General features: G+C 42.7%; 38 protein-coding genes (2 of these 38 running past the window's edge). 23 read left to right on the top strand and 15 right to left on the bottom strand.

The window, feature by feature from the left end; all coding sequences use genetic code 11:
* A protein-coding gene (locus KUL49_RS05735; RefSeq protein ID WP_131136611.1) for an aldehyde dehydrogenase family protein crosses the window boundary here: on the top strand, positions 1–220 show its final stretch. The gene continues 1,211 nt to the left of window position 1, outside the view; the window shows 220 of its 1,431 coding nt (coding positions 1,212–1,431); the start codon falls outside the window, past its left edge; the stop codon is at positions 218–220.
* A 522-nt stretch (positions 221–742) separates the two neighbouring features.
* Here the strand turns inward: KUL49_RS05735 and KUL49_RS05730 are convergent.
* Together KUL49_RS05730 and KUL49_RS05725 are read right to left on the bottom strand one after the other, a co-directional pair.
* On the bottom strand, positions 743–2,491 hold the full coding sequence (locus tag KUL49_RS05730; protein ID WP_131136610.1) for an Ig-like domain-containing protein: 1,749 nt from the start codon (positions 2,489–2,491) through the stop codon (positions 743–745).
* 60 nt (positions 2,492–2,551) lie between these two features.
* Positions 2,552–6,280 carry a TonB-dependent receptor domain-containing protein gene (locus tag KUL49_RS05725; protein ID WP_131136609.1) on the bottom strand — a complete coding sequence of 1,243 codons (3,729 nt, stop codon included), beginning with the start codon at positions 6,278–6,280 and terminating at the stop codon, positions 2,552–2,554.
* A gap of 469 nt (positions 6,281–6,749) precedes the next feature.
* On the opposite strand from KUL49_RS05725, the gene KUL49_RS05720 reads away from it, so the two are divergent.
* The gene (locus KUL49_RS05720) at positions 6,750–7,421 is read left to right on the top strand and encodes a hypothetical protein (RefSeq protein ID WP_131136608.1); all 672 of its coding nucleotides are present in this window, start codon (positions 6,750–6,752) and stop codon (positions 7,419–7,421) included.
* Between the two features lie 20 nt (positions 7,422–7,441).
* Complete coding sequence (locus KUL49_RS05715; RefSeq protein ID WP_131136607.1) at positions 7,442–11,392, top strand: hypothetical protein; 3,951 nt, start codon at positions 7,442–7,444, stop codon at positions 11,390–11,392.
* Positions 11,393–11,590: 198 nt separating this feature from the next.
* Here KUL49_RS05715 and KUL49_RS05710 read toward each other — a convergent pair whose 3' ends face one another.
* Positions 11,591–12,304: a LysR family transcriptional regulator gene (locus KUL49_RS05710; RefSeq protein WP_131136606.1), complete on the bottom strand. Its 714-nt coding sequence runs from the start codon at positions 12,302–12,304 to the stop codon at positions 11,591–11,593.
* Positions 12,305–12,395: 91 nt separating this feature from the next.
* On the opposite strand from KUL49_RS05710, the gene KUL49_RS05705 reads away from it, so the two are divergent.
* The 8 genes from KUL49_RS05705 (at position 12,396) to KUL49_RS05670 (ending at position 26,120) form a co-directional block, all read left to right on the top strand.
* Positions 12,396–13,454: a YeiH family protein gene (locus KUL49_RS05705; RefSeq protein ID WP_131136605.1), complete on the top strand. Its 1,059-nt coding sequence runs from the start codon at positions 12,396–12,398 to the stop codon at positions 13,452–13,454.
* 112 nt (positions 13,455–13,566) lie between these two features.
* Positions 13,567–15,495: a CRTAC1 family protein gene (locus tag KUL49_RS05700; RefSeq protein WP_131136604.1), complete on the top strand. Its 1,929-nt coding sequence runs from the start codon at positions 13,567–13,569 to the stop codon at positions 15,493–15,495.
* Positions 15,496–15,569: 74 nt separating this feature from the next.
* A complete protein-coding gene (locus KUL49_RS05695) occupies positions 15,570–16,271 on the top strand; it encodes an SDR family oxidoreductase (RefSeq protein WP_131136603.1) in 702 nt (233 codons plus the stop codon).
* 39 nt (positions 16,272–16,310) lie between these two features.
* Positions 16,311–17,810, top strand: coding sequence for a sulfatase-like hydrolase/transferase (locus tag KUL49_RS05690; protein ID WP_242633732.1), 1,500 nt, complete (start codon positions 16,311–16,313; stop codon positions 17,808–17,810).
* Between the two features lie 169 nt (positions 17,811–17,979).
* Positions 17,980–20,844, top strand: coding sequence for a TonB-dependent receptor (locus tag KUL49_RS05685; RefSeq protein WP_131136602.1), 2,865 nt, complete (start codon positions 17,980–17,982; stop codon positions 20,842–20,844).
* Positions 20,845–20,948: 104 nt separating this feature from the next.
* Positions 20,949–22,175 (top strand): hypothetical protein, encoded by a 1,227-nt coding sequence (locus KUL49_RS05680; protein WP_131136601.1) that lies wholly within the window; start codon positions 20,949–20,951, stop codon positions 22,173–22,175.
* A gap of 352 nt (positions 22,176–22,527) precedes the next feature.
* Positions 22,528–24,345 carry a CRTAC1 family protein gene (locus tag KUL49_RS05675; RefSeq protein WP_242633731.1) on the top strand — a complete coding sequence of 606 codons (1,818 nt, stop codon included), beginning with the start codon at positions 22,528–22,530 and terminating at the stop codon, positions 24,343–24,345.
* A 128-nt stretch (positions 24,346–24,473) separates the two neighbouring features.
* Positions 24,474–26,120 (top strand): amidohydrolase, encoded by a 1,647-nt coding sequence (locus KUL49_RS05670; protein WP_308805566.1) that lies wholly within the window; start codon positions 24,474–24,476, stop codon positions 26,118–26,120.
* Between the two features lie 212 nt (positions 26,121–26,332).
* Here the strand turns inward: KUL49_RS05670 and KUL49_RS05665 are convergent, their stop codons facing one another.
* Together KUL49_RS05665 and KUL49_RS05660 are read right to left on the bottom strand one after the other, a co-directional pair.
* Complete coding sequence (locus tag KUL49_RS05665; protein WP_131136598.1) at positions 26,333–27,460, bottom strand: MFS transporter; 1,128 nt, start codon at positions 27,458–27,460, stop codon at positions 26,333–26,335.
* Positions 27,461–27,794: 334 nt separating this feature from the next.
* A complete protein-coding gene (locus KUL49_RS05660) occupies positions 27,795–28,022 on the bottom strand; it encodes a helix-turn-helix transcriptional regulator (RefSeq protein ID WP_242633730.1) in 228 nt (75 codons plus the stop codon).
* Between KUL49_RS05660 and KUL49_RS20770 the strand changes: the two genes are divergently transcribed.
* Positions 27,931–28,131 (top strand): hypothetical protein, encoded by a 201-nt coding sequence (locus KUL49_RS20770; protein WP_165477876.1) that lies wholly within the window; start codon positions 27,931–27,933, stop codon positions 28,129–28,131. The genes KUL49_RS05660 and KUL49_RS20770 overlap by 92 nt on opposite strands.
* A gap of 282 nt (positions 28,132–28,413) precedes the next feature.
* Positions 28,414–29,397 (top strand): alpha/beta fold hydrolase, encoded by a 984-nt coding sequence (locus KUL49_RS05655; RefSeq protein WP_131136597.1) that lies wholly within the window; start codon positions 28,414–28,416, stop codon positions 29,395–29,397.
* A 47-nt stretch (positions 29,398–29,444) separates the two neighbouring features.
* Here the strand turns inward: KUL49_RS05655 and KUL49_RS05650 are convergent, their stop codons facing one another.
* Positions 29,445–30,353, bottom strand: coding sequence for a GlxA family transcriptional regulator (locus tag KUL49_RS05650; RefSeq protein ID WP_242633729.1), 909 nt, complete (start codon positions 30,351–30,353; stop codon positions 29,445–29,447).
* A 147-nt stretch (positions 30,354–30,500) separates the two neighbouring features.
* Between KUL49_RS05650 and KUL49_RS05645 the strand changes: the two genes are divergently transcribed.
* Together KUL49_RS05645 and KUL49_RS05640 are read left to right on the top strand one after the other, a co-directional pair.
* Positions 30,501–30,887: a PaaI family thioesterase gene (locus KUL49_RS05645; RefSeq protein ID WP_131136596.1), complete on the top strand. Its 387-nt coding sequence runs from the start codon at positions 30,501–30,503 to the stop codon at positions 30,885–30,887.
* Positions 30,888–30,920: 33 nt separating this feature from the next.
* Complete coding sequence (locus tag KUL49_RS05640; RefSeq protein ID WP_131136595.1) at positions 30,921–31,697, top strand: alpha/beta fold hydrolase; 777 nt, start codon at positions 30,921–30,923, stop codon at positions 31,695–31,697.
* 153 nt (positions 31,698–31,850) lie between these two features.
* On the opposite strand, the gene KUL49_RS05635 is transcribed toward KUL49_RS05640, so the two are convergent.
* Both KUL49_RS05635 and KUL49_RS05630 read right to left on the bottom strand, forming a co-directional pair.
* Positions 31,851–32,858: a family 16 glycosylhydrolase gene (locus KUL49_RS05635; protein WP_131136594.1), complete on the bottom strand. Its 1,008-nt coding sequence runs from the start codon at positions 32,856–32,858 to the stop codon at positions 31,851–31,853.
* Between the two features lie 165 nt (positions 32,859–33,023).
* Complete coding sequence (locus KUL49_RS05630; RefSeq protein WP_131136593.1) at positions 33,024–34,868, bottom strand: FAD-dependent oxidoreductase; 1,845 nt, start codon at positions 34,866–34,868, stop codon at positions 33,024–33,026.
* 165 nt (positions 34,869–35,033) lie between these two features.
* Between KUL49_RS05630 and KUL49_RS05625 the strand changes: the two genes are divergently transcribed.
* Entirely contained in the window at positions 35,034–35,795 is a 762-nt protein-coding gene (locus KUL49_RS05625) for a helix-turn-helix domain-containing protein (RefSeq protein ID WP_131136592.1), read from the top strand.
* A 70-nt stretch (positions 35,796–35,865) separates the two neighbouring features.
* On the opposite strand, the gene KUL49_RS05620 is transcribed toward KUL49_RS05625, so the two are convergent.
* The 3 genes from KUL49_RS05620 to KUL49_RS05610 are packed head-to-tail and all read right to left on the bottom strand — an operon-like array spanning position 35,866 to position 40,003.
* Entirely contained in the window at positions 35,866–37,374 is a 1,509-nt protein-coding gene (locus tag KUL49_RS05620) for a sulfatase-like hydrolase/transferase (protein ID WP_131136591.1), read from the bottom strand.
* A complete protein-coding gene (locus tag KUL49_RS05615) occupies positions 37,371–39,080 on the bottom strand; it encodes a sodium:solute symporter family protein (protein ID WP_131136590.1) in 1,710 nt (569 codons plus the stop codon). The genes KUL49_RS05620 and KUL49_RS05615 overlap by 4 nt, the downstream gene beginning before the upstream one ends.
* Positions 39,081–39,091: 11 nt before the next feature.
* Positions 39,092–40,003 (bottom strand): family 16 glycosylhydrolase, encoded by a 912-nt coding sequence (locus tag KUL49_RS05610; protein ID WP_131136589.1) that lies wholly within the window; start codon positions 40,001–40,003, stop codon positions 39,092–39,094.
* A 168-nt stretch (positions 40,004–40,171) separates the two neighbouring features.
* Here KUL49_RS05610 and KUL49_RS05605 point away from each other — a divergent pair, with 168 nt between their 5' ends.
* Complete coding sequence (locus KUL49_RS05605) at positions 40,172–42,889, top strand: TonB-dependent receptor (protein WP_131136588.1); 2,718 nt, start codon at positions 40,172–40,174, stop codon at positions 42,887–42,889.
* 94 nt (positions 42,890–42,983) lie between these two features.
* Here the strand turns inward: KUL49_RS05605 and KUL49_RS05600 are convergent, their stop codons facing one another.
* The 4 genes from KUL49_RS05600 to KUL49_RS05585 form a co-directional block, all read right to left on the bottom strand.
* Entirely contained in the window at positions 42,984–45,071 is a 2,088-nt protein-coding gene (locus KUL49_RS05600) for an ammonia-forming cytochrome c nitrite reductase subunit c552 (RefSeq protein ID WP_131136587.1), read from the bottom strand.
* Positions 45,072–45,299: 228 nt separating this feature from the next.
* Entirely contained in the window at positions 45,300–46,538 is a 1,239-nt protein-coding gene (locus tag KUL49_RS05595) for a TIGR02281 family clan AA aspartic protease (RefSeq protein ID WP_131136586.1), read from the bottom strand.
* Complete coding sequence (locus KUL49_RS05590) at positions 46,535–46,984, bottom strand: thioesterase family protein (RefSeq protein WP_131136585.1); 450 nt, start codon at positions 46,982–46,984, stop codon at positions 46,535–46,537. Before KUL49_RS05590 ends, KUL49_RS05595 begins: the two co-directional genes overlap by 4 nt.
* A gap of 64 nt (positions 46,985–47,048) precedes the next feature.
* The gene (locus KUL49_RS05585; protein ID WP_242633728.1) at positions 47,049–47,654 is read right to left on the bottom strand and encodes a hypothetical protein; all 606 of its coding nucleotides are present in this window, start codon (positions 47,652–47,654) and stop codon (positions 47,049–47,051) included.
* A 360-nt stretch (positions 47,655–48,014) separates the two neighbouring features.
* On the opposite strand from KUL49_RS05585, the gene KUL49_RS05580 reads away from it, so the two are divergent.
* The 6 genes from KUL49_RS05580 to KUL49_RS05555 all read left to right on the top strand — a co-directional run.
* The gene (locus KUL49_RS05580; protein ID WP_131136683.1) at positions 48,015–48,653 is read left to right on the top strand and encodes an elongation factor P hydroxylase; all 639 of its coding nucleotides are present in this window, start codon (positions 48,015–48,017) and stop codon (positions 48,651–48,653) included.
* Positions 48,650–49,813 carry an ATP-NAD kinase family protein gene (locus KUL49_RS05575; protein ID WP_014949977.1) on the top strand — a complete coding sequence of 388 codons (1,164 nt, stop codon included), beginning with the start codon at positions 48,650–48,652 and terminating at the stop codon, positions 49,811–49,813. Before KUL49_RS05580 ends, KUL49_RS05575 begins: the two co-directional genes overlap by 4 nt.
* 96 nt (positions 49,814–49,909) lie before the next feature.
* Positions 49,910–50,203, top strand: a complete 294-nt coding sequence (locus KUL49_RS05570; protein WP_014949976.1) for a YfcL family protein — start codon at positions 49,910–49,912, stop codon at positions 50,201–50,203.
* A 203-nt stretch (positions 50,204–50,406) separates the two neighbouring features.
* A complete protein-coding gene (locus KUL49_RS05565; protein WP_131136584.1) occupies positions 50,407–53,160 on the top strand; it encodes a pitrilysin family protein in 2,754 nt (917 codons plus the stop codon).
* A 266-nt stretch (positions 53,161–53,426) separates the two neighbouring features.
* Positions 53,427–57,548 (top strand): hybrid sensor histidine kinase/response regulator, encoded by a 4,122-nt coding sequence (locus KUL49_RS05560; protein ID WP_131136583.1) that lies wholly within the window; start codon positions 53,427–53,429, stop codon positions 57,546–57,548.
* A 67-nt stretch (positions 57,549–57,615) separates the two neighbouring features.
* Positions 57,616–57,671, top strand: partial view of a short-chain fatty acid transporter gene (locus KUL49_RS05555; RefSeq protein WP_049587759.1) — the 5' end (the start) only. It continues 1,252 nt past the right edge of the window; 56 of the gene's 1,308 nt are visible here — the first part of the coding sequence; its start codon is at positions 57,616–57,618; the stop codon falls past the right edge of the window.

Here is a 57,671-nt window from a genome sequence, read left to right as displayed (position 1 = left end):
TGAGTTTGGGTTAGCGGCTTACGTTTATACAACGAACTTAAGCAGAGCGTTTAGTGCAGCTAAAGGCATACAAGCTGGCAGTGTGTGTATAAACGAAGCGCATTATTCTGTGCAATTGCCTCATGGTGGCTTAAAGCAAAGTGGTGTGGGTAAAGACTGCTCGAAATATAGCTTGCAAGAGTTCTATACGAATAAGCGTATATCCATGCTTATGGCTTAATACCTTTCATAGTTAGCGGGTTTTATTAGCCTGTGAACACTATTAATATAAAAACCTCCAATTTAGGAGGTTTTTTATTATGTGCACTAATTAAGTTAGCCTTTTTGCTAAGCATTTTTATAGCTAACCAATTTTATAATAGTCCTACGCCTCAGCTCCCGCACTTGACGCCTACTATTTTTCACTAAATATATTAAATTACCGGAAACTACATCTAACCGTGGCATAGCAGTCAGAGGCCATTCCCTAACGCCTAAGGCTATATTACTTTGCCCTCTCTACGTTACTTCAAGCGTTCTAATTGTCTTTGACACTAGACAGCCTGAGTTTTGAATTGCCGAAAGAAGGGAACTAATCCCTAATTTACTATTAATGGATGAAGAAACATTTAACGCTTAGCTTAGAATCATTCACAGTTCGGGAAGTAGTAACTTGCCATCAGAAACAATTAACGGATGTTGTTAAAAGGCATAAAAAAACGCGGCCTTTTGGCCGCGTTAGTATCAAACGAAAATTTCTATTTTACTGCACTTCTACCGATGAATATTCATCAATGAGTACTTTAGCGCCCACTGGGAAGCCAAGGAACTCATAGAATACGAATACATCAGTTACCACAGTCCAGTTTTCAGGGACTGACCATTCTCGACTACCAGTAGCATCATCGACGAATTCGACAAGCTGCCACTCAGTAGTAGGTCGAAGCGTAGACGTGAATATTCCTGCCGCTTCTAGTCTTCTGTCAAAACCTGGCCCTGTGGGACCGTCCTGGTAGGCAAAAGGCAGCACAACGTGGCGAAGCTGAACTTCTGTTTCCGGTACTTCTTGTAATTTAACCCACATGGCAAACTTATACGTTCTCCCAACGCTAGCGCTGCCTAGTCCGTAGGTTGAACTGTGCCAGTTGCGTTGCTTATTAAAGACCTGCTGCAAAATACGAGTAAACCCGTTATTTACATTCGTCATGGTCACTTCCAAAGCCTTTCCAGACAAGGAATCGTCCACAGCAGTCACTAAGCCATCAGGCTTCCAAGGCGCACCTTCACCATCTAGGTTAAAGTCGGTGTTGAACCCAGCCGGATGGGCTGATGTTCCTGGGTCGCACATCAAGTTCTTTTCAACAATAACGGTGGCACTTTTGCTTTCTACCTCATCACTCGGAAAAGATCCGGTATCCCCCGATAAATAGCCAACGCTTGCCTCAAATTGTGAGCCTACGTTGTTTATATCCCCTGTGCTAAAACGGCCCAATCCATCTTCACCGTAGTGTATGGTTTCAGCTAACGGGAAATCGATTTCGTTAGATGAAGTCCACTCGTAGGTATACTCTCCAGTAAGCGTTTCTCCTGAAGCGGGTTGTGGTTCAACGTGCAAACCCGCAGAAACACAAGATGGGGTGGTTTTAATGTCGGTTGTCAGCCCGTTTTCATCAATGTCTTTATTCGTCAGGTTTAATGTGAATTCAGAAAACACTTCCAAGGCCACTGTTGTTGATAGCTCTGGGTTGCTTAAGCTTGTAACGGTTACCGTAGTTTCACCTATAGCTAAGGTGGTGATATTGCCGTTTTCATCTATCGTCGCAATGCTCTCATTTGCTACGCTATAAGATAAACGTTGATCGCATGCCTTTTGGGGCAGCACGGTGGCAAATAACGAGCCTTCTTTACCAAGGGAAACTCTGATAGGTTCGGCAGTGACGCTTTCTACGTCATCAAAAATAGCATTTACGGTTAGTTCAAGTGTCCGTCGGGGTAATACTTCCCCCGGTTGTAAGTTGAAACCATTGTCTATGGCAAAATCGATGGTATAGGTAACCGATGGCGGATTGTCCAAAAGGCCGTCAGGCTCAGACCCTGGTGTCGAACCGAAGTTGTCACTGGTATCACATGTACTTAAACGATCGGCGAATAAGTCCGTGTCCACAATCAAGTTTCTACCGTCTACAGTAAATGGCGATATGGTTTGATTAGGCTGTCCAATAGAAGGAGCCTGCGGTGTTCTATATAGAGGTAATGTGGTGAACTGTAAGTCAGAAATAACGATATTTCCTTGGGCTGGCTCACCATCTACCGTAACGCCGGCTACCAAATCAATCGTTTGTTCTCCCGATTCTTCTGTCATTTCTGCCGTTAACATTGGCATAGATATCTCTAGGGGGGCATCTGCACTAAAATTTGGGTCAAAGCCTTCGTCAGTACCACCGCCACATCCTGTAAGCGCAATTGTTACCGAAGCAGCGAGAGCAGATATTTGTAGTAAGTTTTTCTTCATCTTACTTCTCCAAAAATGTGAAATTGGCCAGACTGAAATCTGGCCTTATTAATTGATTAACTAGAAAGTTCCGCGAAGACCAATTCGGAATTGACGACCAAACTTGAATAGCGATGCCGTGCGCTCTTGTGGAATACTGCTATCCTCATACACGCTGCCTTCGTCAAGCACGATTTCATTGCTATTAACGTTATTCGGGTTAATGGCGTTGGCTGCGGTAACAAAGTTTCTTCTGGTATCGTCTGTAATGTTTAGCGCGTTAAACGTTACCGTGAGGTTTTTGTTAATCGCATAAGATGCACTGAAATCTAATCTGTGAGATTCATCCTGCCAAAGCGATACGCCAGATAACCCTCGGTTTACCAGTTGCTGACCGGTGTAACGGTGCGCCAGTCTTAACTGAATGCCATCTTTTTCATAAAACAGCGTTGCATTAGCCGAGTGTCTAGGTGTAAAAGGTTGTGGCAAAGGCTTAAGAAAACGTCCAGAGTTTCCAATTTCTACAGGGTCAGATTCAGATTTCTGATAGGTATAGTTAATGGTGGCACCAAAACCAGACCAGATCCCCGGTAAGAAGTCGTAGTTTTGTGTATAACCTAGCTCTAGGCCTTCAATAGTAGCACCAGAGCCATTTTTTGAGGTGGTGATATTGGCAACATCACATTCAATTCTCCACTGCTCAAAGAAACCAGCTGCAAGGCGAAGTGGATGACAGTCGTCTTCTCCCCCTGGTGTGCGGTTTTCGTCAAAGTCGAGAAGAAGGTCAGAGCTTTGTAAATCAACTTCTTCTCTTACGTCTCGATAATGGAACGGGGTAACCACGGTTTCTTCAAAGTTATCCATGTCTTTATAGAATAGAGCTGCCGATAGCAAACCAGTGTTGCTGAAGTACCACTCGTAAGATAAGTCGATATTATTCGAGGTAAGCGGCTTAAGTGCCGTATTACCCGCGTTGCCCGACGCTAATCCGAATTGATTTTCACGGATAAAAGCAGAAGGATTTAAAGAGTCAAATCGCGGCCGCGTCATTGTTTTAGTTAATGCAAATCGCACGATAGTCTCTTCGTTCAACGCATAGTTAAGCGTCAAACTTGGTAGCCAAATAGAATTTGATGCTTCGTCAGTCACTGGCGCGGTTCTAACTTGAACTTCTTGACCCGTGCCATTAGGGCCTGTAAACGATGTACTTCTATCTAGGAAAGGCCATACAAAGCCTGTTCGGTTAAATCTCGCCCAACTAGCGGCGTTAGTTGGCACCAGATTTCCGTTTGAGTCGTAAATTTGGCCAGGCAATTCGTTAAATACGAAGTTGCCATTTTCATCTTGAAATACTAAGCGGTTTACGTCTAAGCCAGTTTGGCCGTTAGGGCCTATAACCAGGAATTGACCCGTGTCTACGTCAAAAGGTATGGTAGCCCCATTATTAAAGTTATATCCGTGGGTTAGTGCCCACGCCCAGCAGTTACTCAGTTCTGCTTCATTTTGTGGTGCGTAACGGGTATCACCGTCGGCAATAGGTATACCTAACGGGCAAGGATCAAGGCTGGTGTTACCCAGGTCTCTTTCCACGAATAAGTTGTACGGGTCGACGACCTGCGGCGCTCTGATATAGTTGATACCACCGATACCAGACGCTTCGTTTTCATCTTTCACATAACGAACACCAATGTTACCGGTTAGACGGCCATCCATGAATTCAAAATTTGCTTTGAAATAGGCAGCCATGGTTTCGGTAGTTATTTCGCGAGTACCTTGGTCGCTAAAACGCACCCCTACTTCAGATGCATCTTTACCAGAAAGCAGCTCTAATGCTTTTTGTGCATCAAGTAATGGCCAGCCACCCCAGAACACGTTGTCACGATTAGCTTGTAGATCCTCGCCGTAGTTGTCATAAGGAAAAGATTCACCAGATAACATGTTAGCAACGCGAATAGACGCTAAGCCTCGCACCTCAAATTCGGCGTCAGGATCATCAAGTGCAATAAGATCTTCACCATTAGTGATAGCAGTATTTTTTATCGATACGTCACGGTTTCTATGAGAGTACTTTCCGCCAAACTCTATGCTGGTCACGTAGTCATTATTGAGCGCATAATCAAAGTCGATGAACAAAGACTTATTGGTATCTTCGAATTTGTTTTCTCTAAACGCTAAATTTCCAAGGTGATTGTGTTGCAAATCAAAAGGATTGAAACGACTTGTAACACTGTTGGCACTACCGTCAAAAGCATCAAATTCGCCAGGTGTGCTACCTGTAAAATATTCACAGTCTGATAGCGAGCCTTGAGTACAATCGTAGCCTACAAGTTCAAGAATATCTGATGGCATGGCCTCGACGACGTCTCGACCTGCAGTGCCCCACGTCGCTGTGCCTATAGTAAAGAACGCATCCGGGTCAGATCTATCAGGTGTTTCATCTTCAGAACCAGAATAACCAGCTCGTAGATTCATGGTTAAGTCGTCGGTAAAACTGTGGAAAAGATCTAACGTAATAACATTGGTTGTGAGTTCTCGTAAGCCTCTTGCTCTATTGAATCCCCCCGTTATTGAGCGACTGGTTGAGCGCTGCAATGTATTGGTAGAAAGGTCCACCACATTGAGTGCAACATTGTCGTCACCAGGGTGAATGGAAGGAGTCAACGGCGCAATGTTCATAAACATGCGGTGGTTATCGGTAAGTACCTTTTGATTGGTATGTGTAATATCGACCTGAAGCATAGTGTCGTCACTTACTTCATACTGAATACCCGTTGAAATAGACAATCTATCGCGTTGATCGGTATTTAAGTTATAGTTTATGAACTCACGGCCCATTACAAATAAGTCACCCTCAACCAAAGTTTGGGTTGTAGGATCGTAGTTTAAGAGACTTTCAATGGGGTTTAATAAGGGCTGGCCGTCTTCGCCAAGGATAAGTTCACCACTGTTGTCGCGCTGGTAACCAAGAACTCGGATAGGTTGACCGGTTGCGAGGTCGGTGGCTGGACGTGCTCGGCTGCCTTCATCGAATGCATCTGCTATTTGAATAGCTTGGTTTGCCCAATCGGTATCAATTCGATCAACGCGTGTGTTTTGGCGGTCTTTAGTGGCGGTAACGATAAAACCTAGTCGGTCGTTAAATAGCTTTTCTGAGAAACTTCCAACAATTCGATAGTCTTCATCGTCTGCGAACTCGTTGTGTCTACCCTCAACAGTAAAAGAGCGGCGGGGCTTGTTTAACGATAGGGGACGTACGGTTTTTAGTTCGATATTGGCACCAAGAGAGCCTTCGTCTTGGTCTGCAGCGGCTGTTTTTACTACATCAATCGAAGATAGAATATCAGCAGAGAACGAACTTAAGTCAACGCTGTTATTGTTAACGCCATTTCCACCACCACCGCTTAAACCGCCTGTTAACGCCACACCGTTAATAGAAACTTGGTTCAAAGACGGACCAGCACCGCGTACCGATATTCTGGTACCTTCACCAGCTTCTTCTTGTACCGTAACGCCGGTAACACGCGATAGAGCGTCAGCAATGTTTTGGTCGGTAGATTTGCCCACATCTTCAGCATGTATCGAATCTGAAACACTGTCATTAAAGCGTTTGGAGTTGACCGATTTCTGTAAACTTCCTTTTATACCTTGAACTTCTATAACCTCAATATCGGACTCTTCGTCTTTAGTTACAGCACGTTCGACCAACTCTTCGTCTGACTCTTTCGGGGCTTCTTGTGCCCACAGAGGCTGACTCAAACAAGACGCGACCACCACGGTTGTGATCGCATTAAGCTTAAATTTTTTATACATGTGGTTTTACCTATGGTTTCTACCTAGTTTGAGCGTTTTAATTTTTATCGATCTAACAACTGTTAAGTTTCCCAGATTATCTTCACACGTACCGCTGCTTGAAATCACAGCGACAATCCGAAGCTTAATGAGCTTGAAGGTATGACAGTTACCCCATCATTTTTCCAAGATTTAACAAATATTAGATATTACTAGTTTAAACATATGATGTTTGTGATTTCAATTTTGATTCACAATTAATTAACTTATTCTTTAGTATTATTCATTATATATCTGATAAATATTTAAATTATTTTTTGTATTGGGAAGGGACGGGACTATGTGCGTAGACGCAATGATCTAGGCAGTGTCATGGTGTAATCCTTCAGGTTAAATAAAAGTTTCACGTCATTTATTTGTTGAAAAAATGTAAAGCAAATGATTATATCAAACATAATATGTTTGGTTTTATGGACAAGAAGGAAGAAAAATGCTTAACAAAAAACAAACTGCTGCGATGTACTGGTGCTGTATAACTCTGTTAATACTCGCCTTATCTTTTTCGAGTAAAGCTTCAGCCTCGTTGATAAATAGCTCTTTCGACAATGCGCTTGAAGGATGGCAGGGGCAAGTCGACATCTTCGACGGTGCAAACGAATTGTTTTTCGTCGATGTAAATAATTTTTCAGATTTTTCTAACCATTTTTCTACAAATGAAGGGACGCTTTTTCTATCGACGGATTTTCAAGGTGCGAATGAAATTTTTGGGGTATATCTTTTTCAATCATTCACCGTAGGCGCTTCAGCGCATTCACTTTCACTGGTGTTTAATGCAGTTGCTGATTTCTTTCAGGTTGCATTATTCGACAGTAACGCAAACCTACTACATGACTTCGTTACAGACGGAGCAACTGCTGATTTATCTGCGTTGCGTGGACAGATGGTCTCACTTGAGTTTGCCGTGGGTGACACGAACTTTTCGCTAGGCGATACGCTAACAGTTTCTAATATTCAACTAGCTGATACATCGGTAGCGGTTCCAGAGCCGTTTAGCTTCTCCATATTGCTAATGGCCTTAAGTGGGTTGTGGCTTCGCCGTAATTATGTGACTTCGGCTCGTGTGGTAGTAAATAAAAGAGCTTCGCGTCATACACTTCGCTAATTTATATCAGGGAAAACACCATGTTTAATCAAAAGCCAACTCTTAGCCACGGTGTGTCTAAGAAGCTAAGTACTTTTAATAAAAAACTTGTACAAAATTTACTTAGTAAATCTCTTTACTATGCTTCTTCACGTCATACCCTGTCTCTATTGAGTGCTATACCCGCGCTATTAACGCTAAATGTCGCGCAAGCCCAAGTGGCGGAGGTCATGCAATGGGAAGCTATAAGTGATACGGTTGTAGAACAAAGTGACCGATATGTTAAGCGGGGTGTAGGTTATTTTACTGAAAACACCTTTACTTTATCAGAGTCGTTTAGCCAAAGTGATATATTGCGCTTGGTCGTCACGCAAAGTAGTCATGAAGTTATAGAGCCAGACGGATACAACAACCTCAATCAACCGTATTTTAATATAACGGGTACTCAAAACAGCCACACTATTTACTTTAGCCCAGCCCGAAAAGCGTTTGCCTATGACATTGAGCTTCAACAACAAGTCCAACCGAGTAATGCTTTGACCTTTACCTACGATTTTAATATCGATCAAGTACAGCTTGAAAATAACAACTGGGAAGGTTGGGTGTATCCCACGCGTAACCGAGGTGAAATGGTATTTGAGGCAGAAGGTGGGAGAGATGAAACAGGAGCAATTAGCTATACCGACACAAGTACTAATGTAAATATCACACAAAATGGCATTAGATTTAACAACCGTACCAATCAGCCCAATATCAATCCGTGGACGACCTTACTAGAAAGTGCCATAGGCAAAGATATCAACTCAGTCTCACTATGGGTGAAGGTTGAAAAAGCGCAGCCTGGTGATGTAACGGTTAGGCACAATCTTATTCCTTTCCCAGTGATAGATGACAAGAAAGGGCCAACTATTAACGCGGGGCTGGATATCGGCCCACAATACGAAATGATCATTCCGGCTTCCGAAAATGGCAACTGGGTGCAAGTTGAATTTATTGATAGTAAAACTGGCTTACGCAGTTTTACTATTCCTGATACGTGGCGCCATTTTGATGGCGAGTCATCTATTCAGGTTTATCCCCAGTTTTTATTTGATGGACTAGATGTGGGCGACAAAGTCACCATAGATAACTACGCAATAAACGAAGAATCTTTGGATGAGGCATGCTGTGCGCCAGTAGATGATAGCGACACTGGAAATAGTGGCGGGGGCTCTTCAGGTGGAAGTGATAGCACTCCAGACATTAACGAGCCAGATTATCAGCTCGGTGATATTCTTAACTTTAACTATACGTTTGACGAGAACAGCTTGGCACCAAACCAGGGCAGTCAAGGCTGGGTATATTCAGTTATCGACAGGGGAGCACTTAGTTTTGCCGATGGGGAAGGAAGAAGTGGAGCGGCGCTTGTCTATGAAGATACAAGTGAGAATGTTAACCCAGAGCAAAACGGGTTTTACCTTCAGCAGTGGAATAACAGTCCGTTTACTGCAAGGTTTGATAACCACGGTCACATATTAAGAGAAGTGTCTTTGTGGGTAAAAACTGACTTAGTGTCTGAAAAGGACATTGAAATCATTCACTATCTCCTTCCTTATGGTTTGGTTTCAGGTAATAAGAGAAATAATTACCCTGCTGCAGTTGAAGCTGCACCGCGTTATACAGGTACTATTCCAGCGAACAGCAGAGGCTGGGTTGAGTTAACATTAACGCTCACTTCCGATTCAGAAGGCGATTTTATTATTCCATCCACGTGGTCGGGCTATGAAGGGGGCGATTTCAATATTTATCCTGAATTTAAATTTGCTGGCACCGAAGTAGGGGATAAAATTTACCTAGATGACTATTTTGTTGTATCAGAAGTGGGCGAGCCGCTACCTATTCCCACAGATTTCACTATTGCATACGACTTTGAAGAGGCAACAGTTAGCCAAACTAACGGATGGGGTTTTGTACTTGCGGATTTCGGTAGTATTAGCCTAGAAGATAATGGTGGTGTGAATAGTAGTAGTGCTATTGGTTATACCGACACCAGTGTAAATACAGACATTACTAATCAATCTTTACTTTGGCACAAATGGGGCAACGCCAACCCGTGGAGCCAAGCTTTTGGTGGCGGTGCTGTAGACACTGAAATTCAGTCTGTAAGTTTAAATGTAAAAGTTGTGAAAGGGATAGGCAATACCAGCACAACCCCAGTAACGGTGAAGCATCACTTGTTACCGTGGAATGTGACCTTGAGTGGTGGTAAATCGGGCAAAGTTGCTGCAGCGCAGGCGATAACCGCTGACTACACGGCTACTGTTGAACCAGAGCATTTCGGTGACTGGGTAACGATAACCTTTGTGGATGCAAACACTGATGAACTTGGCTTCTCTGTTCCAGAAAGCTGGATCCTCACAACGGGTAAAGATATTACAGATGTTCTTCCATCTTTCTATTTCGGCGGGTTAGAAGAAGGGGATAAAGTAATTATCGATGACTATCTACTAGTGGGTGACAACGCGCTCGCCAGAAGCGGTGAAATTGAAAATGACATCCCGTTGCCTGAATACGGCTATCATGATGGTAGTGGCACTTACACGGTAACCCCCAGACCTGAACCTATAAGCTTTGAAGACTCTAGGTTCTATACGCCGCCATCGGCAACAGGCATTCAGCGTGATTTACTGATTGATTATGCAGTTAATAATCAGGATTCGATTGATGATACTCAGGTTCTGCAAGAAGCGCTTGATGACATAAGTAACAATTTAGGCGGAGGAAAGCTTTTTATTCCTGCCGGCGACTATTACTTTAGAAGTGTACACCTTCGGTCAAATGTCCAAATTGTAGTTGATGAAAATGCACGTTTCTATATGGCACCTGGTGGTGGTTACAACACCTGGATGTTCGAAATGGGTTTTGGTGATCAGGGTAAAGCAGAAAATGTGAGCATGGTTGGCCTTGGCGGAGGTTTTACTATCGATTTGTCTATCGACAGAACGCCAGAACCCAATGAGCGCATCGCTGTGTTTAGAATGGGTGACATAGAAAACTTCAGGTTTGCTAATTTCACTATTGAAGATAACAAGACTATCTTCGCTTCCTTTTTAGTTGGCGTTACACAGCGAGATAACGACCTCCACTGGCCAGCAAACGGCATTATTGAAGATATTACCCAGCACAACTCATTGTTCGGTTACGGACTCGTTCAAACCTATGCCGCCGATAATATTTTGTTCAGGAATCTTCATAGCGAAGGCGGTATTACGCTAAGAATGGAAACAGATAACTTAAGTATGAAGGACTTCGGTAAAGGCGGTATCCGAGATATTTTTGCTGAAAATATTCAAGGTACAGATTGTTTAGCCCCCGTTATGTTTGGCCCTCATTTCCAAGAGAATGGGTCGGTACAGGTCAATGGTGTCGTCTCCAATGGTTGCGGTTTTGCAGTGAGGGTAGACGAAGGGTTCGTTGAACTGTTCAGTCCTCAAGGAGAAAGTTATACGAGGAACCAGTGGCGCGATGAAGTTAACGCTACTTATGGTGCAGGCTGCGCTGATGTATCTTATGCTCGTGGTGCAAACCAATGGGCTACCCGTATTACGCCGACGAAAGCGTGTTTAGATGCAGTGCATAATCGAACTAAACTCAAACCTGGATGGTTTAAAGAGTCTTACGTTTATAACGTTACCGCCAATTTCGATACAAACGCTCACTTGAAGCTAGATAACTTAAACTTCGTAGCTAGCTGCGACAACATCTGTATTGCTTCGCCCGAACAATGGTCGAGAAGAGGACAAATTTTCCTCGGGGATTCTGTCGCCGCTATCGTAAACGAGCAAAAAGAAGGTGTGGATTACAATTTCAATATTAATATTGATAACCCCTCGTCTAATGGCTTTCCTAATGGGCATTACGAAAAGCTAGATAGCTTTTCCATGCCGTTATCTTCGTGTCGTTCTAACTACCAAACCGCATTACCAAATTGTAGTGATGTAAGGTGGTATTAAACATTAATCTTTAGCTCTTGACCGGTAAAAAGGAGCTGCTAGCTCCTTTTTATTTATCTTTAAAAAGCAAATCAAAGAAGCGCTTAGCGCTAGGTGTAAAAGGACGTTGGTTTAAATGTAGAAAAAAGAGTGTTCGAGCATTGGCATCAATCCTGCTCACCCGATGGATCTTTTTTAGCTGACTTAATTCATCGCATACTATATCAGGTAAAAAGAAACGCCTAAGCCTTGTGACACTGCTCTGGCGATAGCTTCATTACTGCCCAGTCGTATTTCTTTTTCTACCTTCCAACCATTATTTTGTATGATCGATAATGCGACTTCTCTTGTGCCTGAACCTTCTTCGCGCAATAGCCATGTGCAGTCTCGGGCATTAAACTTTTCAGAATAAGAGACCCATAAACCCATTGATTCTTTAACCCATGGTATCACCTGAATGTGTTGTAAATGGGAAGGTCCTTCAACAAGAGCAACATCGAGCTGGGCATCAAGCAGCTTTTGCTCAATATCGCGGGAGTTGGCAACCACAAGTTCTATGTGAATGTCAGGGTACTTGGCACGAAATTCTGCTAAATACGAAGGTAGCCAGTAGCTAGCCACTGTTGTGCTTGCCCCGACAGTGAGAGACCCTTTACCGGCATTTGCCATGAGCGCCATATCTTCAACGGCTGACTTCTCAATGGCAAAGATCCCCCTAGCATGTTCAAACAGCGTTTTTCCCGCTTCAGTCAGCATTAAAGTTCGAGTACTTGATGAACGCACTATGAGTGAAAGTGAAAGACTATGTTCTAGTTCTTTTACTGCTTTTGATACGGCAGGCTGACTAATAAAAAGCTGTTCAGCAGCACCTGTAAATGAACCTAACCGAGCAACCCAATAATAGACGCGAAGGGCATTTAAGTTTAATCGCATAACTAAAAGTTATTCATGCATCGTTTATATGTATTGGAGTTATATTTTAACGGACGTTAATTTACTGTCAACGCATCGACAGGAGTAGTGTATGAAAGTCCAGAATATTGCTGATAAAATTTTAAACGCCCCTCGAGTAGTTAGTTCTTCAATGTGCTTAGGTATTGTAAGCGTGATGCTCATTTCAATTCTCTCAACTTACTTTTCAACACTACCTTTATTCGAGGAAATAGGGCTAAGCCCATTGACGATTGCGATTCTTGTTGGTGTGGTAATAGGCAATAGCCCCATAAACCGTGTTATGCATAGAATTGCAACTGGCGTCGATTTTTCTAAAAGCGTTTTGCTAAAGCTCGGGGTTATTTTGTTTGGACTGCGGATCACTTTTGAACAGATAGCACAGCTGGGTTGGTATGGTGTTTTCGTCGATCTAGTAGTAGTAGCAAGCGTGTTAATTGTTGCCTATCTTCTAGGTACCAAGCTTTTTAAGTTAGATTATCAAACGTCAATACTCATAGGCGCAGGAAGCGCAATTTGTGGGGCTGCTGCGGTTTTAGCAACTGAACCTGTGGTAAAAGCACAAGCGCACAAAGTCTCAATAGCTGTAGCTACGGTAGTACTTTTTGGTACAACGAGTATGTTTTTATACCCAGCGCTGTATCCATACTTAGGTTTAACAGAGCATGCTTTTGGTATTTACATAGGGGCAACAGTGCATGAAGTAGCACAAGTTGTTGCTGCAGGTACTGCGGTTAATAGTGAAGTCGCGAACGCTGCAGTAATTGAAAAAATGGTACGCGTGATGTTACTTGCACCAACGCTTCTGGTTTTATCATGGGTACTTGCCAGGAAGACAAATGCAATAGATGAGAATGCCTCAAACGACAAGCCAAACCTGATTATTCCGTGGTTTGCTGTTTTATTTGTAGTAGTTAGCGGCATTAACTCTCTTGAAATCATTCCGTCAGGTTATCATCAAGACCTATTAACTATAGATAATTATTTGTTATGCATGGCGATGGCAGCACTTGGTCTTCGAACTCACCTCACACCAATTTTCAATGTTGGATTCAAGCCAGTCTTACTCGCCGCATGCTTGTTTTTCATGTTAGTCGCAGGAGGATACGGCTTGAGCCATATATCTGGTTGAATAAATTTAAGTGTAAAATTGCTTAACATTTTGCAAACATATGATGTATATTAAAGTGGTATTTATCGAGGTAAGCCAGATAAAAGTTTAAGCATTATAGAGAACGAGATAAATGTTTGTTAAAAGTCAATTCATCAGCACTGTTAAAGGCGGCGAGTACTATAAAAACAAAATATCTAAAGTGCTCTTAGCCGTGCTGACTACCAGTACTTTCGCATGTGCAAATGGTGTGGAGCAAAACAAGGAAAGCTTTGATAGCGAAAATATTAGCGGAGAGCGCATCTTATTTAAGCAGGAGGTAGAACATCTTCCTGTAAAGAACAGCAATTTGCGCAAATGGGATGTAGCTACAGTGGCTGACCTTGATCAAGATGGCTTTCCTGATCTTTTGCTAAATGACCATGGTTTTAGTTTAAAAGTGTTGTGGAACAACAATGGCCGGTTTGCCAAACCTTACGACCTTATAATGGGGGATATGCATGGTATTACTGCAGGTGATTTTGATAAAGACGGCAGTATCGAAATAGCTGTTTCCAGAGGCGGTGGTTCTGGGAGTAACGCTAGAAACACCAAGCTTTTTCGGGTAGCGAAAAACCGTGAAATTTCAACGGTGCCAAATTTAGAACAACCCATGCCTTTTATGCGTGGGCGAACGGTGAAGCTTGTAGACTTAAACCAAGATGGGTGGCTAGATTTACTTAACTTTGCCTTTCCTTCTCGTGAGATGCAGGGAAAAAGTGAAAGCTATATATTCAAAAATACCCAGAATGGCCAGTTTGTAGAGGAAACAAAACTGCCCGCGGTAAGAGGCGATGGTCAGAAAACACTCATCACTGATTTCAATAACGACGGGTTACCTGATTTAATAGTATACGGTAACGATGAAGCCAGAGCTTATCAAGCGAATAAAGCGTTTGAATATAACGATGTGACAAATAGCGTTTTTCCTTTCACATTAGATAATGTCACAAGTATTAATGAAATTGATTTTGATAACGACGGCGATTTTGACCTATTTGTAACCCGCTCAGTCGAGTATCAACCAGGGCAAACATTTTACGATAAAAAACTTCAATTATTAGGCTACTACTGGTTGCGAGGAGTACATAAGTTCCCTCCTTTTCACGCAGGTCCTGTCATCGAGCTACTTAATTTTCAAAGTCAGTGGCCAACCAAAGACTTATTTATTGGAGAGTCAGCTTATCCTTATGCTTTTGAAGGTGAGACCCACATTGGACGAGACGTTCGTCTTGTAAATAGCGATGCACTAGGGTTCCCTGATAAATTAGACAAAAAGGGCGCTTATATTGGCTACATTGGGAATGGGCAATGGCAATTCGCCACGGCTACGTTTTCAATTTCTACAGGGGTAATAAAAGGGGTTGCCGCTTACCCTGAAATGCCAAAGCCAGAAGCGTTGAGCGATGTGCTGCTGTTAAATACCGGCGGTACATTTGTTGATGACTCAACGCAGTTGGGAATTACCTATCAAGAAAATACGGTTTCGTCAGCGGTAGCAGATATCAATAATGATGGCTACAGCGATCTCGTTATAGCTAAAACAGGCGACCTCATTCACTCTAACAATGCGCTCACTTTTCTTAATGAAAAAGGAAAAGGTTTCAAGGCTATTACTGCTCACGGTATTACCAGTGAAGAACTAGGTGCACTAGGTCTTGGAATTGAACCATTAGACTACGACTTAGATGGGGCTGTTGACCTGATAATAGGTAATGAGCGCGGCAAGTGGCACCTATTGCGCAACACCAAAACACACAATAACTACATTGGTATACACGTTCCGCCTTCGCCAAAGACAAACGCTAATTCAGTAGGTGCGGTAGTAGAAATAGAGGCATGCGGAAATAAGCAGAAAAAGAAAGTAGGGCAAACCTCAGCAGCATATTCTTTGAGTTCAAACCCGGCGTTACACTTCGGTTTAGGTAAGTGCACTGGACCGGTTACAGCAACGGTTTCATGGAGCAACAATGAGCAATCTACACGAACCTTTACCGCGGCAAATACCTATGTTGGTTGGTGAATTATAATACGGCATGGAAAATAGCTTGACTAAATTATTACGTTTATCGCGAATAAATTAAAGGCGTCCTTATAATGGATAAAAAGAAACATATTCTGATTACGGGAGCCTCATCGGGTATTGGACAAGCGCTAGCCCAACAGATAGCAAAAGAGTCTTTCTTATTAAGTTTGTGTGGTCGGAATGAAGAAAAACTACAGAAAACGCTGGCTTTGTTGCCAGATAAACGCATATACAGTGAGAGTTTTTGCCTAACGAATAAAAAGCACACAGAAGGTTTTATTAAACGGGCGATTAAAACACACGGCGATATAGATGTTTTGGTTAACTGTGCCGGACTGAACAATGTTAGAAAGGCCGGAATCGAAACAGAGCTTTCAGAGCTAGATTGGTTGATGGAAGTTAATTGTTATGCGCCTATTCATTGTATGCAAACCGTCGTTCCTGCGATGCAATCTCGTAAACTTGGCACAGTAATTAATGTACTTTCTACCGCCTGTCATTTTTCAAATCCAGGCATAGCCGCTTATACGGCGAGTAAAGCCGCACTTGATGCCTATACGAAGGTAATGCGTAAAGAGCTTCGAAAAGACAACATTAAGATGTTATCCGTCTATCCCGGCGGTGTCGATACTCCATTTAGAGAAGCCGAACGCCCTGAATACCTAAAAGCCGAAGACGTAGCTGAGGCTATTTTTAATTTAATGCTGACTGCAGAACACGCTCATGTGCATGAACTCATCATCCGCCCGCAGTCAGAAGAGAATTTTTCTTAACGTTTTATATTCATATTTTTGTTTAAAAAGGACAGCGAAATGGCATCGCGAAATCATAAAACTCTTAATGTATTGGTATCGTTTTTATTAATGATAACCTTGGCATCTTTTGCCCATGGTACTGAATCGAAAGAGGGGACACCCTCAAAGGAGCACAAAAAACCGAATATCGTTTTTATCTTTTCTGACGATGCAGGCTATGGTGATTTTGGTTTCCACGGCAATAAGGTAATGAAAACGCCTAACTTGGATAAGTTAGCTGCCGAGGGAGTTCGGTTCGAACAGGGCTATGTTTCAGATCCCACGTGCGGACCTTCTAGAGCTGGCTTATTGACTGGGCGCTATCAACAACGTTTTGGTTTTGAAGAAAACAACGTTCCTGGTTATATGAGTAAAAATTCTGCCCTGGATGGTGATCAGATGGGCGTGCCTGTTGAAGAAAAAATGATGTCTGACTACCTAAAAGATCAAGGCTATACATCCGCTTACTATGGGAAATGGCACTTAGGTGGGGCAGACAAGTACCATCCGCTCAATCGTGGCTTTGACGAGTTCTACGGTTTCCGTGGTGGCGCGCGCAGTTATTTTGCTTATGAAGAAGGTAAGGAGCCTTCAAAGCTAGAGTTAATGGAGCGCAATTTTGCGCAATACCAAGAGCCTGAAGGGTATTTAACGGATGAACTTGCTGCTGAAGCGATAGATTTTATCGAGCGTAGTACAAAAGCGGATAAACCATTTTTTGTTTTCCTTTCGTTTAACGCGCCTCATACACCGATGGAAGCTACAAAAGAAGACTTAGCTAAATTTCCTAACTTAACGGGCAAACGCAAATTGGTAGCCGCCATGATGTATGCTATGGACCGAGCCTCTGGAAAGGTACTAGACACGCTGGAACGCTTAGGTATTGAAGATAACACCTTGGTCGTTTTTACCAATGATAACGGCGGCCCTACAGATATGAATGCTTCGGACAATTTTCCGTTTAGTGGAACGAAATCTAATCATTTGGAAGGCGGAGTAAGAGTTCCATACGTTATGAAATGGCCGGGTGTATTCGAACAAGGAACTACGTATCCGCACCCCGTAAGTACCTTAGATTTGCTTCCTACGTTTTTTGCAGCAGGTGGTGGTGATGCCTCAACGTTAGAAAACATAGACGGCGTTAACTTAATACCCTTCGTTCAAGGCTCAATTAAAGAAGCGCCGCATGAGTTTCTTTATTGGAAAAAAGATACCCGAGCCACGGTACGGGCGGGAAACTGGAAATTAATGCGTTTTCCAGATCGGCCCGCTGAGCTTTACTACATTGATAACGATGAAAAAGAGTTTAGAGACGTGGCGAGTGAGAACCCAGAACTTGTAAAAATACTGTTTAAGAAAATATTCGAGTGGGAATCTACACTAGAGCGACCTCGCTGGTTACTCGAACGCAAGTTCGAAAATTACGATATTGATCGCATGGACCACTACTGGCACAAGCCAACTGACGGAAATGAGTCAGAAGGTAAGCTGTTAATTCGTCCCGCATCCGCGCACTAGAAAAACAGATATTCAACACTTTTTGTTAATTAAATGTTCTTTTAAGTTGACGCCAAGTTAGACATAAGTATAACATCCGCAAACATAGCATGTTTGCATATATAGGATTATTGTTTTATATCCTATTCAGCAAACCTGTCTTCTTTTGTTTTGAAGTTAAGGAAAGCGTATGTTTAAAAAATCCAAACTGGCGTCGGCTATCGTTGTCGTTCTATCTTGTGTCGTTTCTCAATCTTCACTGGCGCAAACCGATGCTGAAGCTACACCAGACAACACAGAAACTATCCTTGTTAAAGGTATTAGAGGAAGTCAGCTGAAAGCTCTTGATTTGAAAAAGAGCAGCGATAATTTGGTAGACAGTATTGTCGCTGAAGATATCGGAAAGTTTCCCGATACTAATGTGGCAGAGTCACTTCAGCGTATTTCCGGTGTCTCCATTAGCCGTAACGGCGGAGAAGGTTCACAAGTTACAGTTCGCGGCTTCGGTCCACAATTTAATACCGTACTCGTTAACGGCCGTCGTTTAGCGTCGGAAACTGCAGGTCGTGGCTTTGACTTCTCGCTACTCCCAGCTGATTTAATCGGCGGTGCTGATGTTTTTAAATCATCATCTGCGGAGCTCCAAGAAGGCGGTATTGGTTCGACCATTAATTTGCGAACCCAACGCCCTTTAGATATTGGCAAGTTCTCAGCTGTAGCGAGTGCCCGAGGCCTGTACGACGATAACGCGGACAAGTCAGCGCCACAAGCATTTGGGCTTATAACAAACACCTTTGCTGATGATACTGTAGGTTTGTTGTTTTCCGCTTCCTATCAGGGCCGTAAAACAGGAAACGACCAAGTTGAAGGGGCAAACTATCCGAGCAGAACTTACGACGATGCACGTAAGGCAACATTATTTGAGAATGGTATAGGTAATGAGGGTGTCAATACATACGCTCACCAACAACAAACTCGTTATATTCGAGCTAATGAAGATAGGGAGCGGTTTGGCGTTACTAGTTCACTTCAATACCTTCCCAGCGAAAACACCAAGCTCACTATTGATGGTCTCTACAGTAAATTTAATATAGAAGCTCAGTCGATTGCATCTCTTCAATACAACGAAATTCCAACTTTTCATAATGCCGTAGCCGATGAAAACAATGTCATTGTTCGCTATGATCAAATAGGTCGTCCTTTTAATACATTTCTTGCATCAAATAAAGATTCCGAAGTATTTCAGGTTGGGGCAGAATTTGAGTGGAACATAACGGATTCACTGACTGGTACTTTTGACTGGTCAAATTCTCGAGCAAAAGACGACAACGCGGGAGGAAACTACTTTGTTGTAGTGGCTAGCGCACCTGCAGTTCAGCGCTATGACAATACTGGAAATTTTGCTGCACCTATAATTACAAATTATCAGTTTACGCCGAGCTCAACAGACATTAATGGAGATGGTGTCGTCGACCAGTTTGACTATGTTTTAGGAGATGAAATTACTCAACCAGATCCGAATGAACAATTTTCTTGGGCGTCAACTCGGGAAGGCGCAGGTGAACAAGATCACATACAAGAGTTCAAAGCGGATTTTAATTGGTTTGTTGATGGTGATTTTCTTACGAAGGTCGACTTCGGTGCTTACTACAGCGAGCAAGAAAAAATTCATACTGATGCTCATACCAACAACTCGCGAACACTTTACGCCAACAGACCTGTTCCGATTCCTGCTGAATTGTTAACGTTGAAATTCCGTGACGGTTATTTAGATGGCGTCCCCGGAAATTATCCAAACAGTTACATCGATTACGACGTTGAAGAGCTCCTAGATTTTCTTGAAGATCCTGCAACACTTGCCCTACGAGATGAAATATATGGTTTGCCAGCAGGCTCTTCCGCTGAAACGTTAGGGCCAGATGGTTTTGACGCACTCATTGACCCGAGCCGTGGGTACAGTATTGAGGAAGATATAACTTCATTGTACGTAAACGCGCAATTTTCTCAGTATTTTGATGATATGGAGCTAACAGTCAATACAGGTTTACGCTACACGGAAACTGAAACTACCTCTACCGGTTTTGCTGCACAGTATATTGATTTTGCGCCAAATCCATTGCGGGATGATGTGCTAGATTTTACAGAGTCTGAGCCGAGCCCACTGTCTCAAACGACTAAATATGACAATTGGCTACCCAATATTACGGCTAAGCTTCGCGTTAACGATATAGTGATACTGCGTGGAGCGTTTTCAAAAACACTTACAAGGCCTAATTTAGGCGCATTAAACCCAGGTATTCAAATTAACCCTGGTTTACGTTTATCTGATCTGCGCGGAGTGGGCGGAAATCCAGACTTGCAACCCTATGAATCAACAAACTTCGATTTTAGTAGCGAATTTTATGTCAATGAAACAACCCTTTTTTCACTAGGTCTATTTCATAAAAAAATTGATGGTTATGTAGTTCGTGGTGAACAGCGAGAGGCCATTACTGTTCCAGAGCCGAACAACTTGGATTCCATAACTGAAGATAGAACAAATATTGAAGGTAACAATATTTTCTTTACTATTACCCGTCCTAGAAACCTAGAAAGTACAGAAGTCTACGGGGCTGAAATTGCTTTCCAGCATACCTTCGATTACTTACCCGGTCTTTTGCAGTACGTAGGGGTAAATGCAAACCTTACGTATGTTAATTCATCAGACGAATTTGATAGCAATGATGCAGAAAATAATGTTGTGCTACCTGGTCTTTCTGATTCCCAAAACTTAGTATTGTTCTATGACGACAATATGTTTGAAGCACGCATTGCTTATAATAAGCGTCAGCGTTACTTTGAGCGTTTAACACGTGTAGAGCCTATTTTTGTCGACAATTATGATCAATTAGATGCGCGCATAGCGTGGAATATTAAAGAAAATCTTCAAGTGTTCCTTGAAGGAACCAACCTAACTAACTCTTACTCGCGTCAGGGCGGGCGATTTGATAGTCGTTTTGCGTTCGTTGAGTCAACGGGTACGCGCTACGCAATTGGTGTAAGAGCAAACTTCTAATCTAGCAAAACATCGTGCAAGGCGAGCTTGATGGTTGAATCTGCTCGCCTTTTAGGTTTTAGACTTTTGATAAAAACGTAAATAAATCGAAAAAGAGCTATGTGATGCTGCGATTATCTAATTATGTGACAATAGTATTGTTCATTTTTATCTGTTTGCCTACTACTGCTAGTCCGGAAAAGCTTTTTTACAAAGCGCCAACCCACTTTGGGGTAACGAAATACTTTGTTAATGATTATTCAGCTGATAATGATCCAAAGACCGATGATACAAGGCTGTTTCAGCGCGCAATAGATGATATATGGAAACAAGGTGGCGGGAAGCTTGTCGTAGAAAAAGGCAAATATTCCCTATTAAACGTTGTCCTAAAATCTAATGTTCATATCGAGATTGAAGCTGGCACTGTTATTTTCCCTTATCTTGATCCGACCCCAAATAATCGATTTCTCAAAAAAGCATACGCCATATTTGAACTTACTTCTAAGTACGCGGAACCGTTGAAAAGCGTAAGTATTAAAGGGGTCGGAGGCGATTTCATTGTTGATATTTCGACAGCGATTAATAAAAAGAACCGTGTCTTTTTCATTAAGAATGTACAAAACTTCTTGATTAGTAATGTGGAAATTTTAGACGACTATTCTAAATTTGCAGCTTTTGTTTTAAACGGAGAGTCTGTTGGACAAAGAATACTAGGACCCAAAAACGGAGAGATTAGAAATGCCCGTGTGTTAGGTGCTGATTATGGTTATGGCTTAGTACAAGCACAGTTAGGTGAAAGTATACTTTTTCAAAATTTATATGGATTAGGAGGCGCGACTCTTAGGTTAGAGTCGCACACTAAAAACTTAAGAGACCTTACTAAGTTTACTCCACTAAATAACATTAGAGCCAATAATATTAAGTGTGAAAAAGGAAACGCCGCTTTTATGGTATCTCCACATTTCGTGAAAAATGGGCAATTTAATGTCGACAATATAAAAGCGAAGGGGTGTGGCTGGGCAGTAAGAACGTCTAATGGGTTTACGACAAAAGAAGAAAAGTCCTTAGGGTTACACGCAGGTTCGTTTAGCGCCAAGTCAACTATACGTAATGTAAGTGCGCAATTTGGTGAATATTACGCACAAATAAAGCCGAAACACTACAGGTATATACCTTGCGTTTTGATGGCTAACATCGACAGGGAGGCTATTTCAAAAGCCACAGGCAAAAGTTTCGTTGGACCTTCAATTGGTGTTGTGCTGCTAGATACCGATTATCAATCATTCATGAGTTCCGATGAAATTTTGCGCTCTGATGGTTTTTTATCCAGAACAGCAGCTAGTAATGGGTGATAAAACTTCAAAGGATTTGTGTAAGAGTATCCCTTTTCAGAATAATTCTAACACTTAAAAGTAGGTAGCATCGATTAGTTTAGAGGGTGTTTAAGGGCCGTACACAAACTCTAAACGGTTTTCGTTTAAATCGTGTTTTATTATAAACCGTAAACATGATATCTTTATTTAAATAATATGTTTAAAATTTGTTATTTAAGTAATCGGAAATGAGAGGTTTAGCCTTGCTCAATATTCGACATTTCAACGTAACAACTTAATGAGTGTTTACATGAAACCAGTAAAAAAATTGCCTTTCGCTTGTTGTGCTTTGTTTTTATCAATCTCGACTATTAGTGGGTGCACGACTGAGATGGTAGCATCCGCTAGTGAAAAAGAAGCGTCTTCAACCAACATGTTCAAGAGGACTAGTGGGGTCATTCCTTTTAGTCGGTCTCTTCAAAGAAAGTGGGGCGCCGCGGTTACTGCAGATGTCGACCAAGACGGATGGGATGACGTAATAACAACGCAACACGGCACGAATGCACTTATTTACTGGAATAATGAAGGCAAATTTTCCGAACCTGTTGTAATAGTCACAGGCGACACACATGGATTAGGTGTGTCTGATTACGATGGCGACGGCAATATGGATATTGTTGTATCACCCGGTGGTGGCGATGGAGGTAATCCTAGACGACCTATATATTTTAGCGTCGACAAGCAACGAAATATCACTAAAGGTGGTACGTTCTCGCACTTTAGCGCCAGTAGAGGGCGGGCCATTAAGTTCTTAGAAGCCAACAGCGATAATAAGTTGGACTTATTCACAACGGGTTTTGCGCCTAAACGGGTGAAGTCATTAACCACAAATCAACTGTATCTGAATTCAGGGACAAGCTTTTCACACCCATTAACCTTATCTATCCCTCATGATGCGCTTTCAGTAAAAGCGCTTGTTACAGATGTAAATAACGACCATATTTCCGATGTAATTACCTTCGGAGGTAAAGACATGACACTATCGGTAGGGCAAGGGGACGGGAGCTATGTAGATAAAACAAAGGAAGCTTTAGGTGATTTGGCTAATACCCACAATGTAATCAACATTGCAGAAATAGACTATGACAACGACGGGGACTTTGACTTATTTCTCGCACGTAGTCCTTACCAATTTCAAAAAGAATCTTACTACGATCCTAAAGATAAAAACTTTGCTTTCTTTGTGTTCAGAAACAACTTTATGTATGACGACATCACCGTTGAAGGCGAAAACCTTATCTTGGAAAATATCCAAGAAACCTATGCAACCTATGACATTCAGTTAGGCAGCGAACGGAAGGTTGTTGAAGCTGAGCGCACTGCGCACTATATGGATGGTCGCCTTGAGATTAAACCAAACGAGGCGATGGGGTGGCCAGAAGGTGAAATACTTAAGGGCATGCATATTGGCTATATAGGTAACGGAAAATGGCGTGTTGGCGGCGCAGTTAAATCTCGTTTATCGGCGGTAATAAAAAATGTTATTAACCACCCTAGTGAATTGAAGCGAAAGCCTATGCCAGCACTTTTGCTCGAAAATCGAGGCGGTAAATTTGTGGATGCTACAGATAGTGTAGGTATCGATATCCAAGAACAAACCACCAGTGTTGCCGCAGCCGATTTCAACAATGACGGTTTTATGGATTTAGCGATTACCCCTTATGGAAATATGGCGTTGCCTGTGGAGCATTACGTATTGATGAACGAAGCTGGGGCGGGATTTAAAAAGCTTCCTCACGTTGGACTAACCTCTGATGAAATAGGTGCCACGGGTGTCGGAGTCACCGCATTCGATTATGACCAAGACGGCCGTATGGACTTGGTTTATGGCAATGAAAGAGGTCGCTGGTACTTAGCTCAAAATCAGTTACCAAAAAATGTTTTGGGTAACTTTATCAAGGTAGAAGTAGGAGCGTCTGCTGATCAACAAGCCCAGCCCACAGGTGCAAGAGTAACTATTACGGCTTGCGGTAGGCAGCAAACTCAACATGTAGGTGCCACTGGGGATGGCTTCCATCATATGCTAAATAGCAAAATGCACTTTGGTATTGGTTCGTGCGATAGTGTTGAGAGTGTACATGTCATTTGGGCGAACGGTGAAGAGGAGTTCTTAGAAGATAAAAAGGCCGGCACAATAGTTAAACTCTAAAATGTCTATTCATAAGCAAAGCATTGAAAATCGGTAAATGATAGGATGGCTATTCAGCATTTAGACGAAGAAACCTTTAAGGTGTAACCTAGTATTGTTATTAACAAACCGATAATCAATTTAAGGCTATTAAAATTGAATTCATTTTTATCAGTTTTGGTTTACTTATTTCTGTCTTTTCAATTTGTGCTTCAGCTGCCACCGTTTTTACAAACGCAACAGTACGGACTGGGGTAGAGGGCAAGCAAGATCAGTCCGTAGTAGCCATAGACAAGGAAAAGATTATCCATGTTGGAAACCATATCCCAAAATATTTAAAAGACGAGAAAACCATAGATCTCGATGGGAAGTTTGTTATGCATGGCTTCACAGATAACCATGTGCATTTTATGGAAGGAGGTGCAGCGCTAGCTAGTATCGATTTAAGACCCGTTAACTCGCCAAAAAAATTCACTCAATTAATGGCGTCTTACGCAAAAACCTTACCTCCTCACCAATGGATATTGAACGGCAACTGGGATCATCAAAAATGGGGAGGTATGTTGCCCAATAAATCTTGGATTGATCCAGTTACATTAAATAACCCCGTTTATGTTATACGAATTGACGGACACCAAGCGTTAGTCAATTCACTGGCCTTAAAGCTTGCAGGTATCGATCGCAATACACCAAATCCGAAAGGTGGAATTATCGTGCGGGATGAGCATGGTGAGCCTACAGGGCTTTTAAAGGGAAACGCTCTTAATCTTATTTTAGATATCATTCCATCACCGAGTGAAAACGAACTGATGAAACAGTTTGCTATGGCGCAAGATCTTGCGTTGAGTTTGGGAATATCAAAAGTACATGCGGTAACTGCCTACCCATCTGAAACAACCATGCTAGATATTTTTAAACTTGCAGAAAAACGCGGAATTATGAAAATAAGAGCGTTTGTTTCAACTCCTATTGAATCGTGGGAAATGGCGGCGGCAAACATTGAAAAGCACGGTAGAGGTAATGATTTGCTTTCCTATGGAGGCGTTAAAGGCTTTATAGATGGCTCGTTAGGGGCTAGAACTGCGTGGTTTCACGACGAATATTCTGATGAACCAGGTTACTATGGGTTACCCCTTAATGACCCAGAGCAATTCGCCACATGGATGACAAAGGCGAATGAAGCAGGCTTGGAGCTATCAATTCACGCGCTTGGCGATAAAGGTATAGACTTTGTTTTAAATAAAATGGAAGAGTTAGGTAAGGGAGAGGTTCGTAAGAAACGCTTCAGAATAGAGCATTTTCAACACCCTACGAGAATGGCAATTAAAAAGCTAGCTGAGCTTGGCGTTGTCGCATCTATGCAGCCGTACCATGCAATAGATGATGGTCAGTGGGCGGAAGAAAGAATAGGCCCTGAACGATTACCTACCGCTTACGCATTTAAATCTATTTTAGAGCAAGGCGGACTGTTAACTTTCGGATCGGATTGGCCCGTTGCACCTTTATCTCCGTTTGAAGGTATTTATGCCGCTGTTACAAGAAGCACCCTTGATAATGCTAACCCCCAAGGCTGGATTGCAGAACAGAAAATATCGGTTGAACAAGCACTCACCGCCTACACAGTGACTAATAGCTACGCACTGAACGCGGAGCAAAAAAGGGGAACTTTAGAAAAAGGCAAATTCGCTGATTTCGTGATTTTATCTCATGATCCTCGTGCAGTTTCTGCCAGCCAGATAAGAAATATCCAAGTTTTAAAACACTATATAAATGGCGAATTAGTTTATGAACATTAGTACTTAGTTCTTTGTTTATATTAAACGCCACGTCTCACTTTGTACGAGTGCAATTAGCCTCTCGCAATTAGACAGCGGAAAGAGCCACCGTTTTCTCGCCGCGAGGCTGAGCAAACAAATATTTTTAAGCCACCACTTGTAGCTTTGCTTGTTAATTATTGTTCGACCCTTCAAAAGGCGTTTAACGTTTCTGAAAAGTACTTTTATAGTAATTACTTGCTTGCAAGTCTGGCATACACGGTAGTAGAAAGATACAGCACCAATACGAGCAAAAAGCTTTGGCTTAACGTAAGTGACGAAACCCCCACTGAAGCGCCCAAAATGGCGCCTAATATCATTTGGAAAGCACTCACGATTGAAACTGCTTTGCCAGTGTCTTCAGTAAACTCGCTTAGCATCAATGAGGTAGAAGAGGCTATCAAGAAGATAAAGCCCGTACAGAAAAATAGAAAAGCACCTAAAATGAAATGTGCGTAAACCAAAGATATGGCTGACAGTAAAACAGCTGTTGCCACAATCAATTGCCCAACACAGAATAAATACTCAAGCGGTTTTTTCTCTACCAGTTTGCCAAAAATGATACCTGATAGGAGCATCGAAAAACCAACAAATCCAAAATAGAAAGAAAAGTTATATTCTGAAAAGCCAAGCTCATTTTGGGTAAGAGGGGACACAATGGTTACATAGAGCATCAAGGTACCAAGAGAAAAGATAGATACTATGCCGTAATGCTGATACTTTCTATTTTTGAAGAAAGAATAGTCAGCTTTCAACTGCGTTTTATCTTTCCATTTTGGAGCATCTTTCGAAGCGAGTAAGTAGGGAAATACAGTAATTCCGTAAATTGCTAACCCAATGAATAATATTTGCCATTGGCCAGTTAGCTCAAATATCCATGCGCCGATAAGTGGCGCGACAGCAGGAGCAACATTCATCATCGAGTTGATGTATCCGTATAACTTAGCGCCTTCTTTTTCAGTAAAGTTATCTTTCACCATTGCTAGCGCGGATAATGCAATGCCGCTTGTTGCAAACCCTTGAATACAGCGTAGTGCGAGAAGTTGGTAAAATGTTTCGCAATAATAAATTGTAATACACGTTAACGTAAAGACCGCAATGGAAACGGATACCAGCTTAAATGGTCCATGTTTGTCGTAAATATTACCTACGAACAGTTGTCCAATTCCAAGCGCGAGCATAAAGGCACTTAGCGTCAAACTTCCGTTTTGACCAAATTGTTCAGAAATAGTGGGTAAGGTCGAAATGTAGAAATCTATGGCAAATGGGCTAAACATGACAAGCATCATAATTAGCGCGATTAACTTAGCTTGCGCTTTCATTAAATTCTCTTTATTGATAAAACAGGATTTGTTGTGGTCTGGGTTTTAATGATCTAACTGATTAGTCTGTGCACTACGTAAAAGGGCACAAATTTTGTTTCAATGTATTTAGTCATTCTTATTTCATTAAAGTTTGTCTCGCCATCGAGAGTGGCGAAGAGGAATAATAACTCAATTGATCGCATCATATAATTATAAAGCGTTTCAACAACGTAAAATTGCTCTAGTTCGCGGGATTATGAATTACTTTTGTTGTATATCTTCAGGCTTTTGCCACACGCGAACGTATTCAACTTCGAAGTCTACGCCCCGTCATCTTCCTTACTTTCAAACTTTACAAATCTCGCGCCATGCAGCGGGAGTACTTTCTGTAACTTTTTTGAAAAGGCGGCTGAAAAAAACCGTCGTTTTCGTAACCTACTTCAGAAGCTATTTCTTTAACATTTCTTTCCGTGGCAATAAGTCGTTTTTTGGCTTTGTCTATTCTTACCGCTTGGATATATTGTGTCACTGAAATACCAGCAGCTGCGCTAAAGCGTCTCTTTAAGTTACTTTCGCTCATCTATGACCAAGACGGCCGTATGGACTTGGTTTATGTCAATGAAAGAGGTCGCTGGTATTTAGCTCAAAATCAGATACGGCTTATGGTAGGCAGCGAACTCAACATGTAAGTGTCACTGGGGATGGTTTCCACCATATGCTAAATAGCAAAATGCACTTTGGTATTGGTGCGTGCGATAGTGTTGAAGTGTACACGTTATTTGGGCTAATGGTGAAGAGGTGGCGAACGTCAATTTTCCATGTTCATTGAAATTGTCGTGTGAAATAGTGTCAACATTCAATTAATATTGAACACTTATAGTGTAAGCGACGGTCCTTTATAAAAGCGGGTATAACTATTCTTGAAAAAGGTTTCACCTGTTTGTATTTTCATGATTTTTAGAGGCGCTAATATGAACGCTCGTCGTACTTTGTGTTATTTACTTTTTTCAATGCTTTTAAATCTGGCAATGAACGGCTTCGCTTATTCACAGCAAGCAGTGTGGCCAGATCCCATTTATCATAGATATATTGAGGTCGAAGGCAATAAAATATTTTACCGTGAGTCGGGTAATCCTAATAAGCCAACAATCCTGTTTCTTCATGGTTATCCGTCTTCATCTCATATGTATCGCCACCTTATCCCATTATTGTCAGGGCGATTCCATGTGATAGCACCTGACAATATTGGCTCTGGATATAGTGATAAACCCGATCCTTCAAACGTTACTTATACTTTCGATTATTTGGCGCGTGTTATGGAAGAGTTTGTTCGGGCAAAAGGGCTAGAAAAATACAGTATCTATATGCAAGATTTCGGTGCTCCGGTTGGACTTAGGCTAATGATGGCACAGCCCGAAAGAGTGGAGCGGCTAATTACCCAAAACGGAAATGTATATTTAGAGGGGCTAACACCTAAAAGACAGGATTTCTTTAAAAAAGCTTTTGAAGATCGCTCAAAAGATATGCAGGAAAAGCTGTTTGCTCTTACGAGTAAAGAGTCTATTATTAAAACGCAATATCTTCGTGATGTAGAAGGTAAAGAAGAAGTTATGAGTCCAGACAGTTGGACTCATGATGGCACATTTTTGCAATCAATTGCTCAGCGAAAAATTCAAGTGCAGCTTTTTCAAGATTACTATACTAACTTACAAGCCTATCCAAGATGGCAAGAGTTTCTTCGTAAGCAAAGTTTACCAACTTTAATTGTGTGGGGAGAAAATGATCCCGCATTTATAACCGCTGGAGGGCGAGCATTTCTGAAAGATATACCGCATGCACAATTTTACACGATTGACGCTGGACACTTTGCCATGGAAGAAAAACCAGTCGAGCTAGCTAAGCTTATTATAGGGTTTATGAATCAATATATTGATAAGCAGTTTGTAATAAAATAACAAATAGCTCAACTAGCTTCTAAATTTAACCAACAGTATCACGCCACTTAGCTGGCGTGTTGCCTGTGATTTTTTTTAAAAAGACGGGTGAAAAATCCATCATTTTCATAACCTACTTCAAGAGCAATTTCCTTAACGCTTCTGTCAGTTGAAATAAGTAACTTCTTTGCCTTATCTATTCTTACTGCTTGTATATACTGAGTTACGGAAATGCCGGTTGCCGAGCTAAATCGCCTCTTTAGGTTTCTTTCGCTCATAGTAAACCTATTAGATAAGTCGTTTAGCGACAGGGGAGGACTGCTATGATCATCTATCCATTGTTGAATAACGGCAATTCGTTCGTCGTTATGCAGTCTATACTGTGGTAGCAATGGCGCCATCTTTATCGGTTTATCTACTAGTAAACTTGCTGCACATTGCTGGGCGAAAACATCCCCTTTCACTTTTGCAACCACAGAAAGCAACACGTCGATGCCCGCCTCAAACGTACTGGTAGAATAAATGTTCCTGATTTTCCTATAGGCGTGGGTGTAGGAGAACAGCATATTTGGAAATTGCCGGCTTAGTGGTTTAACGAATGCCCAGTGTGTAGCGCAAACTTCGGTAATTGACGTTAGTGACTTTTGAATACTACGGTGTTTTGCCCAAAAGTAGGCGGCTGTACTTAGCGTAATTACAGTAGTGTTTGATGCCCAATAAGGACAAAGCCATCTTGAGATATGCTCTGTGTCTCTAGGCATATTACTTAGAAGGCGTCCTTCAAATGGTGGCACAACGATGATGTCATAGTGTTCATTGTTCAGTTTTCCATCCGGTGTTATTAACGCTCCACTGGCTGAACGAATTGTATTTCCATTAATTGTTATTACTGCAAAGTCGAAGGTCGCTTCCTGGTCATGCCTTGCTTCGAGTAGTGTAACAATACGAAAGAAATCATTGACTAAATGGACACTCATAGCCCAGCAACCTTCATAAGCTAAAATAGCTACCTTTTTCATAATGGCCTAATTGGATGGTATTTGTTTCCCTAGCGGATATTCTAACTGTTCCAATTGACCTTTAGAATGCCAATGCAAAATCAACATGAATAAAAAGGTGGGGGTATGCAGTCTGGTGGTTCTTATTTCGAAAGGGATGCATTCGCTAATATGCTCGGCGTAACGTTGGTTCAAAATCAAACCGATGAAGTCGTTGTTGAAATGGAGCTAGATGATGCCCATATGAATGGTTTAGGAGGTGTTCACGGGGGCGTTATTTTTTCTCTTGCAGACATTGCTTTTGCAACAGCGTGCAATCAGTTCCACACAGCGATTGGTATTCAAGCTGATATCCGGTATTTGAACAAAGCTGTAGGCGTTAAGCTTATTGCGAGAGCTCGTAACATATCGAAATCTAATAAGCTGAGTAACTTCGAGATCCTTGTAACAGATGAGGAGCAAACGAAAATAGCTTGTTTTACCGGATTAGCATATCACTTAGTTAGAAACTAAGCCCTCTTATCATTATTCTTTAGGGGCAGTTCGATGTTGAAAGTCAATCAAAAAGAGCAATTTGTTAATACTAGAAGAGGCAAAATATTCGTTAAAACCTGGTCGCCAAATTCCTCTCATTCAAAAGTACCGCTGGTATTAATACACGAGTCGTTGGGATCAGTAGGGCAATGGCGAAAATTTCCAGCAGAACTGGCACTTGCATTTAATAGGCCGGTCATTGCATATGACCGTGCGGGCTTTGGGTTTTCGTATCCTCGTCAAGCTTTGCCTTCGAGTAATTTCATTCAAGAAGAAGCGCAGGATTATTTTGTAGAATTAAAGCAGGCTTTGGGTATTAGAGAGTTTTTAGTTTTGGGGCATAGCGCAGGAGGTGCCATAGCGTTGAATGTAGCCGCTACAGACAAGGAATGTGTAGGGCTTATATCAATATCTGCACCTGCTTATGTAGAGAACAAAACACTTGAAGGCATTCGTGCCGCAAAAAAGCTGTTTACTGAGTCACAACAGTTCGAGAAGTTAAGAAAGTGGCATGGAAATAAAGCTCAGTGGGTACTAGATGCATGGACCGAAGTATGGCTACGAGACGAGTTTAAAGAATGGCATTTCGACGGGTTATCTGATATCCACTGCAAAAGTTTAATCATTCATGGTTCTGACGACGAATTTGGGTCAGTAGCAATACCGCAATATATTGCCAAGCATATAGCTGCAGAAACAATGCTATGCATAATAGACCACTGTGGTCATTTGCCTCATGTAACACACAAAGATGCAGTATTTCGGCAAATTTCAACGTTGTTTAATTAGTAATAACTTCAAGTAATTCAAATATTTACATGGACCTGAGAGAACTTTCGAAGTAACTTTTCCGTTTACGTTGATAAGGTCCGCGGGGGGGAGAGGAATTTCTAGCATTTTTGAAAACGCTTTGTGTTTTACTACGCTTATTTAAAGAAGCTTCTACTTATTAATAGTGTGTTTAAGCTTTTGCCACACGCGAATGTATTCAATTTCAAAATCTACCACACCATCGTGTTTTTCGCTTTCAGGACTGTTCTTCTCTAAATCTTCTAAGCTATTTGGGTAGCCATGCCATGGAAAGGTTTCCATATCGAGCCATAAATTGATAGGGCGGGTGGCCACGTATCCATTGTAGTCATCAGGAAGGCCTTCACGGTTTTGCTTAGCCCATGCACTCGCTTGTTCTGGCGTCACAGATGAAAATAGCTCACCATCGATGTAATAGTTTATGCCGTCCTCGCTCCATTCAATACCGTAAACATGAAAGTCATCAGCCATTCTAAAGCCGAGTTGCTTTCTTTCCGTGTAGCTGGGTTTGCCGCTGACGGGTTTTTCCCAGTCGCGAATAGACCACCATAGCTCGCTGTCTAAATGGTCTTTATTAGGATCTTCTCGGCTGTCGCCAAACGACTCGAAAAAGTCGAACTCCATTTTTGGACCCATAGACCAAAACGCACTGGTGACTTCCGCATCGGCAGACTTACTCTTAATTTCAATATAGCCATAGGTAAAAGAACGGCGACCTATGAAACACGGCGTAGTGATATTTTCGTGCTTCATGGGTTCACCAAACGTTGGCTTTCTAATCTCATCAGTGAACGGGAAATCAGGCTCCCAGCGTGCTTCAAGCATCAGCTTTCCATCTTCTAAGCGATAGTTACGGCCTGAAAACTGTGAAGGAGCCCGACCTTTCCACACCCATTTATCTGGGTCGTCAGGATGAACATATTGCGGTTTACCGTCTTTAAATTTACCAACAATGAACCATCTGTCTTCATCTACTTTATCCGCATCAAACTCATCGCTTACTTCTTTATTTAGTACCCAACCTCCTTTATTCATAGGGTCGGAAAGAGGGAAAACAGGGGCGGCACTTGATTGAACGCTAAAAAAGAAACTTAACGATAAAGCAAAAGAATAGACTTTTTTGATTTGAATATTTGGCATGTTAGTTTTGCCCTTAAAGATAGTCTTATAAAAAACATCATATGTATTAAGGATTTTAATATAGAACGATGAAAAGTTGTAGTGAAAATGTAAAGAAGTAGAGAAGGGATCTAAAATCGGCGTGCTTTAACATGGTTGTTAAAGCACAAATTGCTTAATTTCGCGTTATTGGTAGCATCTTACCTCAAATAACTTAACGTTCTTAGCGCCATAGGTTTCTTTCAAAGTTAGACGGAAGCCATCTATCTTTTGCTTCTCGAAATTAAACTTTATCAGCCGGCGTTGATTATCATCTTTCTCGCAAATCGTTTTCCAAACGCCGTTTATATTTAATTCAAGGGTAAGACGCTTTAACAACTCGACAGGGATCTTTGTGGTATAGGCTTCATTTTCACGGGTGTTTTTTAGCATCATTATGTTTTTCTTCACATTGGTGTCGCATTTCACCTCTATTTGAGAAACCGCTATAGGTGTATCCCACTCAAAAGAAACGGTAGCGCCTAAACCTTTGCTACACCAATGATGAACTTCACCCCGCTCATCTCTTGCCATACCATCTATTAGGTTTTTCACTTCGCCTGAAAGGGTGCTACTGGCAATAATTCTGTCTGCTGTTCGCGATAGGTCGTTAGGGTCGTTTGCATAGCGTTGAGGAATGTATGCATCATCCCGTAACAGTTGCTCTTGTAATTCATCTATATGGTCAGTCGCAATGTCTCTTGGTAGTGCGCTATGCTTTAAGCATAATGCAGCAGCAGTACCCACAGCTTGACCTTGTACAGCACATGTCCCCATTACGCGAGATGAAGATAACGCAACGTGGGTTTGACTAATATTGCGACCAGCAAACATTAAATTCTTAATATTTTTGGAATATAGAGAACGAAGGGGGATTTGGTACACTTCTTCAAAGTGCTCGTGCCAAAAACTCGGTGGCTCCGCAAGATTCTCAATGCCCCCAGGGTTGTGTTCATCAAGAGGCCAGCCTCCGAAGGCCACTGCGTCATCAAACTGCTTAAGACTCAGTTGATCGGGTTCGCATAATATATAGTCTCCCATAAACCGTCGTGACTCCCGCCGACCTGGAAGGGAGCCTACCCAATCAAGCGCAAAGTTATCAGCTTCCGGATAAAGCCCCGAACACTTAACATGCTCCCACACGCCGTACGCAAACGCGAGTAGCCGATGCATATCTGTTTCTGCCGTACCTATAATGTCATCGTTACTTCCTACCTCTACCCACCAAAACCCTTCAACAAAAGGAATGATGCGTCTATCTGGATGTGTTTTGTCAGCGTCATACTTAATCGCAAACGGGGGCGCTTGATAAGGCATAGGTTTTCCCATGTCTTTTGATGACAACAAAATAGTGGCCCCCATTTGCCAACCATCAGGTTCGTCAGGCGCGTATTGCTCATTAAATTCTTGTTTACCCTCACGACCCGTGCGGTATTCTGCACCGGCTGTTGCTGCCATCAAGCCATCGCCAGAGCAATCGATAAAAGTATTAGCTTTCACACTGATTAGGGTTTCTGTGCTCAACTGCCAGCATAACACTTGAACTATTTTTTCACTTTCCACTACTGAGCGCACAGCATGGGTGTTAAGCATCAAGGTTATATTGGGTTCGCGGGTAACGAAGTCGTATAAGACATGATCCCATACAGTAAATGAGTGTTGCTCATTGCAAAAACGGTTGAGCAAGAGAATTTCCTCTAAAATTCCCGTTTCTCGTTCTGGAAGCCCACTTTTTAACTTTGTTACACCATGCACAATTACTCTAATTTCACTTGAGGCATTTCCTCCTAATACCGCTCTATCTTGGATCAGGAGTACTTTCGCGCCATTTCTAGCCGCGGCAACAGCAGCACAGATTCCCGCCATACCACCACCTACGACTGCTACATCAACCGTTACTGTTTTATCTCGTATGGGTGTCTTCCTTTCAAAGTTTCCCATTTGTGTCCAGTTGTCGTTAGAGCGATCAGCCAAATCAATAAAACTCTTCATTCTTTACCTTTGTTATAGCGGTTTAATATAGAACAAAACTACCACTAAATTTCTATAATAGCAATTTTGGTTAGCTTGTTTTAGTTGATTTCGGTTAAATTGCGTTTGTAACTTTTGTGGTATGATCCCTGTAATTCACTTTGATCGTTGAAAGATAGAAAACAAATGAAAACAAAACCAGGCGCACAAATAAATCAGAGCATCTTGGACGGGATTTCAGTGTTGCAAGCTCTTGCTGGTTCTGACATGCCCGTAGGGGGGAAGGATTTATCAGAAAAGCTAAACATGGATAGCACTAGGGTTAACAGACTTTTGAAAACCCTTGCTTCAATTGGAATGACACAGCAAACAAAGGGACGAAAGTACATTCCAGGACCAGGTATACACGTACTTTCAGCTCAGAGCTTATATGCCTCAGGATTGCTTCGAAGCGCAATGCCTACGTTGGAGCAACTTGGCAAATTTGACTTAACCGTTGCAATGGGTGTGTTATGGTTTGATACGGTTTCATTTATTTATCACGCAAAGCCAGGTATGCGCGCTACCGAAGGGATAGGTAGAATTGGCGTGCGTAGCGCCACCACAAGCGGTATCGGTATGGTGATGTTAGCTAATTCTCCGAGAGAAGCTGTTATAGATGCATATCAAAACAAGGTTATCGAAGGGTTTCCAGATGGCCTAGAGAGCCTGCTTAGTGAACTGGAAGAAATTAAACAGCGTGGCTACGCACTTTTTCAAAGTCATGAACTTCAAGCGGAAAATGACAAAGCTTATTACTCTTTAGCAATGACCATAGGCTCCCCAGCCAACTCAGCCATTGCGCTCCAGGGTAAAATAAAACCTGTAGACGTAGATGATCTTGTATGTGTGCTTAAAGATGCTCGAACTAAAATAGAAAGTGAATTGGGCAAAATGCCGGTACCGTAAAGATATATGGGGAATAATTGTTGGCCGCTGCTTTAAAGCGTAGGCCAACAATCGGGACTTAATAATATTGCTACCAGCTCGCTTCTTTCTCTTGTAAAAGAATACTTTTCAGGTGATGTTGATATACGTCCAACATAGGATCATCTACCCGCGCCATTTCACGCTCTAAAAGTGAGGTAATATGGGCTAGCTTTTGCTTATAGTCAGCGTTTTTAATCAAGTTTGTAAGTTCACCAGGGTCTTTTTTCAAATCATAGAGTTCATCTCTGTTATCTCCCGGGTACCAAACGAATTTTAAGTCGGGCGTGCGCAGCGCTCTTAGTCCAAACCAAGCTCCGTTGTACCATTCGTACATATAAAGTGCGGTATCCTCTTGGTCTGCTTCAGCCTTGTCCCCGTTTATCATAAGCGGTACTAATGAGCGCCCATCTACGTCCCCATCACTGGGAAGGTGCATTAGCTCACCTAATGTGGGCGCCAAATCTATCATCGATACTTGCCGGGTAATTACTTTGGGCGTGGTATCTGGATTCCGATAGAGTAGGGGAATGCGCATGAGTTCGTCATAGGCATATGGACCTTTATCAAAAAGATTGTGTTCACCTATCATGCTCCCTTGATCGCCTAAAAGAACAATATGTAAATCATCATATAAACCGAGGTCTTTCGCTGTTTGCAATAGCTCCCCAACCATGTCGTCAACCATTGCTATGGCGCCGTAGTAGTGTGCCTGAGAACGACGCCAATCGCTTTCTGTCATATGCCCCACATCATGCCAAGGCCACAATACCTTGTCCTGCGCCATTGGTTTAAAATTTCTTTCTTGCACAAAATTGTCGGGCAAAGAAATGTCCTTGGGATCAAACATACTGGCGTACGGTTCGGGAACACGATAGGGTGGGTGAGGTTGATTAAAACTCACCACGCCGAAAAAGGGCTTGTCTTGTTGAGCGGCCGCAACCAACATCTCTTTTCCATACTCAACTTTATGGTACGCTTCTGTATCTTTATAAGTACCCGGTATAGTTTGGTAGTAAACGTGTTTCTCACCGTTTTCATCTCGCTGCCCTTGATAATAGCCTTTAATACTTTCTACATCGGCGTAAGGTACATAATGGCGAGGCTTTCTGGTGCGCGTATCTGCGTGCTCCCGAATAAATTGAGCGCCACGTATCTTTGGCCCTTGGGGGCCTATATGCCATTTACCAACATATCCTACAAAATAGTCGCTATCTACCGCCCGTTTTATTAGTCCCCCTTCAGAAGGCGAGAGTTGGTATTGACGAGAGTGAAACAGCTCAACATTGTCGTCGAGGCCCGTTTTGTGCCCCCATCTGCCGGTAAATAAGGCAGCCCTTGAAGGTGAACAAAGGCCGGTTGTCGTCATAGCTGAGTTAAACTGTACACTTTGCTCTGCAAGCATATCGATATTTGGGGTTGGTACTGGCCCATCTCGATAAGAAAATGTATCAAATCGCATATCGTCAAAAAAGAGCACAAGTACATTCGGTTTTTTCTCGGGGGTAGCGAATGCGAATGGGCTAAAAATTAAGATAAGAGATAACAATAAGTACTTCATACGTGAGTGTCCTTACGTTGATTAAATAATATTTTGGGGTATACGGTAATACATAAAGCTAATACAAAAGTGCCCACCAGTAGGATAGTGTTTTGCCCTTTGTCAGCTTGAAGGCCCAAGCCGAAAATAATGAGCCCTATACCACCAATGCCAATTGCGATAATTTTCTTTCCTTGTTCGTTGGCATCGTTAGTCGAAGGGGGGAAGTCGTTTGAATGAGTGGCTTCTGGCGTTTTTACGTTAGAGGGAGAGAAGCCCGCCCTTTGAACCGGTTGTTTATTGCCGGGCGCATTATGTGTATTGGAAAGAAAGCGGTAGTAAAGTTCCCAAATTGCCAAAAGGAATATTGGCACAATCACACCCACAAACATTTCACTTGAGCGGTCAAGCGATATCCCCAATAGCTCTGGGATAAAAAATTTAAAAGCGACATTGATTGAAAGACTGATAGCACTAGTAGAAATAACACTCAACTGTGTTTGATTGTCCGAAAATAGCGTCCATATAGGAGGTAGAAATAAGGCAACCCCAGTAATAGCGGCTAAACTAAAAGCGACCTCTACAATACCCCCCATGCTTGATACGCAAAGCGCGATAACTATCGATAATACGCCAAAAAATACCGTTGACGTTCTAGCAACCCACATAGTTTCAAACGCACTACGTTTTCGTTTTATTTGTGGGTAAATATCGTTAGTGAATACGCCTGCGGCAATATTCAATGTGGTGTTAACGGAACTGGCTGTCGCGAATACCATCGCGCCAAGAATTAACCCCATTAATCCATTTGGCACCACTAATTTACTGATTTGTAGGTAAGCTCCTTCGGCGTCAGTGGAGGCTGTATCAGGGCTAATAATGCGGTAAACCATAGGTGGCAACATCCATATGATCGGCGCAATTAGGTATAAAACTCCAAATAGATAGCCAACTTTTTTTGCATCTTTTTCTGATTTAACACTCGTGTAGCGCTGTACGTATGCCCAACTTCCACCAATAAAAACCATGTTATAGAAGCCAAACGCGGCCATAAATAGCCAATCATACTCAGCGTTTGTTACCTGAAAAAAATCGCTGGGTGCGTTAGCTATAAACATACCCACACCACCAATTTCCTCAAATGCCAAGGGGACGATTATGCTAACCGCGGCCATTAGAACGATAAATTGCAAAACGTCGGTAACCAAAACTGCCCATAAACCACCTACGGCGGTATAGGCAATAATGAGTACGCCGAGAAAAAGAATAGCCGAGACAAGCGGTATGCCCGTTGTGACTTCTATCATTTTTCCAACAGGGTATAAAAACGCACCACCACTAAAGATAGAGATTATGAAAAAAAGATACGTATAGAACTTCTGAGATGCATGCCCAAGCTTTGTTGAGATAAATTCTGCGGCTGTTAAAACGTTAGTTCGATTCCATTTCGGCGCGATGAAATACCCAACTGCAAGTCCAGCTAGGCTCATTGTTGTTTGTATTGTGACAGAAACAAGCCCCGTCTTGTAAGCAATAGAGCCCCATACAACGAAGGTTCCTACAGAGAAAAAGCTCATAAACAAGGAAAGTCCGGAAATCCACCAGGGAACTGCGCCTCCAGCAGCGAAGAAAGAGGATACCGAGCCTTCTTTTTTGCCAAAAGAGAGTCCTAGCAGAACAACAAGCAATGCGAAGGTGATAGCAATTGAAACGTCAAATGAAGTCAAAATTATCTCACTTAATTGTTCTTTTTGAAAAAGCGCACATAATCAACGGTTATTTGCTCAGGCAATTTACTGTCATCTATTGCTTGAGTATTTCCAAGGAAGGTTCCTAGCCCAGTGAGCCAAATATTCACGTCGTTGTGTTTGTAACGGGAGGCTGGAAACTCTGTTTCGCTCACCAGTTTTCCGTCGAAATAATAGCGCACGTGGGTCTTGGTAAACTCCATGCCATAAACATGGAATTCCGTTAGTGTAGTGCCGTCATTAAATCGAATTTGCTTAGTGCCAACTTTATTTTGTTTGCGGCCCTTATCTTCGGTCCCTGGTTCAGGTTTCCATTGGTGGGCATCGGTTTGAAAATGGGTAGGATCGATGGAGTCATTTTCAAAGGGATCAAGTTCGATGTGGCTGTGTAAACTTGGATCATCCAGCGGATTAAATTTAAGACTGTCGCTGTTTTCGGGTTTTTCTAGGTATTTCATCATCCAAAAAGAGCTATGCCAACCAGCACCCACCGGTGTTTTTAAGCGCGCTTCGTAAAAACCATAGCGAAATAGTGATTTAGAGATAACCCCACCACCCGTGTAATGCACAACGCGAGCGGGCTCATCACCTTCTTTTTGGCCCGGCTGCAACCAGGTATTATTGGGGCATTCCACACGTTCTTTTTTTAATAAGATAGTGTAGTAACCATCAGCTACGACGTTATTAGATTGCTGTTGTTTGCTCCAGTGCTTACAATCTAGTCGATACTGCCAACGAGTTTCATCAATCGCATTTCCATCGAACTCATCGTTCCAGACCAGCGTATAATTATCGTTATTCGCTTCTAATAGCGGCTGCACCTTTGTCTCTGCTAGATCAGAACACGCACCTAACCCCAATGCGACTACCGTTAACACAGACATTTTTCTGCAAACATTCATACTTACCTGCCTCTAATTGCTATAATAGATATTACGATAATAATCTACTTAGTTTAAAACATCAAACATATTATTTTTATATTTATTACATATTGCTAACAAAATCACTTGTGCTTTAATTATAATTGCTATTATAGTGATTTTACGACTAAGTGAGGATTGTTAAAAATGAAGATAAAAAAACTTTCAATGGTAGCTTCGGCGGTAGGTACGATTTTATGTACCAACATCGGAACTGCACAGGAAATCGATAAGTCTGTGGAAGTGATAGAGGTTAAAGGGGTAAGAACGTCATTGATTGCAGCGACTGCAAATAAGCGCTACTCAGACCAAATTGAAGACTCCATTATTGCCGATGATATAGGAAAGTTGCCAGACGTGACGGTCGCAGAATCCCTCGGAAGGGTGGCGGGCGTTCAAGTCGACCAAGGTATTGGTGAAGGCTCTTCCGTATCTATAAGGGGGTTACGTGACAATGTTATTTTGTACAATGGAAGGACAATTGTAGATGTAAACGGGCGCGGAGGAACGGGAATGGATACGTTGAACACATCGACCTATTCCATTATGGCCATGGTACCTTCTGCGTTAACAAAATCCTTAACTGTAACGAAACTATCATCAGCCGATATGATTGATGGTGCTATGGGCGGCGTGATTAACATCAAAAGCCAAACCGCATTCGATAACCCTGGCGAACAAAAAGCATTTTCCTATGCTGCAAATTATAATGATCAGAATAATAGTTTAGGGAACCAGTTGTTCGGCTCCTATTCAAATACGTTTTCTGACGATCGAGTGGGGATACTTTTAAGCGCGAATTTAGACAAAAGGGAAGTATCACAAGATGGTGTCGGTACGTTTAACGGGTGGACGTCGCTTGCTACCGACCGGATTGCAACGGATTCTGACGGTAATCGTTTAGATTTAGATGCGCAAGGCGCAGAGCAAAAGTTATTTATAAATAGCGATCCCCGTTTTCAACAAATAATAGACGACCGCGACAGATTGAGTGCGTCGTCTATAGTACAGTGGCAACCATCAGAGGCCCTTTATTTTGTTTTCGATGCACTATATTCAAAATTTGACTCAGTGAGAGATAGGCATTGGTTATCAACGCCATTGCTGGGGGATTTTTCTAATGCTGTAGTCGATGAAAACAATTTCCTAGTGGCAGGGTCGGCACAAAGTCCCTTACAAAACAACGCGGAGTACGTTGACCTTTCAACTGACCTTTTATCCGTAGCATTACAAAACGAATGGCAAATTACTGACGAGGCTACTATTTCTTCCGAGCTTACTTACAGTAATTCGGAGTCCGATAGAATCCAAGTATTTAACCGAGTACAGACCCTAGAAACGTTTGATATCGACTTTGACGTAAGAGAAGGTGATTTTGGTGGTGAATTTAACTTCGATGCTGACCCATTAGATAAACGTGCCTATCGATGGAATAACTACTTCGATAATAAGCAAAGTACGCGCACTGAACACTACGCTTTAAGTATAGATAGCGATATATATATCGATAGTCCTATTTTCACGAAACTAGAGGCAGGTGTTAGATTACAACGATATCAAACCAATACAGATGCGGGGAATAGGCAGTTAGTTCCGTTTCGTAATCAACCGACCGACAATCTTCTTGATTATGAGCAAAAATTCAATTTAAAAAGTTTTTTTGAAACATTCTCAAACACAGATTATCTACCTAATGCGTTAAGTGAGTTACCGAGAAGTTATTTAATTGGGCAAGGAAGGAATATTGTTGGGTGCGAATCTGTTATTGATGTATTTACTGAAGCAGATCGTCAAAAGTGTTTAAACCCTGACGCTGACATCAATAATTTATTAAGTACATGGAATATTGAAGAAGACCACTTAGCTGCCTATTTGAAAATTAACTACGACCTTGAGTTTGCTGGTATGAGAGCCAGTGGCAACTTTGGTGGTAGGTGGTTAAAGCGTGACCTCACATCGATAGGGAATCAGGCTGTATCATCGACTGAAGTGACAGGGTCGACTGTTGAGGTAACGAATTCAACTTTCTTACCCTCAGTAATTTTCAATTTAGATATTACAGATGATTTTAAGTTGAGATTAGGCGGGGCTAAAGTGCTTGCGTACCCTAGCACTGCTTCAATGCGTAATTCATTTAGACTATTTGTGAGAACGGATACAGATGACAACGGAAATTTAGTACCGGGTTTCGGCAATGGAGGCTCTCCTGAACTAAAACCTTTTGAAGCTACGCAATTTGATGTATCCGCTGAGTGGTATTTCAACGAATCCTCTGCCTTTACTACAACGCTCTTCACAAAAGATATTGCGTCGTTCGTTATACCTAGACAAAATAATTTAAGCTTTCCTTCCTACCCGGAAGTGCCTTTTTTCACCATTGCTCAGGATGCCAACGGAGAAGGTGGGACTATTGAGGGCATTGAATTCTACTATCAACAAGCTTTTGACTTTCTCCCTGCACCCTTTGACGGATTTGGGGTAACGGCGAGCTATGCGGTAATCAATAGTGATACTGACTTAACAGATTTATCCGGTAACCCGCAACCGTATTTAGGGCTATCTAAAAAGAGTGGAAATTTAATTGCGTATTATGAAAAGGAAAAACACAGTATTAGGGTTGCCTACAATTTTAGAGATCCTTACTTGCAGTCTATAGGTACCGAGGATCTAGGCTGGTATAGCGATGAATTCAACCAATTGGCTTTAACTTACAAATACACGATTAACGATAACATGAGTGTTTCGCTGCAGAGGAACAACTTAACAGAAGAGAACAATCGCACGTATGCACAGTTTCCAATAGCGCTATTAACTAATACTGAAAGAGGAAGAACACTTAGAGCGTCCTTCACTATGAAATGGTAAAAGAGTCGGACTTACTTTACAAACCTTTGTTAAATTAAGTTGCTGTATTAAATAAAAATTGAGGGAGTTACCCTCAATTTTTTGATTAAGAAAACTAACCTAGGGAGCGAAAATAAGTAAAAGATTCGCGGTCTCCGAGCTTCTGTGAAAAAGACATGCCCAGTCCAATAAGCCTGCTGTCTCGAACATGCGAAAGTCCCTCTTTTAGCACGGTAATCGCATTTTGTGTTTTACCTATATTATCCAGAGCAAGGGCGTAGATATACCAGTTCTGAGTATTGGTCGGTGCTAGTTCAGAGGCTTTTTTAAATAATTCAACAGCAGCAGGTTTATTCTGCTGGCGAATATTAAGCATTCCCAGTGAATAGTAAATAATGTCGCTAGTAGGAACCGCCTTTACTGCTTCTTCGAGGGTTTGTTTTTCGAGCGCTGCTTTATTTTGGCTGCGGTACAGTTCGGCAAGATTAATGTAATTAGCTTCAAAGAAAGGGTCTACTTTAATACCTCGTTTTAAAAGTGCTTCTGCTTCTTGAACGTTTCCTAGCTGGTATTCAACTAAACTCTGATTGAGGTTACCTTCGCCACGCCACTGGTTAATAGCGTTAGATGTGTCTAGTTCATCCAACGCTTGATTAAACGCAGCCGAATCAATTCCAAGGCCTATTAAACTATTAACCGCGGCAACGCGAACACTTCTATATTTATCGTTGAGTAAACCTTTATAGGATTTCAGCCGTTCGCCTGTTGGAAGAGCCCTGCCAGCTTGGGCCGCCGCAAGTCGTAGTAATGGCTCTTTGTTTCTAATAAATGGTCTAAGATCTTTATCGCTCAGTGTCTCAATACGACTAGGTAGCATTGTGACCACTGTCGCACGCTTTATAACGGGCAGCGTTTTAGCATGGGCAAGTCTTAGCACTTCGTTTTTATTCATAGCTTCGCCATGCATAAAAGCAACGTATTTTTCTTCATCGCTATTTAATGTCGAATCTCTGCCATACCACTCATTTAATTGCTTTGACACCCAATCATTGTTGTTTTCATGGCAGTTAAGACAGGCGTTAGGCGCGCCGGTTTTCGCTGATACATGTGGGGTAGGGATACTAAAGCTGTGGTCTCGTCTGGCGTCTACACCCATATAGGTGCGCGTTGGCATGTGACAATTTACACACTGGCTCGCTTCACTGTCACTAGGATGTTTAGTGTGTTTCTCTCCTTCGTATGCTTGTGCAGAGTGGCACTGCAAACACAGCCCATTACCTTCTACTTTCAGCTTCATAGTGTGTGGGTTGTGACAGTCTATGCAATTAACACCAGCCTCATACATCCGGCTTTGAAGAAAAGACCCATATACATACACTTCTTCTTTTATTTGCCCGTCAGCAAAGTAAAGAGGAGATATAAGTAAGGAAGGAGTGAACTGATCCAGATAGTGGTGTTCAGGGTTTATGCCATCAGTTAGTGAAGAACGAAGAGAGTGACAGCCAAAACAGGTATCCATAAAGCTATTGTCCCGTTTCGCAGGCCTATATTCGCCATTTTCAAGCTCTTGCCAGCTAGCAATTTTATCCCCTTCTTTTAGTAACCATTGACCCATAGCCTTTTGTTCGCCTGCCGACAAGGTATTGTGGGAATAGGCGGGCATATCGTTGCTGATAGCTGTATCAGCCTTCGAAGCGAGCGTAGAAGAAAGTGTATTGCTATCTTGCTTATAATGGTTTGCCATATCTCCATGGCAAGAAGTACAAGAAACATTAATGGAATCAAAGTGACTGTTGAATGCTAATGTGTCGGTGTCGAAGTTACGTGTTAGGCCGGTCGAATGGCAATCGGCACACATTCCATTCCAGTTTTGCATCGGCTGCTTCCAGTGCAGCCTATCGTTCACGCCAATATCTTCATCTTGATAGTTAGGGTACCAGCGTTGACCACCTTCTTTTTCATCGCGGCTATCCCATGCAAATGGGAAAACTTGAAAGCGGCCACTTTCGGTTTCAATTAAATATTGCTGTAAGGGGGAGTGACCAAATACATAAGAAATAGTGTATCGAGTAGTTTCTCCAGCCTCATTAAGCGTGGCAAAAAATTTTTCATTTTTTCTAAAGAAAGTTGCATGTTGCGAAAAGTGCTCGGTTGTTGCGTTATCGAAATTTCCTAAAACCGTTTCGTTTGTCGCATGATCCATGGCTTTTCCATGGTCTGATGTTTCCCACAGGTTTACTTGTACGGCATGACAACTTACGCATTGTGAAGATTCACTAGCGTAAGAAGCATAGCTTGAAAAAACGAACAGCAAAACCAGGGTTAATACGACAATACGCGGCACGTCAAAAACTCTAATATGTTAATAGTTTGTATAGGGTATCATGTTAACGCAAGCACGTCCTAATAATACAAACATCTTATGTGGGGGTTATTCGTTACGTTCGGTTAAAATCAATTCACTAGACTGGGGCATTATTGCAAAGTCAAACTGACCTAGAACGTTCATTCCCAACAATCCGTCGGCATCGGGTAGAGCGTCTTCGGGCAGCACGATGGCAGAAACATCGTTGAACTCGTAGCCAGCAAAGTAAAATCGGGGTATTTGTACCAGAGGGGCTTCAATGGTTCCTGATGCGGTTCTAATGTTGAAGTTACCAATGAACGTGAGGTTTCGCATACGGCCTAAACGCGCAAAGAGTCGCGATGATATTGCGGTGGTACTGGCACCCGTATCTAAAATCATGGTGGCTTTTTGGTTAAGCGCCTTTACATCAAGGCGATATTGATCGCCAATGCGCTCTAAGGCTACACGGGTTTGATAACGTGCGGCTTCAGCGCCTGTTGGCTCTATTTCACTCTTGTTCGGCGTAGCGTCTGCGTTGGCAATATCGCGCATTTCATAGGCTTTATTGCGAATGATATTAGCGTCTCTGTCGTTTAATGGAAGGGCAGCAAGCACGTCTTCCATTAACGTAAGCTTTTGCTGATAAGCGTAAGCTTCAGCCAAATTAAGGGTGTAGTGCCTAGCGTCAGGTATGCGTTGATACAGTGGCTCATTTAATCTGGCAACCAGTTCCCATTGTTCGTCTTGACTTAACTGCGTCTGCGCCTGTTGATACAAAGTAGCAATTTTTGCGTCAATAAATGAGAGAGTTTCAGTTGGAAGAGGCAGTTCGGCCAAGTCGTAGTAGTGCACTATGGCCGTTGAGAGAGGCTTGGTTAACTCAATCAGTTCACCCTCTAGCAACAACAGAGATTCGTTGAGCGGGTCATATTTTAAAAGGTTTGTTAATTCAGTGGCGAGCAACGCGTATTGCTCGTTATTGAGTAGGGTAGTCAGTGAATCTAATTGATCTTGATTAACGAGTGGTGAAGAGGTGCGCAGATCGTCAAGTTCGCTGGGTGTCGTGTTAGTGCCTGTCATAGGTGAAAAGTTGGCGGGAGAGCGTTCATTGTTGAAGGGCTCAGCTTTTTCGTTTACCTGAGTTTCATCCACCAACTGTGATTGGGTTTCTAGCTGCTTGTCACTATCTAAACGGTGTTCATAACTGGCCTCTAGTGCATAAGCTTTATCATTGTGCTGCTTTAAACTAAGCCATAGGTAAACGTTTATGCCTAGCGACACAATAAGGAAGAGCGAAAGCACTATCGCTAGCCACGTTTTCATTGTGCCACACACGCCTTGCCATAGATGTCCACGAATTGTTTAGGCATTCGCTTTGGGGCACCAGTATCAAGGCTAACACACACGAATGTGGTCATAGCATCAAATACGGTTTTGCCTCGCTTTGGGCAGATAAATTGAAACTGGCGTTTCAAAGTAAGTTTGCTGTCGCAATGCACTATCCATGTAGCGCATTCTAACGTATCTCCAAGATGTGTTGGCAGGTGGTAGTTTAGCTCGTGGCGCTTAATGACCATGCCACGGTTAAGCGATTGATAATCGGCAAATTGCAAGCCAAGCGCGTTTGAATGGGCCCATGCTAGGCTTTCTAACTGCGACAGGTACGCCACATTATTAACGTGCTGATAGTGGTCGATGTGCGTATCATCAATATGCCACTGCTGCACATAGGGGGCGTCTAATATCCAATTAAGCGTTGGGGTGCTCAAATCTTTTCCTTACTCATATTTTTGCTTTGATCTACTCTGCTTCTTCACGTTCAGGCATTGTGCCTCATACCACAGGCAGGGGATTATCTTCAGGTAACGTTAAATCATCGCTTAACAATAATTGCATTATCGCTTTTTCTCTCACCAATACGGGGTCAATAAAGCTCTGCACGTCACCTATCGCTTTAAACGCATCAAACCCTCGTTCCAAAAATTCATGCAATGCGAGTAATCCTGCTAATTTAGCTGGACGACGGGACAGTGAAATTAACATACCTATACCACGAATTTTTATAACGTCCGCGAGTTGATCGCCCAAATGGGAAATTATGTCGATTTGATGCTTTCTATCCTCAATTCTGCCCACATTACGATACACCAAAGCGTAGTTATCTCGGTTGATAGGTTCTCCGGGAAAATGGCTTTGTAAGTACTGAGCCATCGCCATATCCAAATCGAACGATAGTGCATTTAACGACAATGCGTCGTCCATAGCGTTCATAGCTTTGTCAGGCAGTACTTTTGCGAGTTTTGGAATGACTCGCACTAAATCAGCGTCCCGTTGGCTAAAATCTTTTGGCCCGTACAATTCATCTACAAAAAAGCCATGGCTTTTTGGTAACGTTTTTGCTGTGCTAAATCGTCGTGCGTGACCAGTAAGCGTTCGCATTGCCAGTGTTGCAATTGGTGAATGATAGGCATTACACCCAACTGATTGGCTAAGTCACGAAGGGCATTGACCCGATGAATATGTTTAATTATCTCTTGCGCCAAATGACAAACTCCCTGTTGAGATAGTGTGGCTAATTCGTTGTTGTAAACCTAGATTGACCTAAGCAAGCGAGCCTTTCAAGTGAGAAGACAAAGTTTTACTGGTATACTCCACCGCCATTGAAATAGCTCTGTTATGTAGAATTTATTAGCCGCCATGAACATCGCAAGTCATCACGCATTGTTTGCCAAGACTGAAACTAAAAATACCGATACTAAAGGCTCAAACGTTGAAAGCCTAAAAAGTGAATATCCGGGCATGCACCGAGAAACGACTACGGGGTCGGATCACTCAGAAGCAGACGTTGATGTACCTGTGTTAATCGCGTTGTTTAATTCGACATTTGAAGATTTTAATACGCGCTTGGTTTTAGGTGATGACGAACCCATTTACATCCCAGCAGACAGCGCAACACCTTATCATCAAGTCGTGTTTGCTCATGGATTTTTTTCAAGCGCTTTGCATGAAATTGCGCACTGGTGTATTGCGGGTGAAAAGCGTCGACTATTAGAAGATTACGGTTACTGGTATTGCCCAGATGGCCGCGATGCATCACAGCAAGCTGACTTCGAAAAAGTAGAAATTAAGCCCCAGGCCATTGAGTGGGCGTTTACAGAAGCAGCAGGAAGAAAGTTTCAGGTAAGCACGGATAACTTAAACGGCGCTGAGCCCGACAGAGAAGGTTTTACGCGAAACGTAGCCGCACAGCTTGAACGCTATAAATCTGAGGGCTTTCCGCCTCGGGCTGAACAATTTATTAATGCGCTGTCATCTACGTTTGGTAAAGGTAAGTCGTCTGGTTCATGTAGCAGCATAATAAATAGCACGGTAACAGACACGTCAAAAAAATACGCTAACAGCAAATTGGGTGGCGGGATAGGAGTAGATGCCGAATGAATCATACTGATCTTAGCCAATCAACGTTTGATAACAAACCCAAATTCAAATTGGGTGTTGTGGTAAACCCCTTTGCCGGCATAGGCGGAGCACTCGCGCTTAAAGGCAGCGACGGTGCAGAAATTCGCGAAAAAGCACTGGCTATGGGAGCAGAGAAAAAAGCCAACGAAAAAATGGCGAAAGCGCTCAGTATTCTAGAAGCCTTATCTGGGCAATTTACCGTCGTGACAGCATCGGGCGATATGGGTGAAACAATCTGTGAATCTCTAGGTATTCCTTATGAGGTAATCTACACGGCTGATGCCGTGCAAACCGAGGGCGAAGATTCAGAGCGTGCAGCTAAAGCAATGGTGGACGCCAACGTCGACTTACTGCTTTTTGCCGGTGGCGACGGCACAGCCCGTAATATCTGTAGCGTAGTTGGCACACAGGTGCCCGTGCTAGGTGTGCCTGCAGGTTGCAAAATTCACTCTGGCGTTTACTGCGTGTCGCCGTCAGCGGCAGGGCAGGTAGTAAGTCAGATGATCGCAGGCGAGCTTGTGAGTGAAATGGACGCCGAAGTACGTGATATTGACGAAAACGCGTTTCGCGAGGGCAAAGTTATTGCCAAACACTATGGTGAAATGCGCGTACCCGCAGAGCTCACTTATGTTCAAGCAGTAAAAATGGGCGGGAAAGAAGACGAGGCCTTAGTGCTTGACGACATTGCCGCTTACGTTGGTGAAATTATTGACGATGAGCCTGATACCTATTTTGTCATGGGATCCGGCTCCACCGTAGGTGCGGTCATGGACTTTCTTGGCCTAGAAAATACCTTGTTAGGTGTGGATGTGGTTAAACAAGGTGAGCTAATCGCAAGTGACGTTACTGCGAGCGAACTGATTGCGCTAACTCATGACAAGCCCACTAAAGTCATTTTGACGGTGATCGGTGGTCAGGGCCACATATTAGGTCGCGGAAATCAGCAGCTTAGCCCTGCTTTTATCCGCCAAATTGGCAAGCAGAATATGCTCGTTGTTGCCACTAAACAAAAACTACAGGCATTAAACGGTAAGCCGCTTCGCTTAGACTCAAGCGATGCAACGCTAGACGCTGAACTCGCAGGCGCGTTCACGGTTATCACTGGGTATAAAGATAAAGTACTTTGCCAAGCTGTTTAAAGACGCAGTTTGATATAACACAGCACATGTATAGCCATAAAAAATGAGTTTATCTCGAACTAAGATTTGATATTTAAAAACAGGAAGGAGTAAGACGTGTTACCACCTGCTGCAGCACCAGAAAGTGTCGTTAACGCCATCGCAGATATTGAGGCATCGCTTGATGACGTGGTAAATCACGGTAGTGATGACGAATTGTTTATAGCCAGCTACTTGCAAGGTCACTTTGCAGTAGAGGCTCGCCAGTTAGAAATGCAAGAAGATGCTACGGTTGCGATGCTTAATGATAAAATGCTCGAGAGCCTTAATAGCGCATTCGCCAACAACGAATTAGAAAGTGAAGACGCTAAACAAGTTAAAGCGCTTTGGGCACGGCTAGTCGCAATATAATTGCGACTTTCTTCCTTACTTTTCCCTAACAATTTTTCTTCGTTCGTCGTTTATCCTCTCTTTTACAATCCGTTACAGTTTTCTGCATCGTAACTCTTTATAAACTACCAAATTGATTTATGTTTAGTACTGGCGTAAAGCCGTTCTGTGGTGCCTGGCACATTTTGGTGTTCAGCACAGATAATAAGATTAAGGATGACGAAATGACTGTACTTAAGCATCTCACCAAGCGCTTAAAAGTAAGTGTAGGTGTGCTGGCAGTAAGTAGTACGCTGGTTGGCTCAGCGTTTGCTAAAAACGATATCAATATCGACTACGAAAAGTTCACTACCGATAATGGGTTAACGGTAATTGTTCATGAAGACCGCAAGGCCCCAGTGGTTGCCGTTGCGGTTTGGTATAAAGTGGGTTCAAAAGACGAACCAAACGGCAAATCAGGGTTTGCGCACCTATTTGAACACTTAATGTTTAACGGCACAGAGAACTATGACGATGAATGGTTTGGGCCGTTACAAGAAGCTGGGGCAACAGGATTAAACGGTACCACAAACTTTGACCGTACTAACTATTTCCAAACCGTTCCGACACCTGCACTTGATCGTATTCTCTGGATGGAATCTGATCGCATGGGGCACTTGTTAGGTGCGGTGACACAAGAGAAATTAGACGAACAGCGTGGCGTTGTACAAAATGAAAAACGTCAGGGCGAAGACCAGCCTTACGGAAGCGTATTCACGCATATTTTTGAAGGCTTATTTCCCATAGGGCACCCTTACCATCATACGGTGATTGGCTCGATGGAAGATCTTAACTCCGCATCGTTAGACGACGTTAAAGGCTGGTTTAACCAATATTACGGACCGAATAACGCAATACTGGTGCTAAGCGGCGATATTAACGCAGAAGAAGCCAAACCTCTGGTTAACAAGTACTTCGCTGATATTGAGCCGGGCCCAGCACTGTCTAAATGGGAAGCATGGGTACCCAAGCGCAATGCAAATACCCGAGAAGTAATTCAAGACAAGGTGCCACAATCGCGCATTTACCGCCTTTGGGTTTCACCTGAAAATACCTCTTCAACCGCAACAGACTTGTTCATTGCCGCGAGTGTCATGGGCGATGGTAAAAACTCACGCCTTTACAAAGAACTGGTGTACGACCAACAAATTGCTACCAATGCCTCGGTGTTTAACTACGAGCTACAAATGGCGTCTATTTTTGGTGTGACGGTTGACGTAAAAGACGGCGTTGACGTTGCGACAGTGGAAAAAGAAATAGATAAAGTCATTAGCGAGTTTTTGCGTAAAGGTCCAAGCAAAGACGAAGTTAAATTGGTGTCGACTAAGCGACGTGCTTCAATTATTCGCGGGCTTGAAGAGGTTGGGGGCTTTGGCGGTAAAGCCGATACGCTTGCTAGTGGTGAGTTCATTGCTGGCGACCCTAACTACTTCAAAACTGAATTGAGTGAGCTAGGACAGGCTACTCCTAAAAGGGTTAAAGCGGCTGCGAATAAATGGCTAAAAGAAGGGTGGCATCAAATCACGGTTGTTCCGTTTATTGAGCACACAGCATCTACCGAAGGCGTTGACCGCAGCTCTGGCTTGCCTTCAATCGATGCAGAGACTCAACTGAGCTTTCCTGAGGTGACAGAAACTACGCTTTCTAACGGTGTAAAGGTAGTATTTGCAAAACGCTCTACGGTTCCATTGGTGAATGTTGCGGTGCAATTCGACGCGGGTTACGCTGCTGATGCGGGTGGCAAGTTAGGACTTGCGAGCTTCACCACACAGATGCTTGACGAAGGCGCGGGAAAATATGACGCGCTGGAGCTTGCGGCAGAGCTTGAGCAGTTGGGTACTGATTTAAACGCCGGCTCAAACCTAGATACCACCACAGTTACCATGTCAATGTTAACAGAGAACATGGAGCCTTCTTTGGCGCTGATGGGGGATATCTTGAAATCACCAACGTTCAAAGAGGAAGAGATTGAACGTCAACGAGCGCTTATATTAAGTAATATTGCACAGCAAAAAACGCGCCCTGTAAGTATTGCGCTTACGTTACTTCCGCCTCTTATTTATGGTGAAGGCCATGCGTACGGTATTCCGTTTACCGGTACCGGAACTGAACAAGACGTACAAGCGATTACGCGAGATGACCTTGTTAACTTTAAAAATACGTGGCTACGCCCAGACAATGCGACAATTTTTGTTGTTGGCGACACCACGTTAGGTGCCATTAAACCCATGCTTGAGAAAGAGTTTGGCAAATGGAAGGTAGAAGGTAGCAAAGGTGCGAAGCAAATTGCTGAAGCGTCAATGCCTGAGCAAGGCCAAGCGATTATTATCGACCGCCCTGGTGCACAACAGTCACTTATTCTGGCTGCACATTTAGCGCCACCAACAGGGGCTGACAACAATATTGCAATTAATGCCATGAATTTAACCTTAGGTGGTGCTTTTACTGCTCGCGTTAATATGAACCTGCGTGAAGATAAAAGCTGGTCTTATGGCGCGTACACCTTCCTGCAAGATGCTAGGGGACAGCGCCCGTTTATGGTTTATGCGCCGGTGCAAACCGATAAAACAGGTCCATCACTGCTTGAGCTTAAGAAAGAGCTTAACGCTTACTTAGGTGAAAAGCCGCCAATGGCGAATGAACTTGAAAGGGCGCGGTTAGACGAAGTTCGCTCTTTGCCAGGTCAATTTGAGACGGCTAACGCGGTATTGTATAGCTTACTGTCGAGTGAAAGATTTAACAGACAATATAGCTACCCAGAGTCTTTGGTCGAGAAATACAACAGCTTGTCTTTAGACGATTTGAGTAACGCGGCGAAAGAAGTGCTGCACCCAGAGAAATTAACCTGGATAATCATCGGAGATGCCGAGAAGATTAAAGCAGAAGTTGAAGCGGCTCAGCTCGGGCCTGTTAGCGTGCAAAGCATGAATTCACTGTAGTTGGTAAATAATTAACCAAGAGAAAAAGGGCCGATATCATTTTCGGCCCTTTTTTATGTGACAAATGCGTCTTTTGTAGAATAGATTGCGTTCAATAGATGATTTATGGTTAAGAAAGTTTAATTTAATGTCTTGATTTCACTTTGAAGAATGCCTTCTTTGCGAGCATAACAAATCCTGTACTTGCACCAGTGCGCTTGTTTGCAATAGCTCTTCTCTGCCTGTTTTATGTTCCCTGTGTTTATCCATCTAATGCAGACAAGCTGATGAATGAGTATTCGGCTGAGCTTTTAACTGCCGAAGATGGCTTCGTCTCATCAGAGATTTATTCCATTATCCAAGATCGCCAAGGCTTTTTGTGGTTTGGTACTGCCGAAAACGGTGTAATGCGTTACGACGGTCGTAGAGTTACGTTGTTTGAGTCTGACAGCGATCCCAGCCAAGGGCTATCACACAACGACGCTGGCAATTTGATGTTGGATGCAGAAGGCAATATATGGATTGGAACGTGGGGAGGTGGAGTTAACAAGTACGACCCAACAACAGGTCACTATTCTCGTTACTTGAATGATCCAGACGACCCTCGCTCCATATCTTCAAACCGAATCCAATCACTCTTCCACGATAAAACAGGCCAAATTTGGCTAGGTTCGTATGATCAAGGTTTAAATCGTTTTCTAGGAAATGGGGAATTCGAAAGGGTTCAGAAGAAAAGCAATGAGGACCACAGTCTGTCTCATAATCGCATTTGGGACATTATGGATAATAATGACAACAGTCTGTGGGTAGCCACCAGTTTTGGCTTGAACTTGCTAGACAAAAGAACTCTCACCGCCAAACACTTCTTTCCCGACCCTGATAATCGTACTGCAACAGGAGCCAATGAAATACGTAGCTTGCTGCGTACGTCGTCAAGCCAATTCTATGTGGCGACTCAGGAAGGCCCTTTTCTTTTCTTTCCAAGTTCAGGCGTGTTCCTTGCACAAACTACGCGAGACGGCAAAGCATTAGGCCAAGTGAACTCAATGATTGAAGATCACGAAGGGTGCATTTGGTTTGTGACCACCACGGGTCTTTATAGACATACAGGTGAGGGAAATTACGTAGAGAAGATGGACTTCGGCTATGACAACGGACTTCGCATAATATATGAAGACCACACTAAAACAAAATGGGTAACCAGTGAAGTTCACGGCATATTTAAACTATCTCCTCGCCGTAAAATCAAGCAGATCAATAGTGACTCATTGGTTTCACCCAGTGGCATTGAGCTAGATACCTTCAAAAATAGTGGCGATGTATTGATTGCTACAGCAAATGCTGAAATTTATACATGGAAAGTGAAAGAGCAAATACTCCAAAAGGAATTTGACTCGGTATTTAAAGAAGAAAGTGAATATTCAAATAGGGGAGTTATAGAACGACCTATTATTGTCCCCGATAAACACGGCAATATTTGGGTGGCACAAGACAACTTTATTGCACGTGTTAACAGAAAGAATGGAAATGTAAGTCGCTTAGAATATCCCAGAGAAGACAGCAAGTATCGCCAATTCAGAGAGTTCAGAGCGTTAGCGTTAGATAACGAAGGCAATGTATGGATAGGTACCTACAAGCATGGTGTTTATATATACAACGTGCAATCTGGCGTCTTTAGGCATCTTTCAACGACTGACGGTTTAGCTCACCCAGAGATTCACGCCATTGTTAATGACTCTCAAGGAAATATGTGGATTGGCACTGGAAGTGGCGTAAATTTATGGTCCATTCAGGACAATACTTTCACTCAGATTGAATATAATAAAGATCACAATGCAGGTCTGTTGGGCAGCATCGTCGAAGATATTCATGAGACCAAAAACGGCCAAATTTGGATTGCAACCCAACGGGGGTTGAACCTTTATAAGCCTGAATCGAAATCCTTCGAGTGGTTTGGGGAGCAGAAAGGGTTGCCCGCTACCTTAGTAAGAGCGATTGCAGACGGCGACGAGGGCCAGCTCTGGCTTACCACGAATAAAGGGATCTTTCTTTTTAATCCGGCTACTGAAAGTGCCATTAATTACACTAGCACTGCTGGGGCTGTAAGTCAGAATTTCTATTCAAACAGTTTACTTAGAGCCACTAACAACACGTTCTTTACCAGTAGCCAGCGAGGTATTGAATACTTTGAGTATGTGCCAGGACAGTCTGAGTTGGTCGATTCTAAAATTGTGCTAACTGGCTTCAACAAAATGGGCGAAGCAGTAAGCCTTGATAAGCCACTATCCTACGTTACGGATATTAATCTTTCCTACGAAGACTATTTCATCTCATTAGACTTTGCTCTTCTAGACTTCTCTGATCCCAAGCGTTCTCATTTTTCCTACAAATTAGAAGGATACGATGAACAGTGGATTGATATCGGAAATCACAACAACGTTTCATTTACTAACTTAAATGGCGGCACCTATACATTGCTGGTCAAAGCAATGAAGCCCAATGGTGAATGGGGCAGCGAAGTCATGTCGGTTAATTTGCATGTAGCAGCAGCTCCTTGGAAAACATGGTGGGCATACAGCATTTACATTGCGTTTTTACTCGGCATTGTTCTGTTGATCATTTACTTAAGAACCCACTTACAGCAAACAGAAATTACCAAGCAGAAGCGCTTTGTTCAGGCGCTAGAGCAACAAGTTTCAGAAAAAACAGCCTCGTTGAAAGCTCAGGCCAACGATTTGAAAAAAGCGCTGGAACAAGCCGAAGAAGCAACAAAGTTGAAGTCTGAATTCCTTGCAAATATGAGCCATGAAATTAGAACGCCAATGAACGGCGTGATAGGGATGCTGGGTCTGCTTAAGAAAAGCAACCTAACTACTGAGCAATCACAGCGCGTCAACATCGCAAGCTCAAGCGCTAATTCTCTACTGGCCCTGATTAATGATATTTTGGATTTCTCTAAAATAGAAGCGGATAAACTCGAGATTGAGTCCGTTGAATTTGATGTAAGGGAATTGATTGAGAGCATTGCTCAATCGATCGCGCATTTAGCGCAAGAAAAAGGGCTGGATGTTGTTGTAGATTTGTCAAAGGTCAGTGAGTCAAAAATAAACTCAGACCCCAGCCGAATTCAACAAATCCTCACAAACCTTTTAAGCAACGCCGTTAAATTTACCGAGCAGGGAGAGCTCTCTGTCACGGCAGAATTGCTTCCTACTAACAATCAGAATACTGCGCTTATGCACATTGCGGTGGCAGATACGGGCATTGGTATTCCCGCATCAAAACTACCTCATTTGTTCGATGCGTTTACACAGGTCGACGCTTCTACAACTAGACGCTATGGCGGAACAGGGCTTGGGTTGAGCATTACCAAAAAGCTATGCCAATTGTTAGGAGGAGACATAAGTGTTACCACCGAGCTTGGCAAAGGCAGCCGTTTTGATGTGACATGCGAAATTCGCTACGCCGAGCAACGCAACGCTGTGCGCCCTCAGCTTGCTAAACAAGACATGTGTTGCCTGATTATTGACGACAATGCTTCAACAAGACGTGCCATGCAAAGCCAGCTGAAACTTTGGGGAGTGCTTACGCTGACCGCATCTTCGATTGAGGAAGCGATTAGCTTATATTTGAAAGACAGCGAGCAAGAGATACCGGCAATACCCATTGATGTTGTATTTCTGGAGAAAGCAGAAGAGGAGGAGTTTTCACAACACTTCGGCCAGATACTTTTAGATAACCCCAGAACAAAACATACGCGTTTGGTATTAATGACACAGCTAAGCGACATGGAGAGCTCTGTTGTCTATGGCGGAGTAGACGTTGATGAGAGTCTTCCTAAGCCACTGACCTCTTCAGATTTAATTCGAATTGTAGAGGAATCAGTAAATACATCTGACTATGAAGCTAAACCACGCTTTAAAAAACGGGAGGATGATCCGGTTCATATTATCGAAGGCAACACTCAGCACGTGCAATCACCTGAAGAAAACGCAAAGTCCACCTCTGATGATAATGCTTATCGAATCTTGTTAGTAGAAGACAATGCTATTAATCAAATAGTGGCCACCAATGTTCTAGAAAGCGAAGGGTATGTGGTTGACGTTGCCAACAACGGTGTAGAAGCGTTAGAACTGTTAAAAAGCAGCAAGCTTAAGGCGCATTACAGCGCAATTGTCATGGATTGCCAAATGCCGGAAATGGACGGGTTCGAAGCAACCAAGCTTATTCGCTATGGTGCAGCCGGCGAAGTTTACAAACGTGTACCCATTATAGCGATGACGGCGAATGCTATGCAGGGCGACAAAGATATGTGCATGAAAGCCGGTATGGATGATTTCCTCACCAAACCCATAGAGCACAATAAAGTAACTTCAACATTACAGCACTGGCTCTACAAAGTTAATTAGACCCTCGCCAACGGGGAAATAAACGCGTTAATATGCAACAAGTTTTTAACATGTTGTGAGAGCGTTAATGCTAAACCGAGCATCAAAACCCTTCGTCAAACTCGTCGAACGATATCTTCCTGA

The organism is Alteromonas sp. KUL17 (assembly GCF_006538305.1).
GTDB classification, from domain to species: domain Bacteria; phylum Pseudomonadota; class Gammaproteobacteria; order Enterobacterales; family Alteromonadaceae; genus Alteromonas; species Alteromonas macleodii.
This window is presented reverse-complemented; position numbering and strand designations above follow the sequence as displayed.

Excerpts from the sequence above, each read along its gene's own strand:
- KUL49_RS05730 (WP_131136610.1), bottom strand. The coding sequence starts at position 2,491 with ATGAAGAAAAACTTACTACAAATATCTGCTCTCGCTGCTTCGGTAACA.
- KUL49_RS05725 (WP_131136609.1), bottom strand. The coding sequence starts at position 6,280 with ATGTATAAAAAATTTAAGCTTAATGCGATCACAACCGTGGTGGTCGCG.
- KUL49_RS05720 (WP_131136608.1), top strand. The coding sequence starts at position 6,750 with ATGCTTAACAAAAAACAAACTGCTGCGATGTACTGGTGCTGTATAACT.
- KUL49_RS05715 (WP_131136607.1), top strand. The coding sequence starts at position 7,442 with ATGTTTAATCAAAAGCCAACTCTTAGCCACGGTGTGTCTAAGAAGCTA.
- KUL49_RS05710 (WP_131136606.1), bottom strand. The coding sequence starts at position 12,304 with ATGCGATTAAACTTAAATGCCCTTCGCGTCTATTATTGGGTTGCTCGG.
- KUL49_RS05705 (WP_131136605.1), top strand. The coding sequence starts at position 12,396 with ATGAAAGTCCAGAATATTGCTGATAAAATTTTAAACGCCCCTCGAGTA.
- KUL49_RS05700 (WP_131136604.1), top strand. The coding sequence starts at position 13,567 with ATGTTTGTTAAAAGTCAATTCATCAGCACTGTTAAAGGCGGCGAGTAC.
- KUL49_RS05695 (WP_131136603.1), top strand. The coding sequence starts at position 15,570 with ATGGATAAAAAGAAACATATTCTGATTACGGGAGCCTCATCGGGTATT.
- KUL49_RS05690 (WP_242633732.1), top strand. The coding sequence starts at position 16,311 with ATGGCATCGCGAAATCATAAAACTCTTAATGTATTGGTATCGTTTTTA.
- KUL49_RS05685 (WP_131136602.1), top strand. The coding sequence starts at position 17,980 with ATGTTTAAAAAATCCAAACTGGCGTCGGCTATCGTTGTCGTTCTATCT.
- KUL49_RS05680 (WP_131136601.1), top strand. The coding sequence starts at position 20,949 with ATGCTGCGATTATCTAATTATGTGACAATAGTATTGTTCATTTTTATC.
- KUL49_RS05675 (WP_242633731.1), top strand. The coding sequence starts at position 22,528 with ATGGTAGCATCCGCTAGTGAAAAAGAAGCGTCTTCAACCAACATGTTC.
- KUL49_RS05665 (WP_131136598.1), bottom strand. The coding sequence starts at position 27,460 with ATGAAAGCGCAAGCTAAGTTAATCGCGCTAATTATGATGCTTGTCATG.
- KUL49_RS05660 (WP_242633730.1), bottom strand. The coding sequence starts at position 28,022 with ATGAGCGAAAGTAACTTAAAGAGACGCTTTAGCGCAGCTGCTGGTATT.
- KUL49_RS05655 (WP_131136597.1), top strand. The coding sequence starts at position 28,414 with ATGAACGCTCGTCGTACTTTGTGTTATTTACTTTTTTCAATGCTTTTA.
- KUL49_RS05650 (WP_242633729.1), bottom strand. The coding sequence starts at position 30,353 with ATGAGTGTCCATTTAGTCAATGATTTCTTTCGTATTGTTACACTACTC.
- KUL49_RS05645 (WP_131136596.1), top strand. The coding sequence starts at position 30,501 with ATGCAGTCTGGTGGTTCTTATTTCGAAAGGGATGCATTCGCTAATATG.
- KUL49_RS05640 (WP_131136595.1), top strand. The coding sequence starts at position 30,921 with ATGTTGAAAGTCAATCAAAAAGAGCAATTTGTTAATACTAGAAGAGGC.
- KUL49_RS05635 (WP_131136594.1), bottom strand. The coding sequence starts at position 32,858 with ATGCCAAATATTCAAATCAAAAAAGTCTATTCTTTTGCTTTATCGTTA.
- KUL49_RS05630 (WP_131136593.1), bottom strand. The coding sequence starts at position 34,868 with ATGAAGAGTTTTATTGATTTGGCTGATCGCTCTAACGACAACTGGACA.
- KUL49_RS05625 (WP_131136592.1), top strand. The coding sequence starts at position 35,034 with ATGAAAACAAAACCAGGCGCACAAATAAATCAGAGCATCTTGGACGGG.
- KUL49_RS05620 (WP_131136591.1), bottom strand. The coding sequence starts at position 37,374 with ATGAAGTACTTATTGTTATCTCTTATCTTAATTTTTAGCCCATTCGCA.
- KUL49_RS05610 (WP_131136589.1), bottom strand. The coding sequence starts at position 40,003 with ATGAATGTTTGCAGAAAAATGTCTGTGTTAACGGTAGTCGCATTGGGG.
- KUL49_RS05605 (WP_131136588.1), top strand. The coding sequence starts at position 40,172 with ATGAAGATAAAAAAACTTTCAATGGTAGCTTCGGCGGTAGGTACGATT.
- KUL49_RS05600 (WP_131136587.1), bottom strand. The coding sequence starts at position 45,071 with ATGGATCATGCGACAAACGAAACGGTTTTAGGAAATTTCGATAACGCA.
- KUL49_RS05595 (WP_131136586.1), bottom strand. The coding sequence starts at position 46,538 with ATGAAAACGTGGCTAGCGATAGTGCTTTCGCTCTTCCTTATTGTGTCG.
- KUL49_RS05585 (WP_242633728.1), bottom strand. The coding sequence starts at position 47,654 with ATGCGAACGCTTACTGGTCACGCACGACGATTTAGCACAGCAAAAACG.
- KUL49_RS05580 (WP_131136683.1), top strand. The coding sequence starts at position 48,015 with ATGCACCGAGAAACGACTACGGGGTCGGATCACTCAGAAGCAGACGTT.
- KUL49_RS05575 (WP_014949977.1), top strand. The coding sequence starts at position 48,650 with ATGAATCATACTGATCTTAGCCAATCAACGTTTGATAACAAACCCAAA.
- KUL49_RS05565 (WP_131136584.1), top strand. The coding sequence starts at position 50,407 with ATGACTGTACTTAAGCATCTCACCAAGCGCTTAAAAGTAAGTGTAGGT.
- KUL49_RS05560 (WP_131136583.1), top strand. The coding sequence starts at position 53,427 with ATGAATGAGTATTCGGCTGAGCTTTTAACTGCCGAAGATGGCTTCGTC.